Source organism: Xanthomonas dyei, from assembly GCF_002939865.1.
GTDB lineage: Bacteria > Pseudomonadota > Gammaproteobacteria > Xanthomonadales > Xanthomonadaceae > Xanthomonas > Xanthomonas dyei.
Genome location: NZ_MDEE01000010.1, coordinates 1 through 57,671 on the forward strand (window position 1 = coordinate 1; position 57,671 = coordinate 57,671).

At 64.3% G+C, this 57,671-nt stretch carries 43 protein-coding genes and 2 other RNA genes (1 of these 45 running past the window's edge); 22 read left to right on the plus strand and 23 right to left on the minus strand.

What is annotated here, in order from left to right:
- Positions 1-607: 607 nt before the first annotated feature.
- From leuB to leuC, 4 genes are all read right to left on the minus strand, one after another.
- Positions 608-1,681, minus strand: a complete 1,074-nt coding sequence (leuB, locus tag XdyCFBP7245_RS08820) for a 3-isopropylmalate dehydrogenase (RefSeq protein WP_104615326.1) — start codon at positions 1,679-1,681, stop codon at positions 608-610.
- Between the two features lie 37 nt (positions 1,682-1,718).
- Complete coding sequence (locus XdyCFBP7245_RS08825; RefSeq protein ID WP_104615418.1) at positions 1,719-2,468, minus strand: class I SAM-dependent methyltransferase; 750 nt, start codon at positions 2,466-2,468, stop codon at positions 1,719-1,721.
- A gap of 32 nt (positions 2,469-2,500) precedes the next feature.
- Entirely contained in the window at positions 2,501-3,148 is a 648-nt protein-coding gene (gene leuD, locus XdyCFBP7245_RS08830) for a 3-isopropylmalate dehydratase small subunit (protein WP_104615327.1), read from the minus strand.
- A gap of 66 nt (positions 3,149-3,214) precedes the next feature.
- Positions 3,215-4,660: a 3-isopropylmalate dehydratase large subunit gene (gene leuC / locus XdyCFBP7245_RS08835; protein ID WP_104615328.1), complete on the minus strand. Its 1,446-nt coding sequence runs from the start codon at positions 4,658-4,660 to the stop codon at positions 3,215-3,217.
- A 122-nt stretch (positions 4,661-4,782) separates the two neighbouring features.
- Here leuC and XdyCFBP7245_RS08840 point away from each other — a divergent pair, with 122 nt between their 5' ends.
- Complete coding sequence (locus XdyCFBP7245_RS08840) at positions 4,783-5,667, plus strand: LysR family transcriptional regulator (RefSeq protein ID WP_104615329.1); 885 nt, start codon at positions 4,783-4,785, stop codon at positions 5,665-5,667.
- 87 nt (positions 5,668-5,754) lie between these two features.
- Here the strand turns inward: XdyCFBP7245_RS08840 and XdyCFBP7245_RS08845 are convergent, their stop codons facing one another.
- Complete coding sequence (locus XdyCFBP7245_RS08845) at positions 5,755-8,757, minus strand: ligand-binding sensor domain-containing diguanylate cyclase (protein WP_104615419.1); 3,003 nt, start codon at positions 8,755-8,757, stop codon at positions 5,755-5,757.
- A 332-nt stretch (positions 8,758-9,089) separates the two neighbouring features.
- Between XdyCFBP7245_RS08845 and XdyCFBP7245_RS08850 the strand changes: the two genes are divergently transcribed.
- The 3 genes from XdyCFBP7245_RS08850 to XdyCFBP7245_RS08860 all read left to right on the plus strand — a co-directional run bounded on the left by XdyCFBP7245_RS08850 (position 9,090) and on the right by XdyCFBP7245_RS08860 (position 11,931).
- The gene (locus XdyCFBP7245_RS08850; RefSeq protein WP_104615330.1) at positions 9,090-9,743 is read left to right on the plus strand and encodes a TetR/AcrR family transcriptional regulator; all 654 of its coding nucleotides are present in this window, start codon (positions 9,090-9,092) and stop codon (positions 9,741-9,743) included.
- Positions 9,744-9,871: 128 nt separating this feature from the next.
- Positions 9,872-10,528 (plus strand): protein-L-isoaspartate O-methyltransferase family protein, encoded by a 657-nt coding sequence (locus XdyCFBP7245_RS08855; protein WP_104615420.1) that lies wholly within the window; start codon positions 9,872-9,874, stop codon positions 10,526-10,528.
- A 20-nt stretch (positions 10,529-10,548) separates the two neighbouring features.
- The gene (locus XdyCFBP7245_RS08860) at positions 10,549-11,931 is read left to right on the plus strand and encodes a TolC family outer membrane protein (protein WP_104615331.1); all 1,383 of its coding nucleotides are present in this window, start codon (positions 10,549-10,551) and stop codon (positions 11,929-11,931) included.
- A 366-nt stretch (positions 11,932-12,297) separates the two neighbouring features.
- Here the strand turns inward: XdyCFBP7245_RS08860 and waaA are convergent, their stop codons facing one another.
- A complete protein-coding gene (gene waaA / locus XdyCFBP7245_RS08865) occupies positions 12,298-13,614 on the minus strand; it encodes a lipid IV(A) 3-deoxy-D-manno-octulosonic acid transferase (RefSeq protein ID WP_104615421.1) in 1,317 nt (438 codons plus the stop codon).
- A gap of 76 nt (positions 13,615-13,690) precedes the next feature.
- Between waaA and XdyCFBP7245_RS08870 the strand changes: the two genes are divergently transcribed.
- Entirely contained in the window at positions 13,691-14,611 is a 921-nt protein-coding gene (locus XdyCFBP7245_RS08870; RefSeq protein WP_104615332.1) for an LpxL/LpxP family Kdo(2)-lipid IV(A) lauroyl/palmitoleoyl acyltransferase, read from the plus strand.
- Between the two features lie 190 nt (positions 14,612-14,801).
- Here the strand turns inward: XdyCFBP7245_RS08870 and XdyCFBP7245_RS08875 are convergent, their stop codons facing one another.
- Genes XdyCFBP7245_RS08875 through XdyCFBP7245_RS08885 form a run of 3 tightly spaced genes read right to left on the minus strand, consistent with a single transcriptional unit; the run spans position 14,802 to position 17,437 of the window.
- Complete coding sequence (locus XdyCFBP7245_RS08875; RefSeq protein WP_104615333.1) at positions 14,802-16,136, minus strand: O-antigen ligase family protein; 1,335 nt, start codon at positions 16,134-16,136, stop codon at positions 14,802-14,804.
- Positions 16,117-17,229 carry a glycosyltransferase gene (locus XdyCFBP7245_RS08880; RefSeq protein ID WP_104615334.1) on the minus strand — a complete coding sequence of 371 codons (1,113 nt, stop codon included), beginning with the start codon at positions 17,227-17,229 and terminating at the stop codon, positions 16,117-16,119. The genes XdyCFBP7245_RS08875 and XdyCFBP7245_RS08880 overlap by 20 nt, the downstream gene beginning before the upstream one ends.
- 10 nt (positions 17,230-17,239) lie before the next feature.
- Positions 17,240-17,437, minus strand: coding sequence for a zinc-finger domain-containing protein (locus XdyCFBP7245_RS08885; RefSeq protein WP_104615422.1), 198 nt, complete (start codon positions 17,435-17,437; stop codon positions 17,240-17,242).
- A 784-nt stretch (positions 17,438-18,221) separates the two neighbouring features.
- On the opposite strand from XdyCFBP7245_RS08885, the gene XdyCFBP7245_RS08895 reads away from it, so the two are divergent.
- Entirely contained in the window at positions 18,222-21,509 is a 3,288-nt protein-coding gene (locus tag XdyCFBP7245_RS08895) for a GH92 family glycosyl hydrolase (RefSeq protein ID WP_244907792.1), read from the plus strand.
- A 515-nt stretch (positions 21,510-22,024) separates the two neighbouring features.
- Here the strand turns inward: XdyCFBP7245_RS08895 and XdyCFBP7245_RS08900 are convergent.
- Positions 22,025-24,334 (minus strand): NADP-dependent malic enzyme, encoded by a 2,310-nt coding sequence (locus XdyCFBP7245_RS08900; RefSeq protein ID WP_104615336.1) that lies wholly within the window; start codon positions 24,332-24,334, stop codon positions 22,025-22,027.
- Between the two features lie 198 nt (positions 24,335-24,532).
- Positions 24,533-25,906, minus strand: a complete 1,374-nt coding sequence (locus XdyCFBP7245_RS08905; RefSeq protein ID WP_104615337.1) for a dicarboxylate/amino acid:cation symporter — start codon at positions 25,904-25,906, stop codon at positions 24,533-24,535.
- A 285-nt stretch (positions 25,907-26,191) separates the two neighbouring features.
- Between XdyCFBP7245_RS08905 and XdyCFBP7245_RS08910 the strand changes: the two genes are divergently transcribed.
- From XdyCFBP7245_RS08910 to XdyCFBP7245_RS08935, 6 genes are all read left to right on the plus strand, one after another.
- Positions 26,192-27,364, plus strand: coding sequence for an OprO/OprP family phosphate-selective porin (locus XdyCFBP7245_RS08910; RefSeq protein WP_104615338.1), 1,173 nt, complete (start codon positions 26,192-26,194; stop codon positions 27,362-27,364).
- Positions 27,365-27,569: 205 nt separating this feature from the next.
- Positions 27,570-30,221: a hybrid sensor histidine kinase/response regulator gene (locus XdyCFBP7245_RS08915; RefSeq protein WP_104615339.1), complete on the plus strand. Its 2,652-nt coding sequence runs from the start codon at positions 27,570-27,572 to the stop codon at positions 30,219-30,221.
- Between the two features lie 391 nt (positions 30,222-30,612).
- Positions 30,613-31,683, plus strand: a complete 1,071-nt coding sequence (locus tag XdyCFBP7245_RS08920; RefSeq protein ID WP_104615340.1) for an aldo/keto reductase — start codon at positions 30,613-30,615, stop codon at positions 31,681-31,683.
- Positions 31,684-31,699: 16 nt separating this feature from the next.
- Complete coding sequence (locus XdyCFBP7245_RS08925) at positions 31,700-32,245, plus strand: nuclear transport factor 2 family protein (protein ID WP_104615341.1); 546 nt, start codon at positions 31,700-31,702, stop codon at positions 32,243-32,245.
- Between the two features lie 11 nt (positions 32,246-32,256).
- On the plus strand, positions 32,257-32,628 hold the full coding sequence (locus tag XdyCFBP7245_RS08930; protein ID WP_170068591.1) for an Atu4866 domain-containing protein: 372 nt from the start codon (positions 32,257-32,259) through the stop codon (positions 32,626-32,628).
- A gap of 133 nt (positions 32,629-32,761) precedes the next feature.
- A non-coding RNA gene (locus tag XdyCFBP7245_RS08935) (sX9 sRNA) lies at positions 32,762-32,837 on the plus strand.
- A 38-nt stretch (positions 32,838-32,875) separates the two neighbouring features.
- Here XdyCFBP7245_RS08935 and XdyCFBP7245_RS08940 read toward each other — a convergent pair.
- The 4 genes from XdyCFBP7245_RS08940 to XdyCFBP7245_RS08955 form a co-directional block, all read right to left on the minus strand.
- Positions 32,876-33,514, minus strand: a complete 639-nt coding sequence (locus XdyCFBP7245_RS08940; protein WP_055850273.1) for a response regulator — start codon at positions 33,512-33,514, stop codon at positions 32,876-32,878.
- Positions 33,515-33,707: 193 nt separating this feature from the next.
- Entirely contained in the window at positions 33,708-34,757 is a 1,050-nt protein-coding gene (locus XdyCFBP7245_RS08945; RefSeq protein ID WP_104615424.1) for an ABC transporter substrate-binding protein, read from the minus strand.
- Complete coding sequence (locus XdyCFBP7245_RS08950) at positions 34,757-36,142, minus strand: sensor histidine kinase (protein ID WP_104615343.1); 1,386 nt, start codon at positions 36,140-36,142, stop codon at positions 34,757-34,759. The genes XdyCFBP7245_RS08945 and XdyCFBP7245_RS08950 overlap by 1 nt, the downstream gene beginning before the upstream one ends.
- Positions 36,135-36,836 (minus strand): response regulator transcription factor, encoded by a 702-nt coding sequence (locus XdyCFBP7245_RS08955; protein WP_104615344.1) that lies wholly within the window; start codon positions 36,834-36,836, stop codon positions 36,135-36,137. Before XdyCFBP7245_RS08955 ends, XdyCFBP7245_RS08950 begins: the two co-directional genes overlap by 8 nt.
- Positions 36,837-37,100: 264 nt before the next feature.
- On the opposite strand from XdyCFBP7245_RS08955, the gene XdyCFBP7245_RS08960 reads away from it, so the two are divergent.
- The 4 genes from XdyCFBP7245_RS08960 to XdyCFBP7245_RS08975 all read left to right on the plus strand — a co-directional run bounded on the left by XdyCFBP7245_RS08960 (position 37,101) and on the right by XdyCFBP7245_RS08975 (position 42,190).
- A complete protein-coding gene (locus XdyCFBP7245_RS08960) occupies positions 37,101-38,294 on the plus strand; it encodes an OprO/OprP family phosphate-selective porin (RefSeq protein ID WP_104615345.1) in 1,194 nt (397 codons plus the stop codon).
- Positions 38,295-38,514: 220 nt separating this feature from the next.
- Positions 38,515-39,843 carry a CitMHS family transporter gene (locus XdyCFBP7245_RS08965; protein WP_104615346.1) on the plus strand — a complete coding sequence of 443 codons (1,329 nt, stop codon included), beginning with the start codon at positions 38,515-38,517 and terminating at the stop codon, positions 39,841-39,843.
- Between the two features lie 169 nt (positions 39,844-40,012).
- A complete protein-coding gene (phbB, locus tag XdyCFBP7245_RS08970; protein WP_055848354.1) occupies positions 40,013-40,753 on the plus strand; it encodes an acetoacetyl-CoA reductase in 741 nt (246 codons plus the stop codon).
- A 405-nt stretch (positions 40,754-41,158) separates the two neighbouring features.
- The gene (locus tag XdyCFBP7245_RS08975) at positions 41,159-42,190 is read left to right on the plus strand and encodes a LacI family DNA-binding transcriptional regulator (protein ID WP_104615347.1); all 1,032 of its coding nucleotides are present in this window, start codon (positions 41,159-41,161) and stop codon (positions 42,188-42,190) included.
- 94 nt (positions 42,191-42,284) lie between these two features.
- On the opposite strand, the gene XdyCFBP7245_RS08980 is transcribed toward XdyCFBP7245_RS08975, so the two are convergent.
- A complete protein-coding gene (locus XdyCFBP7245_RS08980) occupies positions 42,285-43,604 on the minus strand; it encodes an MFS transporter (protein WP_104615348.1) in 1,320 nt (439 codons plus the stop codon).
- Positions 43,605-43,870: 266 nt separating this feature from the next.
- Between XdyCFBP7245_RS08980 and XdyCFBP7245_RS08985 the strand changes: the two genes are divergently transcribed.
- The 3 genes from XdyCFBP7245_RS08985 to XdyCFBP7245_RS08995 all read left to right on the plus strand — a co-directional run bounded on the left by XdyCFBP7245_RS08985 (position 43,871) and on the right by XdyCFBP7245_RS08995 (position 48,944).
- Positions 43,871-46,324 (plus strand): TonB-dependent receptor, encoded by a 2,454-nt coding sequence (locus XdyCFBP7245_RS08985; RefSeq protein WP_170068582.1) that lies wholly within the window; start codon positions 43,871-43,873, stop codon positions 46,322-46,324.
- Between the two features lie 35 nt (positions 46,325-46,359).
- Positions 46,360-48,279, plus strand: a complete 1,920-nt coding sequence (locus XdyCFBP7245_RS08990) for an alpha-amylase family protein (protein ID WP_104615350.1) — start codon at positions 46,360-46,362, stop codon at positions 48,277-48,279.
- A gap of 592 nt (positions 48,280-48,871) precedes the next feature.
- Positions 48,872-48,944, plus strand: a non-coding RNA gene (locus tag XdyCFBP7245_RS08995) — sX9 sRNA.
- Positions 48,945-48,952: 8 nt separating this feature from the next.
- Here the strand turns inward: XdyCFBP7245_RS08995 and XdyCFBP7245_RS09000 are convergent.
- The 6 genes from XdyCFBP7245_RS09000 to XdyCFBP7245_RS09020 form a co-directional block, all read right to left on the minus strand.
- Positions 48,953-49,633 (minus strand): type 1 glutamine amidotransferase domain-containing protein, encoded by a 681-nt coding sequence (locus XdyCFBP7245_RS09000; protein ID WP_104615351.1) that lies wholly within the window; start codon positions 49,631-49,633, stop codon positions 48,953-48,955.
- Positions 49,634-49,793: 160 nt separating this feature from the next.
- On the minus strand, positions 49,794-51,056 hold the full coding sequence (locus XdyCFBP7245_RS09005; RefSeq protein WP_104615352.1) for a flavohemoglobin expression-modulating QEGLA motif protein: 1,263 nt from the start codon (positions 51,054-51,056) through the stop codon (positions 49,794-49,796).
- On the minus strand, positions 51,056-52,147 hold the full coding sequence (rsgA, locus tag XdyCFBP7245_RS09010; RefSeq protein ID WP_104615353.1) for a ribosome small subunit-dependent GTPase A: 1,092 nt from the start codon (positions 52,145-52,147) through the stop codon (positions 51,056-51,058). The genes XdyCFBP7245_RS09005 and rsgA overlap by 1 nt, the downstream gene beginning before the upstream one ends.
- 212 nt (positions 52,148-52,359) lie before the next feature.
- Positions 52,360-52,872: a hypothetical protein gene (locus XdyCFBP7245_RS24460; RefSeq protein WP_244907790.1), complete on the minus strand. Its 513-nt coding sequence runs from the start codon at positions 52,870-52,872 to the stop codon at positions 52,360-52,362.
- 333 nt (positions 52,873-53,205) lie between these two features.
- On the minus strand, positions 53,206-53,679 hold the full coding sequence (locus XdyCFBP7245_RS23765) for a hypothetical protein (RefSeq protein ID WP_146091665.1): 474 nt from the start codon (positions 53,677-53,679) through the stop codon (positions 53,206-53,208).
- Positions 53,680-53,922 (minus strand): cysteine peptidase family C39 domain-containing protein, encoded by a 243-nt coding sequence (locus tag XdyCFBP7245_RS09020; protein ID WP_104615354.1) that lies wholly within the window; start codon positions 53,920-53,922, stop codon positions 53,680-53,682.
- Between the two features lie 288 nt (positions 53,923-54,210).
- Here XdyCFBP7245_RS09020 and XdyCFBP7245_RS09025 point away from each other — a divergent pair, with 288 nt between their 5' ends.
- From XdyCFBP7245_RS09025 to XdyCFBP7245_RS09035, 3 genes are all read left to right on the plus strand, one after another.
- A complete protein-coding gene (locus tag XdyCFBP7245_RS09025) occupies positions 54,211-55,482 on the plus strand; it encodes a pyridoxal phosphate-dependent aminotransferase (protein WP_104615355.1) in 1,272 nt (423 codons plus the stop codon).
- Entirely contained in the window at positions 55,482-56,132 is a 651-nt protein-coding gene (locus tag XdyCFBP7245_RS09030; protein WP_104615356.1) for an SGNH/GDSL hydrolase family protein, read from the plus strand. The genes XdyCFBP7245_RS09025 and XdyCFBP7245_RS09030 overlap by 1 nt, the downstream gene beginning before the upstream one ends.
- 135 nt (positions 56,133-56,267) lie before the next feature.
- Positions 56,268-56,939 carry a methyltransferase gene (locus XdyCFBP7245_RS09035; protein WP_104615357.1) on the plus strand — a complete coding sequence of 224 codons (672 nt, stop codon included), beginning with the start codon at positions 56,268-56,270 and terminating at the stop codon, positions 56,937-56,939.
- A 97-nt stretch (positions 56,940-57,036) separates the two neighbouring features.
- Here the strand turns inward: XdyCFBP7245_RS09035 and XdyCFBP7245_RS09040 are convergent, their stop codons facing one another.
- Positions 57,037-57,671 carry the end of a TonB-dependent siderophore receptor gene (locus tag XdyCFBP7245_RS09040; RefSeq protein WP_104615358.1) on the minus strand. The gene runs 1,549 nt beyond the window's last position, so 635 of the gene's 2,184 nt are visible here — the last part of the coding sequence; the start codon falls outside the window, past its right edge; the stop codon is at positions 57,037-57,039.

Here is a 57,671-nt window from a genome sequence, read left to right on the forward strand (position 1 = left end):
CAAACTACATGGCGATCGCTGAGATCCAGGCTCTGACGGCAGCCCACGCCGGCTCTCGACACCTAAACTGCCAGATTCCGAACAGATAAGGCGCTTACGCAGCATCCATGCTGCGTAAGGTCCCACGCCGGCACCCGCGCAAGCACCACCGGTTGCTATCGGTTGCGGAAAGAAATGTGAACAGCCAGATGAGCTGCACTTTTCCATGCGTCCATTCCTGGCGGCGTGACAGCAGATGGATGGCTTGCCGATTACATCGGCCACGGAGTCCACAGGCATCAACACGTGATTGACGCATTGCTTGCCGATCAGCAGTAGCAATGCTGGGAGCGTGGTGCCGCCTCCGGGGGCGGGACCGTGTGGCGGCATGGATGCCGCCCCCGAGCCTCCAGGGATGGATTCACGGCGTGTCCCGACGCCGGATGCGGCGCTGCGCCACCGACCGACCCCGCATAACGACCAGTACTGCGCACGACATCCGCCGATTTCATGCCAGCGCCTCGCTCGAATGATGTGATCACGAATCGGTCAACCAAACGAAAGTGGCTATCGTCAGAAGAACGATAGCCACCAGTACAGCCACGACGCCTCGGGGAAGCGAGCGCTGTTACAGCGCAGCCACCACCGCATCACCCATCGCGACCGTGCCAACCTTGGTGGTGCCTTCTGACCAGATGTCGGCGGTGCGCAGGCCCTGGTCGAGCACCTTGCCGACGGCCTTCTCGATCGCATCCGCAGCGGCAGCCTGCGCGAAGGTGTAGCGCAGCATCATTGCCACCGACAGGATGGTGGCCAGCGGATTGGCGATGCCCTGCCCTGCGATATCCGGCGCCGAGCCGTGGCAGGGCTCGTACATGCCCTTGCTGTTGGCATCCAGCGAGGCAGATGGCAGCATGCCGATGGAGCCGGTAAGCATCGACGCCTGGTCGGACAGAATGTCGCCGAACATGTTGTCGGTCACGATCACATCGAACTGCTTGGGCGCGCGCACCAATTGCATGGCCGCGTTGTCTACGTACATATGCGACAACGCAATGTCCGGATAATCCTTGGCCACTTCTTCCACCACCGCACGCCATAACTGGCTGGAGGCCAACACGTTGGCCTTGTCGACCGAGCACAGCTTCTTGCCGCGCAACCGCGCCATCTCGAAGCCGGCCTTGGCGATGCGACGAATCTCGCTTTCGCTGTAGGGCAAGGTGTCGTAGGCCTGACGTTCGCCATTGTCCAGCGTGCGAGTGCCGCGCGGCTGGCCAAAGTAGATGCCGCCGGTGAGCTCGCGCAGGATCAGCAGATCCAGTCCCGCAACGACTTCCGGCTTGAGCGTGGAGGCATCGGCCAACTGCGGATACAACAACGCCGGACGCAAGTTGGCGAACAAACCCAGCTGCGAGCGGATCTTGAGCAACCCACGTTCCGGGCGCAGCGAAGGATCGATGCTGTCCCATTGCGGCCCACCCACTGCGCCCAGCAGCACCGCGTCGGCAGCGCGCGCACGCTCCAGCGTTTCATCGGCGAGCGGGCTGCCGTACTTGTCGTAGGCCGCGCCACCCAGTTCGTCGTACACCAGGCTGAAACCCAGGCCATGTTGTGCGTCGATCCGCGTCAACACCTTGACCGCTTCGGCCATGATCTCCGGGCCGATGCCGTCGCCAGGAAGAATCAAAATCTGCTTGCTCATGCAATCCTCGTGAGTTGGCGCCGTAGCGCCCTGAAAATCAACGTGCTGCCCAGACCACCAGCACGTCGCTGCTGAAGGAGCCATCGGCTGCAATCTGAAAGTAATCGCGCACCTCGTCTACCGCCGCGTCCTGCAAGGCGCGAATGGCTACGCGCAATACCTCAGGCGTGCGCATGCGGTCGACCCAGCTCAGATAGTCCAGCTGTAGCCGTTGGCAATGATGACGCTGCACCTGCAAACCGGCATCGCCCAGCATCTGCAACCACTGCGCAACACTGTAGTCGCGCACATGACTGGTGTCGCGCAATACCTCGATGGCCTGCAGGTGCGTGTCCAGCAATGGCAACCCCGGCGCGACCACATCGATAAAGGCGGCAACGCCGCCGGGACGCAATACGCGCCGCACCTCGCGCAGCGCCTGTCCCACGTCGCTCCAGTGATGCGCCGAGTAGCGGCTGACCACTGCATCCAGGCTGCCGGTCTCGAACGGCAAGCGCTCGGCAACACCTTGCACAGTGCGCACCTGCGTCAGCCCACGCTCGGCAGCGGTGGCCGCCACGATGGTGAGCATATCGGTAGACAAATCGTAGGCCACCACCTCGGCCATCAGCGGCGCCAGCTGGAAACTCACATGCCCGGCACCGCAGCCAAGGTCGAGCAATCGCCCTTCGCGATGACCCGCCAGACCAGCGCGGAGCTCGGCGAACTCGGCGCCTTGCGCATGCACCTCGCTATGCAGATACGCGTACGCCTGCGGCCCGAACTGCGCAGCAACATGTTCGCCCAGCGCTCCCGTACCGGCGGTGTTGGCAATCGCGTTCACTGCAGCGCGCCGAACAACCACGGTTGGCGCGCGCGATGGCCTTGTTCGAAGCGGCCGATTGCGTCGGCGTCCTGCAAGGTCAGGCCGATGTCGTCCAGCCCGTTTAGCAGGCAGTGTTTGCGGAATGCATCGACCTCGAAGCTGTACTCCACGCCATCGGGGCGGCGCACGCGTTGTGCGGCCAGATCCACGGTGAGTTGATAGCCCTCGGTGGAAACGCATTGTTCGAACAAGGCGTCGACTTCTGCTTCGGTCAGCACGATCGGCAGCAGGCCGTTCTTGAAACTGTTGTTGAAGAAAATGTCGGCAAAGCTCGGTGCAATCACCGCGCGAAACCCATATTCGTCCAACGCCCAAGGCGCATGTTCGCGTGAGGAGCCGCAGCCGAAATTCTTGCGTGTCAGCAACACGCTGGCGCCTTGATAGCGCGGGAAATTGAGCACGAACTCCGGGTTGATCGGCCGCTGTCTGTTATCGCGCCCAGGCTCGCCGATATCCAGATAACGCCACTCGTCGAACAGGTTCGGACCGAAGCCGGTGCGCTTGATCGACTTGAGGAATTGCTTTGGAATGATCTGGTCGGTATCGACATTGGCGCGATCCAGCGGCGCCACCAGTCCGGTGTGTTGCGTAAAAGGAGTCATAGAAAGGCCGGGAATTGGGAGTGGGAAATAGGGAATAGGCAGAGCGAAACGGGGCGTGGCGATTCCCTATTCCCGATTCTCGATTCCCTGCAGCTCACGCACATCGACAAAATGACCGCTCACCGCTGCCGCTGCGGCCATTGCCGGGCTGACCAGGTGGGTGCGTCCGCCAGCGCCCTGGCGGCCTTCGAAATTGCGATTGGAAGTGGAAGCGCAATGCTCGCCGCTGCCGAGCTTGTCCGGATTCATCGCCAGACACATCGAGCAACCCGGCTCGCGCCATTCGAAACCGGCCTCCAGAAAGATCTTGTCCAGGCCTTCGGATTCGGCCTGCGCCTTGACCAGACCCGAGCCCGGCACCACCAGCGCCTGCTTGATCGTGGACGCCACCTTGCGGCCCTTGGCCACTGCGGCGGCGGCGCGCAGGTCTTCGATGCGCGAGTTGGTGCACGAGCCAATGAAGACCCGATCCAGGCGGATGTCGGTGATCGACTGATTGGCCTTCAGGCCCATGTATTTGAGCGCGCGCTCGATCGAGTCGCGCTTGGTCGGGTCTTGTTCGGCTGCCGGGTCAGGTATTTGCTGATCCACCGCCAGCACCATTTCCGGCGAGGTGCCCCAGCTCACTTGCGGCTTGATGTCTTCGGCACGCATCTCCACCACGGTGTCGAAGTGCGCCCCCGGGTCGGAGACCAGCGTCTTCCACAGTGCAACGGCGGCATCCCAGTTCGCACCCTTGGGCGCGAACGGGCGGCCTTCGACGTACGAAATCGTCTTGTCGTCCACCGCCACCATGCCCACGCGCGCACCGGCTTCGATGGACATGTTGCAGATGGTCATGCGCCCTTCCATCGACAACGCCTCGATCGCGCTGCCGGCAAATTCCAGCGCGTGGCCGTTGCCGCCCGCCGTGCCGATCTTGCCGATCACCGCCAGCACAATGTCTTTGGCAGTCACGCCGAACGGTAGCGTGCCGTCGACACGCACCTGCATGTTCTTCATCTTCTGGGCGATCAGGCACTGCGTGGCCAGCACATGCTCGACCTCGGAGGTACCGATGCCGTGCGCCAGCGCGCCGAACGCGCCATGCGTGGAGGTGTGCGAATCGCCGCAGACCACGGTCATGCCCGGCAAGGTGGCGCCCTGCTCGGGGCCGACCACATGCACGATGCCCTGGCGCGCATCGTTCATCTTGAACTCGAGGATGCCGAAGTCGTCGCAGTTCTCGTCCAGGGTCTGTACCTGCAGGCGCGAGACTTCATCAGTGATCGACTCCAGGCCACCCTGCCGCTCGGCGCGCGTGGTCGGCACGTTGTGGTCGGGTGTGGCGATGTTGGCGTCGATGCGCCACGGCTTGCGGCCGGCCAGTCGCAGGCCTTCGAAGGCCTGCGGCGAGGTCACTTCATGCAGGATGTGGCGGTCGATATAGATCAGCGACGAACCATCGTCGCGGCGGGTGACCTCGTGCAGGTCCCACAATTTGTCGTACAGGGTCTTGGCAGTGGCAGTCATCGCGGCGATCCGATGGAGTGGCGGTTGGTGGGTGCACCACCTGGCTGCGTTCGATGCTAGGAGCTTGAATTGGATAACGCAAATTCATATTGTTTATTCAACAAATGAATTTCAGGAATGGCATGGATCTGACAAGTCTCAGCGCGTTCGTCGCAATTGCTGACAGCGGCAGCTTTTCGGCGGCCGGCGAGGCGCTGCATCTCACCCAGCCTGCAGTGAGCAAACGCATCGCCTTGCTGGAAGGGCAATTGTCGGCACGGCTGTTCGACCGCCTGGGCCGCCAGGTGGTGCTGACCGAGGCCGGCCACGCCTTGTTGCCGCGCGCCCAACGCATCCTTGCCGAACTGGAAGACACGCGCCGTGTGCTGGAGCACCTGGGCGCGTCGGTCGGCGGGCGCCTGAGCCTGACCACCAGCCACCACGTCGGCCTGCACCGGTTGCCGGTGTTGCTGCGCCGCTTTGCCGTGCAACATCCGCAGGCGGCGCTGGATATCCAGTTTCTGGATTCGGAACTGGCCTACGCGGCGGTGCTGCGCGGCGAGGTGGAGCTGGCAGTGACCACGCTGGCGCCGGACACGCGTGCACCGCTGCGTGCGCAACCGATCTGGCACGACCGCCTGCAATGCGTCGTAGCGCCCGACCACCCGCTGGCCGCATTGCGCAAGGTGACGCTGGACGATGTGGTGGCGCATCCGGCGGTGCTGCCCGACCCTGGCACGTTTACTCATCGCATCGTCGCCGGCCTGTTTGCCGAGCGCGGCCTGGTGCCGCACCTGCGCATGACCACCAACTATCTGGAGACGATCAAGATGCTGGTCTCGGTGGGGCTGGCCTGGAGCGTCCTGCCCGAACGCATGATCGATCATCAGATCGTGGCGCTGCCGCTGGCCGATGTAGCGCTGTCGCGCGAGTTGGGATGCGTCACGCACGGCGGACGCACGTTATCGCGTGCGGCGCAGGCATTTGTTGCGTTGTTGCAGGCGGATGCGGATGCGGAGACTCCCTGAGCATCACGATTGGATACAACACCCCGCGCCTGGAACGCGCGCACCTGCGTCACTGCGCCTTCTTCAACGCACCAGCGTGCCATCGCACTACCGATCGACCAATCGATCGCGCCCCTGCCGCTTGGCCTGATACAGCCGGCGGTCTGCCAACGCGAGCAGTTCACGCCGGGTTGGCGCTTCATCGCTCATCGCCATGCCAATGCTGGCGGTATACCGCACCGTGATGCCCTGCGCATCGACTTCGATTGTTGCCAGCCGTTGCCGCATGCGCTCGAACAACGCCTGCGCATGCGCGGCATCCAGCCCGGTGGCGGCCAGCAGAAACTCTTCGCCGCCATGGCGTGCAGCGAAACACTGCGCCTGATCCTGGTCGCTCAATGCCTCGCCCAGCGCGCTCAATACCGCATCGCCAACGTCGTGGCCGTACTCGTCGTTGATGTGCTTGAAGTGGTCGATATCCATCAAGGCCAGCGCCAGCGCGGCACCACCGCGACGCGCATCGTCGAACCACTGTTGCAGCACGCGCTCGGCTTCGCGCCGGTTGGGCAATGCGGTCAGCACATCGTGGCTGGCGCGGTATTCCAGCTGGCGCATCAAGGCTTCGCGCTCCTGGCTGGCCTGTTGCAGCGCGAGATTCTTGTCGCTCAGTTCGCGGGTGCGCTTGTCGATCACGGTATTGAGTTGGCGCTGGCTGCGCCGATAGCTGGCCGTGCGCCACAGATAAAACCCGTAGACCAGGCTCGCAAGCGCAAGGATGCCCAATGCGATCACTTCGCCACGGCGCCACCAGGGCGGCGCCAACGCGATGACCAGACTGGATTCCCCCAGCAGCGCGGTCTGACGCCAATCCACCGGCAGCGACATCGCCTGCACGCGGAAGCGAAAACGGCCCGGCGGCAGGTTGGTGTACACCGCCTCGGTGGCGTTGTCGGCATCCACCCAATCCGGGTCGAAGCCGTCCAGGCGATAGCGGTAACGCACCTTGTCCGGGCCACGGAAATTCAGGCCGGCATAGGTGATTGCAATGCGGCGGGTCTCCGCGCCGAGCTGGTGCGGGCCGCTCAACGGTTGCACCATGCAGTCGACCAGCAAGCGCTCGAACACGATCGGCACGCGATGGCCTTGCAAGGTGCCGACACGCGCCGGATCGATCACGCCCAGCCCGGCCGAGGTGGGAAACAACAACTGCCCGGCCTGTGTCAGCCAACCGGCCGGTGCGCTGCTGCCGTTGCCCTGATTGCTGGGCATGCCATCGCTGCGGTCCACCACTTCCACACTCAATTGTTCGCGGGTACCGGCATCGATCTGGTCGAAGTCGCTGCGCGCGATGCGGAAGACGCCGTGGTTGCTGGACAGCCACAGGTAGCCGCGGCCGTCGTCGATCACGCGGAACACCTTGTCGCGCGGTAATCCGACGCGATGGTCGTAGACGCGGAAGTGGTCGCCCTGCAGGCGCAGCAGGCCGCGATCGCTGGCGATCCAGAGATCGCCAGCGGCATCGCGCAAAAAGTCGAAGGCGTTCTGCCCGGGGAAGTCCTGTTCGCCCAGCCACGCGCGCGTGCTGCCGCCCGGCGACAGCCCGGTCATGCCGCGATCGGTGCCGATCCAGACGATGCCCTGCGTATCGCGATACAGCGCCTGCACCGAGCCGTCGGGCACGCCATCGGCGGCGCTGTAGCGGCGCGCCTTGCCATGCCGCCAGCGCACCAACCCGCCGGTGGTGCCGATCCACAGATCGTCGCCATCGGGCAACACCGCGCGCACCGACAACGACGGCAGGCCATCGCCCGCGCCGATGCGCACCAGCACCTTGCCTTGCGCATCCAGCCGCAGCACACCCTGACTATAGGTACCGGCCCAGACCCCGCCGTCGCCGGCATCGGCCAGCGACAACACCGACTGCTCCAGTACCCGGCCACCTTCGGCCGGCGACAGTGCGATGCGATTGATCTGATCGTCGCGCCAGCGGTCCAGGCCCACCGCGCTGCCCACCCACACCGTGCCATTGCCGGTCTGCAGCACGGTGCGTACGTAATCGGAGGCAAGGCCGTCCTCATGGGTCACGCCGTGCGCGGCGCCTTCGGCAATCCGAAACAAGCCGTGCGTGCTGCCGACCCAGATCAGGCCTTCGGCATCTTCCAGCAGTGCCGGGCTGGCGACGCCGGTAATCGAAATCTGCTCGTCCGGCACACCCGCGCCGCTGTGCACCACCAAGGTGCCGCTGGGCATGCTCATCCACAGATGCCCGCGCCGATCCAGCAGCAGAGCATCCACCCGCTGCCCCTGGCGAAACCGCTGCAGCCCGCCGCCGCGACTCCACCACCACACACCGTCATCGCCGGCGACCAGCAAGCCGCCCTGACGATCGCTGGCAAGCCGGCGCACCGGCACCGCCTGCATGCCATGCGTCTTGCCCCATGCCTCGGCAGTAGAGCCATTGCGAGGCAGGCGATACAAGCCAACCTCGGTGCCCACCCACAGATCGCCATTGTCGTCGGCCGACAACGCGGTGATGCGCGCGCGCGGCAGGTCGGCCTGGCGCCCTACGTCGACCAGGCGCCCATCGGCTTCGAGCCGATACAGCGTCTGCGGCGTGCCCACCCATAAGGCACCGTCGACACGACGCAGCAAGGCGCTGACCGCCAGATGGCGCGCCGTCGCGTCGCCCAGTTGCTGCCAGTGGCCGTCCTGATAGTGGTAGACCCCGTCGAACGCGGTGCCGAACAACATGCCGCCGGTGCTGTCGCGCACCACCACGAACACACCACCCAATTCGGCGCCCGGCGTGTTCTGGCGGTCGTACACGGTGAAATCGCGGCCGTTGAAGCGCGCCACGCCCTCCCAGGTGCCCAACCAGATCAGCCCGTCTTCGCCCTGGGCCACGGCGTGCACCAGGTTATGCGGCAGGCCGTCGTCCATGTTCCAGCGCGTGACGGTGTGATATGCAGTGTGATCGAGCGCCTGCGCGCCAGCCGCGGGCGTGCCCAAGACCCAGCAGCACAGCCCAAACCACAGCCACACAAGGGCCGCCCGCAGCACACGTGCACTGCGAACGCAGCGTGCATGCGCTTGCGCCCCGACCCTGTCCACGTTCTCCGTCCCCTCGTCCGTGCCGTTGACCATGCGTGCCGGTATGTATCGGCAGGCCTGCGGCAATCTATCACCGGGGTTTTCAGGCCGCCCTAGGTGGATTCCCCACAGCTGCCGGGCCAACCATGACACCGGGAGCATTCAACTGAAACAATGAACGGCCATCATCATCGACATGGCGTTGGGGCATTGCGCCATCGGTGTCGTCGCTTCGCTGCGGCGTAGCCCGTTGCCTCGGTTGCGCCCAGGCTCGACCAGCGAAAGCACCGGCGCACTGATGCGTTCAGGCCGTCGAGTATAAATATAGAACCCGATGGTCTAGTATTGACCGTATGTCCAGCTCGCCCTCCCTCAAGTCCAAGGCCAAGAGCAACGGCCCCGGGCGTCCCAAGGATCTTGGGAAACGTGCCGCCATCCTGGGTGCTGCCCGCGCGCTCTTTATGGAGCAAGGCTATGCCGGAGTCAGCATGGATGGCATTGCCGCCAAGGCCGGCGTCTCCAAGCTCACCGTCTACAGCCACTTTGGCGACAAAGAGAGCCTGTTTTCCGAGGCGATCCGCGCGCAATGTCAGCAGATGATGCCGGACGACCTGTTCGATCACGCCCCTGAGGGCGCGCTGCGCGACCAGTTGATCGAAATCGCGCACGCGTTCTTTGCCATGGTCAGCACCGAATCGGCCATTTCCACCCACCGCATGATGATGGCGCCCGGCACCGGCGATGTGCATGTGCGCGAAATGTTCTGGGAAGCCGGCCCCAAGCGGACCCAACTGGCATTGGCGGATTTTTTGTCGGCGCGCGTGGCCGACGGCCAGCTCGACATCGCCGATCTGGCACGCGCCGCCTCGCAATTCTTCTGCCTGCTCAAGGGCGAACTGTATGCTCTGATGATGTGCGGCCTGCACGGCCAGCCCACCCGCGCGCAGGTGGATGAGCACATTCAATCCAGCGTGGACTTCTTTTTGAGGGCGTATGTGCCCCGTTGATCGCCCCCGGCCTTTGGTGGCGATGACTTCCGGCACTGCGCCAGCGGCCGGCACGCAGCGATGCTAGATGCGCCAGTTGCCCCGTGCACCGGTAACATGTTCGCCCCACCGCGTTGGATAACCGCACCATGACGATTGATTTCACCCAGGCCCGCGAAAAGATGGTCGAACAGCAGATCCGGCCGTGGGACGTGCTGGACCTGCGCGTGCTCGACGTGCTGGCGCGCCTGCCGCGCGAAGCCTTCGTGCCGGACGCCTACAAGACTCTGGCCTATGTCGACGTGGAAATTCCGCTGTCGGCCGGCGACAAGATGATGAAGCCGGTAGTCGAAGGCCGCATGTTGCAGGCGCTGGATCTGCAGCCGGGCGAAGACGTGCTGGAAATCGGCACCGGCACCGGGTTTTCCACCGCCTGCCTGGCCGCACTCGCGCGCGAAGTGGTCAGCCTGGAGATCGACCCGGTACTGGCCGCCGCCGCGCACGCCAACCTGGATGCAACCGGTCTGGGCAGCAATGTCCGTATCGAAACTGCCGACGTGTTCGGCTGGCAGAGCGAGCGTCGCTTCGATGCCATCTGCGTGACCGGCGCGGTCGATACGCTGCCGACCCAGTGGCTGCAGTGGTTGCGCCCGAACGGCCGGCTGTTTGTGGTGCGCGGTCACGCACCGGTGATGGAAGCGGTCCTGGTACGTGGCGACGTCAACGCCCCGCGCATCGAATCGTTGTTCGAAACCGACCTCGCCTATCTCCAGGGCGCCGCACCGACGCCCCGATTCCAATTCTGATTCCCAAGGAAGCTTCCCCGATGATCCGCCGATCCCTCGCCCTGGCCCTGGCCGCCGCCCTGTCACCGATGGCCGCGCACGCCACCGACCTGCTGCAGGTCTACGAAATGGCCCGCAACGGCGACCCGCAGCTGGCCGTGGCCGAGTCCACGCGGCTGGTGAATCGGGAGGGACAGGTGCAGGCGCGTGCGGCGTTGTTGCCGCAGCTGGACGGCTCGGCCGGTTTCACCCAATCGCATCGCGAATTGGAAGGCGTCCCAGGTCGCTCCACGACCAAACAACGCCAGTACGCGATCCAGGGTAGCCAGACCATTTTCAACTGGGCGCAGTTCGCCAATGTTCGTGCGCAACGCGACGTCGCCAAGGCGGCAGATTTCACCCTGGAATCGGCGAACAACGACCTGATCACGCGCACTTCAGCTGCATACTTCCAGGTCTTGGTGGGCATCGAGTCGCTGGCCGCAGCAGAAACCAATGAAGCAGCCGCCAAGAAGCAGTTCGACTACGCCGACAAGCGTCTGGAAGTGGGCCTAGCACCGATCACCGACGTACACGAGGCACGTGCCCAGTACGACCAAGCGCGTGCCGACACCATCAACGCACGTAATACCTTGAAGGATTACTATCAGGCATTGACCGAACTCACCGGTCAACCGGTGGTCGGCCTGCGCGCACTGCCGGAAGACTTCCGCCCGGAAGTCCCGGCGGCTTACAGCAATGTCGATCAGCTGGTGTCCACCGCCATCGCCGACAACCCGGCGTTGAAGGCGCAGCAGCTGCAGGTCAGTGCAGCCGAGGCACAGGTCAATGCCGCGCGTGCTGGCCATTACCCGACGCTCAATCTGTCAGGCAGCATGGGCCGCACCAATAGCTGGGGCGGAGGCAGCGAAATCGATACGACGGCAGGAAACTTCACGACCGACAATCGCAATATCGACACTGATTCGATCGGCATCACCTTGTCGATCCCGATCTTTGCTGGCGGCGCAACGCAGTCGGCCGTGCGTCAGGCGCTATCGCGTCGCGATATCCAGCAGGACACCTACGAGCAGCAGAAGCGCGCGTTGGACCGCAATACGCGCAATGCCTATCAGACCGTGGTGGCCGGTATCAGCGAAGTAGAAGCGCGTCGGCTTGCAGTGGTTTCCGCGCAGGCCGCCTACGATGCCTCGCAGGTTGGCCTGGAAGTCGGTACGCGGACCGTGCTGGACGTGGTGCAGAACCAGCGCACCTTGTTCCAGGCGCAGTTGAACTACGCGCAGTCGCGCTACACCTTCCTGCAGAATCGCCTGCTGCTCGGCCAGGCCATCGGCAAGCTCGACATCACCGACCTGCAGGATGTGAATCGCCTGCTGTCGCAGGATGCCGAAGCCAAGCTGCAGGGCAGCGGCTCGCTGCAGTAATGGGAGCGGATAGGTCACTAAAAAGGCGGGCGAAGGCCCGCCTTTTTCATGTCAGATGCAAGCGCGTACCTGGCTGCGTGCTATACCTGCGATGACTGCCGCATCAGCGGATGATCTGCCGCTTGGATGGAGGGCCCTTGCCCGCCCACCGTCGCGGGACCGTGCGCGGCATAGATGCCGCGTAAACGCCTACACGGGCGTACTTGCGGCGTGTCCGGCGATGGTGGGCGGGCCAAGGAGCAATCAAGATGGTCGGTGTGCGTAGCTCTTCTCAAAGCAACCCACACCCTGTCTGGTTGATGACGTGACTTGGAATGCCTGCAATAGGTTCTCTGCAATGATGCAGCACGCACGCGGTGAGATCTTTCAAGACGCCACACCATCCCCAACCACCGGCGGCAAATCAGGCGCGATCTGCACCAGCGTGCGGGCGACCGCGCCCTTGCCGTTGGCGACCAGCGCCAACCCTGCGGTAGCCATCGCCTCACGCTGGGCTGGTTCGCCGAGCAGACGCGCAAGATTGTGATACACGCTGTCGGCATCTTCGCAGATGGTCACCGCATCGGCCTCGCGCATGCGTCGCGAGATTTCCGAAAAATTATGCAGATGCGGGCCGGTGACCGCAGGTGTACCGACTGCCGCAGGTTCGAGCAGATTGTGCCCGCCGATCGGCTGCAGGCTACCGCCGACGAAAGCGACCTGCGCGCATGCATAAAAACTCATCAGCTCGCCCAAGGTATCGATGACGAAGACCGTATCGCGCGCCTGTGGCCACTGCTGTGCCTTGCGTGTGCCCACGCGCCAGCCACGATCGCGTGCCAACGCCTCGACCTTTGGAAAGCGCTCGGGATGGCGTGGTGCCCACAGCAGCAGCAGATCGGGAAACCGGGTCAGCAACTGCGCATGGATCTCGGCCACCGCCGCTTCTTCGCCTTCATGCGTGCTGGCGGCAATCCATACCGGCCGGGTTGCCGGCACATGGGTGCGGAACTGCGCGACCAGGGCGTGCAATTGGTCGGGCGCGGCGATATCGAATTTGAGATTGCCCAGCGCCACCACCTGGTCTGGACGCGCGCCAAGGGTGATGAAGCGCTCCGCATCGTCCTGCGACTGCGCCGCCACGCAGGTCACCGTGCGCAGTGCGCGGCTGATCAATGGCGCCAGCACGCGGTAGCCGCGTAGCGAACGCGCCGACAAGCGTGCGTTGAGGATGTACAGCGGAATCTGGCGGTCGCGGCAGCCGAACAACATGTTCGGCCATAGCTCGGTTTCCAGGATCAACGCCAGGCGCGGGCGAAAATGCTCCAGAAACCGACCCACGCTGCCGGGCACGTCGTACGGCAGATACACATGGTCGACCGCATCGCCCCACACCGCGCGTACGCGCTCGGAACCGGTGGGCGTGATGGTGGTGATGACCCAGCGGATATCCGGGCGTTGCGCACGCAAGGCGTTGACCAGCGGCGCGGCGGCATTGACCTCGCCCACCGACACCGCATGCACCCACACCCGTGGGCGGCCGCAGGCATGCGTGTACGACGCATAGCGCTCGTTCCAGCGGTTGAAGTATTCGCGCACGCGGAAACCGCGCCACACCAGGTGGTACACCGTGACCGGCAACAACAGGTAGAGCAGCGCCGAGTACAGCCCGCGCAACAGCCATTCGATCGGGTCTTTCCGCATGCGTGCAGGATACGGGAGCGCCTGCACGTGCGCATGTGCACGCTGCCCGATGCGCACGATCCCTTAGAATTGGTGCATGTCCGAGTCCGCCAACGTCGCCGTCCGCCCCTCCCTGCGCAACCCAAAGCATTGGCCCATGTACCTGGGCCTTGCGGTGATGGTACTGGCCGGGCGCCTGCCCTGGACGCTGCAACGCGCGGTGGGCCGTGGCGTGGGCTGGATCGCGATGCGCGTGGCGGGCACGCGTCGGCGCGCTGCCGAGGTCAACCTCAAGCTGTGCTTTCCCGAGCAGGACGATGCGTGGCGAGCGCGACTGCTGCGCGATAGTTTCGACGCGCTGGGCGTGGGCCTGTTCGAATTCGCGCGTGCGTGGTGGGGCAGCATCGACGCCATTCGTCCAGGCGTGCAGATCGAAGGCCTGGAACACCTGCAGCAGCTGCAGGACCAAAAGCGCGGCGTGCTGCTGGTGTCCGGCCACTTCATGACGCTGGAAATGTGCGGGCGGCTACTATGCGACCACATACCGCTGGCCGGCATGTACCGCAAGCACCGAAACCCGGTGTTCGAATGGGCGGTCAAGCGCGGCCGCTTGCGCTATGCCACGCACATGTTCGCCAACGAGGATCTGCGCGCCACCATCAAGCACCTCAAGCGCGGCGGTTTTCTGTGGTACGCGCCGGACCAGGACATGCGCGGCAAGGACACCGTGTTCGTGCCGTTCTTCGGGCACCCGGCCTCCACCATCACGGCCACCCATCAGCTGGCGCGGCTGACCGGTTGCGCGGTGGTGCCGTATTTCCATCGCCGCGAAGGTGGCCGCTATATCCTCAAGATTGCGCCGCCGCTGGCAGGCATTCCGTCGGAGGATGTGATCGCCGATACCACGCAGGTCAATGCGGCGATCGAGGACATGGTGCGCGAAGCGCCGGATCAATACCTGTGGATCCATCGCCGCTTCAAGCGTCAGCCGGGTGGACGCAGCGATTTCTATCGGTGATGTAGATGCAGCGCAGCTGCGTCACGCATGCATTCGCAGATGACTGCCTTGGTTTACAAGACCAGCCAGGAGTCCGTCACGAGTGGGCGTAGGAATGAGTGCGCATGTCGCGCACGCAACCGCAGTGGACAGGTGATCCTCGGCTGCCGTGTCGATCTACCGCTGAGCGCAATCGTCTTGAGCGCCACACCTATCGCGACGGCGGCTGATCCGCGTCGTCGTTGAGCAACGCGCCGGCATACAACCCGGCCAGCATCAGACTCAAGCCGCCCCAGAAGCTGGAATAGAACGCCAGATGGGTATTAAGCGGGAAGACGGTGGCCACCAGCGCGATCATCGCCGGCCGCGCCTGCTCGCGCGCGGCAACACTTGAATAGCGCCACGCGCGCCACGCCTGCGCCGCACCGGCCAGCCATAGCAGCAAGCCGATCACACCGGTTTCGGCCAGGATTTCCAGCACGATCTGATGCGCGTGGAAGGCCGGGCCATCGCCCCAGGCCGGCGCCTGTGCAGGGGCCGGATTGCAGGCTGGATATGCCTGTCGAAACCCGCGTGCGCCCACCCCATTGAGCGGATGCGCACGGATCATGCACAGCGCTGCGCCCCAGATCTGGCCGCGCCCGGACAAGGCCTGGTCCACGCCCTGTTCGCCATTGCCAAATGCCAGGGTGGTGCGCTGGATACGCTCACGCGCCTGCGGTGCCACCGCCACCACGCCACCAGCCAGCAGCACGCCAGCCACCGCCACCACCAGCAGGCGCCGGCCGCCCAACAGTTGCCAGCCGGACAGCAGCACGATGACGCCGTAAGTGATCCACGAGGCGCGCGACCCCGCCAACACCAGCACCACGCCGACTGCCGCCGCCGCGCCCGCCCAGGCCCAGACATTGCGCCGCCCCAGCGCCAGCAACAGAAAGGGCGACAGGCTGGCCAGGGTCTGCCCGAACTTGAGATTGCACGGCCCCAGCACGCCGCTGAGGCGGTCGGCCAGCGCCAGCTCCTGCGGCGTGCACAGCCCGTGGCCGCTGATCAGCTGCTTGACTTGATCCAGCGCGAAGAACAATGGGCTGCTACCGATGACGGCCTGCAACAGCGCGTCCAGCGTCCACACCCCGCCGATCACCGCAAGGCCGATGAAGGTACGGCGTCGCCGCTGCGCATTGGCCACCGCGATCGCGCACAGCCACATGAAAGGCAGATAGCGCAGGTCGGTGGCCGACTTGCGCAGCGCGCGACCGACATCCATCGCATCGAACGCGGACAGCATCTGCGGCAGCCAGTACGCAAAGAACAACACACTGGTCAGCGCCCAGGCCGCACCGCTGAGCAGGCGTGTGCCACCGCGAAAACGTGCCTGCAGCAAGCGATACGCCGCGAACAACGCGCCCAGCGACAGCACCGTTTCGGCCAAGCCGGGCGTGGGCCACAGCGCGACAAACAGGAGCACCCATAGCGGCGCCCAGCGCCCGGCATCGGGCGTCAATGCGGGCGCGCTTATTGGAACGTCAGCGGCGGAGTTCGTCATAGACCTTCAAGGTGGCCGATTGCATGGCCTGCAACGTATAGGGGAGAACCGCCGGCGGTGTTGGCGGCTGCTGCAGAAGCTGCAGTGCCTGAGCGCGCAGTGCATCGGCATCGAAGGCCGGCACCGCGCCGCCGGGCTGCAGCTCGGCAAGCAATTCGCCAACGCCGCCATGCTGCCAGCCCAGGACCGGCCGGCCCACCGACAAGGCCTCGACCACGGTACGGCCGAAGGCTTCCGGCTTGCGCGACAGCTGCAGCACCAGATCGCTGGCGGCATAGGCGTCGGCAATGCGCGTGGTGGGCTCGGTAAAGGCGACCGCCTCGGCCACCCCCAACCGCGCTGCTTCGGCTTCCAGCTCGCGCACATACGCCTCGCGCCCGGGTTCGCGCGCACCCGGCAGCCACAGCCAGGCCGGCACGCCGGCAGCGCGCACATCGGCCAGCAGTTGCAGACCATCGGCATGGCCCTTCAAGCGCGTGCCGCGCCCCGGCAGCAGCAGCAGCGGTGCGTCGGCAGGCAGCCCAGGCAAGAGGGTCTGGGCCCAGCTGCGTGCGCGCCGATCCGGTCGCAAGCGGCGCGGAAACTGCGCGATGTCGACGCCACGCGGAATCGTGCGCAGATGCGCCGGATCGGTCTGCGGATAGTGCGTGCAGACATAGTCGCGCACGGTCTGCGAGACGCAGATGACGCGTTCGCCATAGGTCATGACCGCGCTGTAGCGGCTTGGCGAATTGAGCCCATGCACGGTGGTGACCAAGCGCGGGCGTGTGGCTGCGGGCATACCGCGCAGCGCGTACCACCCCAGCCAGGCCGGCAGCCGCGAACGCGCGTGTACGATGTCGGCATCGAGTTCGGTAAACAGACGGCGCAGGCCGACCACGTGACGCAGGGTCAGCAGCGACTTGCGGCCGATATCCAGGGTGAGGTGTTCACCGCCGGCTTCGAGCAACTGCGGGACCAGGCGCCCGCCAGCCGATACGACCACGGCGCGATGGCCGGCGCGCACCAGCGCAGCAGTCACTTCCAGGGTGGAGCGTTCCACGCCGCCGGACTGCAGCGCCGGCAGCAATTGCACCACGGTCAGGCGGTGCATGCAGCCAGGATCAGTCGGCGAGTACGAACAGCGAGCCGCAATACGGGCACTTGGCTTCGCCGTTGGGTTCGTCTTCGATCGGCAGATACACGCGCGGATGCGAGTTCCACAGCGCCATCTGCGGCGTCGGGCAGCTCAGCGGCAGGTCTGTCCGCTGCACGGTGTAACGCTTTTCGGCATTGGCGGGCGCGGTGGCGGTCTGGCTCATGGCGTACATCGCAGGCGGGGGGAACGGGCAGCATTCTAGCAGCGCTAGACGTTGCAAGAGCGGCTGCGGCGCCGATCGATGCCGCAGCCCGCCGCTCGGCGCCTCACTCCTGCCGCTTGCCGAAGTTCGGCTTGATCGGATCGGCAGGCATGCCGGTGGACTGCGCTTGCCTGGTGGGATCACAGCGTGCGTCGCGCTGGCTGCGTGCACCCGTTGCGCCGGCCGGCGCCACTGGGCCATCGTCGTTGCCCACCAGACAATCGGCAGGCGGAGACGAGGCGCCCGCCGTCTGCCAATCGTCACTCGCGCAGCCCGACAGCAGCATGCTGGCCGCTATCACGGCGCTCCTGAAACCCATCGACCACATCATTGTGCCAGCTCCGTTTCAATCGCCTTCTTGATCGTCGACGCCTGGATCGTCATACAAAATCCGACCGTGACCACTGCAGACATATCACACCGGAGCCCTGTCCGACAGCGACGCGTGCGGAAGGAATTCCTGCAGGACGCGGCCTTGCTCAAGCGCACCCGAAGGCAGCGCACCCGATGGCAGCGAGGCGTGCAGGGATCTGGCCCCGCTCGCTTGCCTGTCCGGGCATCTTTGACCAGCATCGGGGCGCGGTGTCTTCGGTGATGGCGCGAGCGCCGCAGTTGACCATGCATCCATCCCGCTTCCGCCGCACCCGCCCGTCGCGGCACTCTCGTTCAGGACCCGCCTAACGTGATTCGATCCGTCATTGCACACGCCAGCCTGCTCGCATCGCTCTTCGTTTTGACGCCGCTGATGGCCCAGGCAGACACGCCACCCGCGTTCTTCACCTCGTTTGAGCGCGGAGAACCTGCGCCGGCCACGGATGCGACACAGCGCCTCAGCGTGACTGTCGGCACCGGCCCCAACGCCCCCTTCGCCGCCAAGCCAGATGCGGGCTACAGCGGCACCCATACCTTGCGCTACAGCCTTGCCGGCGCACACCACCGCATCCGTCTGTTCAGCACCGATATCGCGGTCGGTACGGACACCACGCTGTCGTGGATGGTGCTTCCCGAAAGCGTCGGCAACGATCATGTTGCCTCGACCTATGTGTCGCTGGATCTGGTCTTCGACGATGGCACGCGGTTGTCGGCGAGCCAGGCGCACGACCAGCATGGCGTGGCGATAGGCGCGCGTGCGCAAGGGCAGTCGAAGACCTTGTACCTGCAGCAGTGGGCACGCAAGCAAGTACGGTTAGGCGATGTGGCCGGCCTGCGCGGGCGACGCGTGCGGGCGATCGAGCTGGAGCTCGCGCCGCCTGCGGGCGCAGCCGCTGCCGGCTGGATCGACGACATCGCGCTGGGCGATGTGCCGCTGCCGACGCCGACACGCCCCTCGGATTGGGTATTGACCACGCGGGGTACGCAATCCAATGGCACGTTTTCGCGCGGCAACAATTTCCCGGCGACGGCGGTGCCGCATGGGTTCAACTTCTGGACGCCGGTGACCGATGCGGGAACGCTGACCTGGCTGTACCGCTGGAACGAGCAGAACGATGCCGATAACCGGCCACGCCTGCAGGCGCTGGCGCTGAGTCATCAACCCAGTCCGTGGATGGGCGACCGGCAGACCTTTCAAGTCATGCCCTCGCTCGGCGCGGGTGTGCCCGAAGCCGATCGCGGCAAGCGTGCGCTGGCGTTTTCGCATGCCAATGAAGTGGCGCGCCCGTACCGCTACGCAGTGCAGTTCGACAATGGCCTGCACGCCGAGATCGCACCGACCGACCACGCCGCGCTGTTCCGCTTTCGTTTCCCGGATCACGGCGATGCCAATCTGCTGTTCGACAATGTGGATGCGCGTGGCGGGCTGCGTCTGGATGCCGCGACGCAGACGCTGTCCGGTTACACCGATGTGCGCAGCGGGCTGTCGACCGGTGCGACACGCATGTATGTATATGCGAGCTTCGATCGGCCGTGGACGTCTAGCGGCCGCATCGATACCGGGCGGCCCACCGGGTGGATCAAGTTCGATGCAGGCGACGCGCGTCAGGTGCAGATGCGCATCGCCACCTCGTTGATCTCGCTGGAACAGGCCAGACACAACCTGGCATTGGAAATCGCACCGCACGCGTCGTTCGAGCAGATCGCCGCGCAGGCGCAGGAGGCGTGGGATGCGTTGCTGGGGCGGTTCGATGTGCCCGATGCGACTGCCGACCAGAAGACCACGCTGTATTCCAATCTGTATCGGCTGCATCTGTACCCGAACTCCGCGCATGAAAACGCAGGGAATGCAGACGCACCCGACTGGCGTTACGCAAGCCAGAACAGCTGGTCGGACGACAACATCGACGGTAGCGCGGTGCGCAGTTTTGCGCCGATCCGCGATGGCCGGGTCTACGTCAACAATGGACTGTGGGACACCTTTCGCACCGCGTGGCCGGCGTATGCGCTGTTTGCGCCCGACGCTGCCGGAACCTTTGTGCAGGGCTTTATCGAGCAAGCGCGTGCGGGGGGATGGATTGCGCGTTGGTCTTCGCCGGGCTACGCCGACCTGATGGTCGGTACCAGTTCGGACGTGGCGTTTGCCGATGCCTGGCTCAAGGGCGTGCAGGGCTTCGACCCGGCAGAGGCGTACGCCGCTGCGCTCAAGAACGCCACCGTGGTGGCGCCGGATCGTCACGTAGGCCGCAAAGGCACGGCGCGTTCAACCTTCCGCGGCTACGCCGATACCGACACGCACGAAGGCATGTCGTGGTCGATGGAAGGCGCGCTCAACGACTTCGGCATCGCCAACATGGCCGATGCATTAGCCAGACAGGCGACCAACGCGCACATGCGCGAGCGCTATGCGACCGAGGCGATGTATTTCCGCCAGCGTGCGGCCGGGTATTCGGCACTATTCGATCCGGCAATCGGGTTTTTTCAGGGGCGAAACGCGGAGGGGCGCTGGCGTGTGGATGCGGCGCACTACGACCCGCGCGTTTGGGGCAATGACTACACCGAATCCAGCGGCTGGACGTTCGCGTTTACCGCGCCGCACGATGGCGAAGGGTTGGCCTCGCTCTATGGCGGGCGTGCCGCATTGGCGGCAAAACTGGATACTTTCTTTGCCACCCCGGAAACCGCCGAGGCGAAATTCGCCGGCTCTTACGGCGACACCATCCACGAGATGACCGAGGCGCGCGACGTGCGCATGGGCATGTATGCGCACAGCAACCAGACCGCGCACCATATTCCGTGGATGTATCTGTTCGCTGGCCAGCCGTGGAAAACCCAGCAACTGACGCGCGAGATCCTGTCGCGCCTGTATCTGGGGAGCGAGATCGGCCAGGGCTATGCCGGCGATGAAGACAACGGCGAGATGTCGGCGTGGTATCTGTTCGCAGCGCTGGGGCTGTACCCGTTGCGCATGGGCACGCCGGAGTATGTGATCGGCTCGCCGCTGTTCAAGCATGCAAAGGTGCGCTTGCCCGATGGCGGCACGCTGGTCGTCAATGCGCCGCAGAACTCGCCGCAAAATGTTTATGTGCAATCGCTCAAGCTCAACGGCAAGCCGTGGCACAAGACCTGGTTGGCGCATGCGGACATCGCCAAGGGCGCGACGCTGGAGTTCGTGATGGGCCCCACGCCATCGCGCTGGGGGAGCGGGCCGAACGATGTGCCGCCGTCATTGACGCCAGCGGGGCAGCGCCCTGCTCCGCTGCACGATCTGCTGGGTGCCACCGCACGCATTGCGTTGGACGATGGCCGCGATATCGCGGCGCTGCATGATGACGATGCAGGCACGGTCAGTGCGCTATCGGCCGTGTCGACGTTGACGCTGAGTGGGCTGGAAGCTGGCACGGCGACGCTGTACACCTTGACCAATGGCAGTGCGGCGATTGCTGCAGCTGGCTGGACGTTGGAAGCACGCACAGCAGGTGGTGCGTGGCGCATGGTCGATCAGCGCAGCGACGAGCGCTTTCAGTGGCCGTTACAGACGCGCCCGTTTCGGATTGCGACGCCTGGCGCGTATGCGCAGTATCGGCTGCGGCTGGCGCTGCCCGCGCGTGCGCAGCTGGCGGAAATCGAGGTGTTGGGTGCTGCGCCGGATGCGCGGTGAGAGGGGATGCTTGCTGGCGTGATCGTTTTTGAGTGATGCGGGATCGCTAGCGTTGTTGCTTGCGTCGTTGATCAGCGTTTCAGTGGGTTGCAACGCTGATTCGCTGCTGAGGGTGGATCGTCCCCTCACCCCAACCCCTCTCCCGAGGGGAGAGGGGCTTTCAGGCAGTGACTGCGCACTGGGTGCTGAGCGGCTCGATGCCTTGTAGCAACAAGGTTCTCGACAGGGTTCCGTCGTTACCCTGTCGACCGAGCGCTTGCCACTTCGGATCAACTGCTCTTTGTCGGCTGACTGCTACCACTTCGGATCAACGGCTCCTTGTCGGCTGACTGCTGGCACTTCAGATCAACTGCCCCTTTTCGGCCGACTGTTGGCACGTCGCTCAGCCATTGCCTCGTCGGCTGATTGCTAGCACGTCGATAGCCGTCGCCTTGCGGCCGACTACCAACACTCGATCAACCATTGCCCTGTCGATCGAATGCTTACCAGCACAACCCACTCGTTACCGCATCAACTCAAGCGTTGCCCTTTTCAGCCGCCGCTTTTTCTGCATCGCGTTGCCTGCGGATCTGCGCATCCACCGCCGCGATCGCGGTCATGTTCATCACCCGGCGCGAGGTGGCGCTGGTGGTGAGGATGTGCACCGGCTTGGAGATACCCATCAGGATCGGGCCGATCGCTACGCCGTCGGTGAACACGCGCACCAGGTTGTAGGCGATATTGGCCGCTTCCAGATTCGGCAGCACGAACAGGTTGGCGCGGCCCTTCAAGGTGCTGTTGGGCATGATCTGCTTGCGCAGCGCTTCGTCCCAGGCGGTGTCGCCCTGCATTTCGCCGTCGATGTTGAGCTCGGGCTTGCGCTTGAGCAGCGCCTCGCGCACATGGCGCATCTTCAGCGCGTCGCGCGAGTCGTGGCTGCCGAAGTTGGAGTGCGACAGCAGCGCGATGTTGGGTTCGATACCGAACAACTTGAGGCGATAGGCGGCCTGCAGGGTGGCTTCGACCACCTGTTCGACAGTGGGGTCTTCCTGCACGTGCGTGTCCAGGAAGAAGAACACGCCCAGCTGGTTGATCACTCCGGTCATCGCCGAGGTGGAACTCACGCGCGGCTCCAGCGGGATCACGCTGCGGGCGTAGCCCAGCTTCTTGTGGAAGCGCCCCACCACGCCGGACAGCATCGCATCGGCTTCGCCGCGCGCCACCATCACCGCGGCGATCAGGGTCGGGCGTGAGCGCATCAGCTCCTTGGCAGCAGTGACGGTGACGCCGCGACGTTCGGTGAGCGCGTGGTAGTACTGCCAGTATTCGTTGAAGCGAGGGTCGTCGAGAATATTGGTGATCTCGAAGTCCACCCCGGCGGTCAGGCGCAGGCCCATGCGTTCGATACGCGCTTCGATCACGTCCGGGCGGCCGATCAGGATCGGGAAGGCCAGGCCTTCGTCGACCACGTTCTGCACCGCACGCAACACCACTTCTTCTTCGCCTTCGGCATACACCACGCGCTGCTTGTCGGCGCGCGCGCGGTCGTAGACCGGCTTCATCATCAGGCTGGTGCGGTAGACGAACTGGCCGAGCTTGTCGCGGTAGGCTTCCATGTCGGCGATCGGGCGCGTGGCCACGCCCGACTCCATCGCCGCCTGCGCAACCGCCGACGACAGCTCCACCAGTAGACGCGGGTCCAGCGGACGCGGAATCAGATACTCCGGACCGAAGCTCGGGGTCTCGCCGCCATAGGCCGCGCCCAGGTCGGAGGCCTCGCGGCGCGCCATCGCCGCAATCGCCTTGACGCAGGCGATCTTCATCTCTTCGTTGATACCGGTGGCACCCACGTCCAGTGCGCCGCGGAACAGATACGGGAAACACAGCACGTTGTTGATCTGGTTCGGATAGTCCGAGCGGCCGGTGCCGATGATGCAATCCGGACGCACTGCCTTGGCCGCTTCCGGGGTGATCTCCGGGTTGGGATTGGCCAGCGCGAAGATCACCGGCTGGCGCGCCATCGTGGCGACCATTTCCGGCTTGAGGATGCCGGCCGCCGACAGGCCCAGGAAAATATCCGCACCTTCGACGATTTCGGCCAGGGTGCGCTTGTCGGTATCGCGGGCGTAGCGCTGCTTGTCCGGATCCAGATCGGTGCGGCCGGTGTGGATCACGCCATCGCGGTCCAGCGCCAGAATGTTCTCAGGCTTCAGGCCCAGCGAGACCAGCATGTTGACGCAGGAAATACCGGCCGCGCCCATGCCGGTGGTGGCCAGCTTGACCTCTTCGATCTTCTTGCCGGTGACCACCAGCGCGTTGAGCACCGCGGCGCCAACGATGATCGCGGTGCCGTGCTGGTCGTCATGGAACACCGGGATGTTCATGCGCTCGCGCAGCTTGCGCTCGACGATGAAGCACTCCGGCGCCTTGATGTCTTCCAGGTTGATGCCGCCGAAGGTCGGCTCCAGGCTGGCGATGATGTCCACCAGCTTGTCCGGGTCGTTCTCGTTGATTTCGATGTCGAACACATCGATGCCGGCGAACTTCTGGAACAGCACGCCCTTGCCTTCCATCACCGGCTTGGACGCCAGCGGGCCGATGTTGCCCAGGCCCAGCACGGCGGTGCCGTTGGTGATGACCGCCACCAGATTGCCGCGCGCGGTGAGTTCGCTGGCCTGGGTGGGTTCTTCGACGATCGCCTCACAGGCGAAGGCCACGCCCGGCGAATACGCCAGCGACAGATCGCGCTGGGTCAGCATCGGCTTGGTCGCGGTGACCTTGATCTTGCCGGCCGGCTGCTGGCGGTGATAGTCGAGGGCGGCCTGTTTGAAGTCGTCGTTGGACATCGGCTGTGTGAGTCTCGAAGGCGCAGGAAAGCTGAATTCTACCCTCCTGCCTGAACAAGGGCCTGTCGCGCAGCTGTCAGCGCGGCAGGGAGATTGCATGCTGCGGCGCGTCTTGCGCTGCGGCCGCGCTTGCGGTCAACGCAGAACGGCCCTGCATCCCGCCAGCATGACCGACGGAATACAGGGCCGTAGGAAACATCAGCGCAGGCTGGCCGGCGCGGTGCCCGGCTGTCCGACCGGCGCCTGCAGCGGCGGCTCGCCGCCATCCAGCGCCAGCTTCAGCTGGTCGCGGTCCAGCGCATTTTCCCAGCGCGACACCACCACCGTGGCCACTGCATTGCCGATGAAGTTGGTCAGCGAGCGGCACTCGCTCATGAAGCGGTCCACGCCCAGGATCAGCGCCATGCCGGCCACCGGCACTTCCGGCACCACGGCCAAGGTGGCGGCCAGGGTGATGAAGCCGGCACCGGTGACGCCGGCCGCGCCCTTGGAGCTGAGCATCGCCACCGCCAGCAACGCGATCTGATGACCGAGGGTCAGCTCGGTGTTGGTGGCCTGGGCAATGAACAGCGCCGCCAGGGTCATGTAGATATTGGTGCCGTCCAGATTGAACGAATAGCCGGTCGGCACCACCAGGCCCACCACCGACTTTTCGCAGCCGGCCTTCTCCATCTTTTCCATCAGCGACGGCAACGCCGACTCCGACGAGGAGGTGCCCAGCACCAGCAGCAACTCGGCCTTGAGGTAGCGGATCAGCTTGAGCACCGAAAAACCGCACAGACGACACACCAGACCCAGGATCACCAGCACGAACAACAGCGAGGTCAGGTAAAACGAGCCCACCAGCCAGGCCAGGTTGACTAGCGATTCCACCCCGTACTTGCCGATGGTGAAGGCGATCGCGCCGAACGCACCGAGCGGCGCGGCGCGCATCAGGATGTGCACCAGCTTGAACACCGGCGCGATCAGCGCTTCCAGAAAGTGCAACACCGGCTTGCCGCGCTCGCCCACCAGCGCCAGTGAGACGCCGAACAGCACGGCCACGAACAGCACCTGCAGGATGTTGGGCCCGGCCAGCTTGCCGTTGACGACCTGGTCGCCGGTGAAGGCGCCGATCAGCGAGTTGGGAATGATGTCCATCAGGAACCCGACCAGGGTCAGGTCGTGCGACTTCTCGACATAACTCTTGACCGCGCTCTGGTCCAGATCGGCCGGATTGATGTTCATGCCGGCGCCGGGCTGCACCACGTGCGCCACGATCAGGCCCACCACCAGTGCCAGCGTGGAGAAGAACAGGAAGTAGACCATCGCCTTGCCGAACACTCGGCCCACCGTCTTGAGGTGGGTCATGCCGGCAATGCCGGTGACGATGGTCAGGAAGATCACCGGGGCGATGATCATCTTCACCAGCTTGATGAAGGCGTCGCCCAGCGGCTTGAGGCTTTCGGCGAAAGCCGGCTCGAAGTGGCCCAACAGGGCGCCGAGGACGATGGCCACCACCACCTGGAAATACAGCTGGCGGTAGAAGGGCACGGGCGCCGGCACCGGGCCGGCAGGCTTGCTGATGTGCATGACACCACTCCGAAGGAACTGGAGGGTGCCTGAGCAGGCACCCGGTGCAGGCATTCTGGGCGCACGTCACAGGCCGGGCCGATAACCCATTGGTACTACGCACTGTCGGTGAGCTGAACCTCGCCTTACACTTCAGCCGCGCCGCCACCGGCCGTTAATTCCATTTAACGCAGACACCGACGTTTCTGTGCCGTCGCCGCCCGGACCTGCGCGCTTGCTGAAGCTGTTCACCGCGACCGCCATGGCAGGACGCCCGACCCCTTTCATTGCCGAAGACCATTCCCTATGCGCCTCAATCTGCTTGTTCTGGCGTTGGCTATCGCCATCGTCCCCGCCGCTGCCAATGCAGCCACCTCGATCGAAAACTGGCCGACCAAGTACACCTTCGGTGACGGCACCGAGCTGGGCCTGACCGGCAACTACGCCTACGACGACAACAACTTCTCCGGCGACGACCGCCTGGAAGACCGCAATGATTTCCGCCGCAAGGAATTCGGCGCCACCATCAAGAAGAAAGGCGTCTACGACGCCATGGTGTATTTCGACTTCGAAGCCAAGCTGTGGCTGGACGTGTTCTATCGCTTCGAGACCAAGGCGCTGCTGGGCCAGGATTACGGCCGCGTGCGTATGGGCTACATGAAGGTGCCGGTGGGTCTGGAAGCGGTGCAGAGTTCGCGTGCGGGCAGCTTCATGGAGCTGGGCCTGCCGGTGCAGGCCGTGTTCCAGGGCCGCCGGACCGGCGTGGAATGGACCCTGGAGCGTCCGCAGTACCTCCTGCAGGCCGGCGCGTATGGCGGCAAGGATCTGCAGGGCGACAACCCGGGCACCACCCAGGCCGTGCATGCGGCATGGACCCCGTTCAAGGCCGAAGGCGACGTGCTGCACCTGGGCATCGCCGGCTCGGTCGAAAACCCGCGCGGTTTCAGCGACGGCCGCGGCGTGTCCTTCAGCCCGCGCGTGCGCCTGCGTGCCCGCCCGGAAGCCGGTCTGACCGACGTGCGTCTGATCGACACCGGCACCATCCTCGATGTGGACCACGTGATCCGCACCGGCGTGGAAGCGGTCTGGATCCATGGCCCGTTCTCGCTGCAGAGCGAAGCGCTGCGTGCCGAAGTGGCGCGTAATGCCGGCCAGCCGCACTTCATTGCCCAGGGCCAGTACGTGTACGGCACCTGGTCGCTGACCGGCGAGTCGCGCAGCTATGCCGGCGGCGTGCCGGGCAACATCAAGCCTGCACACGACTACGGCGCCGTCGAACTGACCGCCCGCTACAGCCGCCTGAATCTGGAAGACAACAACGTCCACGGCGGCCGTCAGCACGACACCACCATCGGCGCCAACTGGTACCTCACCAGCCACTTCAAGTTCCAGGCCAACTACAGCTGGGTGGATTCCTCGCGCAACGGCGTGCATGAAACCCCGCATGTGATGGAGCTGCGCGCGCAGGTGCAGTTCTAAGCATCGCTGACGCAATCCAGCGCGCGGGCAATGCACAGCCGCACGCTGGTGTGATTCACGGGCTGCTGTCGTCTTAGACGGCAGCCGATGTTCCGATACGGCCGCATCCTGTCACGGGTGCGGCCGTTGTCGTTTGGGCGCGCGTGTCTGTCGCGCGATCGAGCGATGGCTGCGCGTGCGGGAGCAGAACGCCATACTTGACGGCATGTATGCCTCGCAACGCCGCCGTCTGCTGCTCACCCTGGTCATCGTGCTGGGCGGGATGGTCGTGGCCATGCTGGCGGCCGGGCACTTTGTCGAACAGAACGCACTGCGCGAAGAAAGCGCCACCGTGCACCGTCAGCTGCGCCTGTATGCGCAAGCGCTGCAACAACGCATCGACCGTTATCGCACGCTGCCGCAGATTCTGGCGCTGGACCCGGAGCTGCGCGCAGCAGTCGCCGGCCCGTTGTCGCCGGCACAGGTGCAGCAACTCAATCGCAAACTCGAACGTGCCAACAATGTCACCCAGTCGTCCACGCTGACGCTGATCGACCGCAGCGGCATTGCGCTGGCGGCCAGCAACTGGCGCGCGGTGCGCAGCAATGTCGGTGTGGATTACGCCTTCCGCCCGTATTACCAGCAGGCGCTGGCCACCGGCAGCGGCAGTTTTTACGGCATCGGCATGACCACCAGCGAGCCGGGCTATTTCCTGTCGCAGGCCATCGTCGATGCTGCCGGTCAGGTGCAGGGCGTGGTGGTGATCAAGATCGCGCTGGCCGCACTGGAGCGCGAATGGCTGCAGACGCCGGATATCGTGCTGGCCTCCGATGCGCATGGCGTGGTGTTTCTGGCCAGCCGCGCCAGCTGGCGCTACCGCATGCTGGCGCCGCTCACCCCGCGCGACCGCACCGAGTTGCAGAGCACCCGCCAGTACGCCAATCAGGGGCTGCTGCCGCTGCGTCGGCGCTTGATCGAACAGACCGGCAACGGCGGTGTGCTGGCCGAGGTGCGCGACCCGCAACTGGCCGCGCCAGTGCTGTGGCAGACGCTGGAAGTTCCCGAAAGCGGCTGGCGCCTGCATCTGCTGCACGACACCCGCGCCAGCGCCGCGGCCGGGCGCGCGGCTGCCATCGCTGCGGCCGGTGCGTGGCTGGCGCTGGCGTTGCTATGGTTGTTCGTGCAGCAGCGCCGGCGGCTGTCGGCGCTGCGTCAGCGCAGCCGGCATGAGCTGGAAACCCTGCTGCAACAACATGCCGAAGAACTGCGCACCGCCCAGGACGGCGTGGTCACCGCCGCGCAGCAATCCAACGCCGGCCTGAGCCGCAGCCTGGAACATCTGCCACAAGGCGTGGTGGTGATCGACGAGGCGCTCAATCTGGTGGCATGGAATTCGCGCTATGTGGAACTGTTCCGCTTCCCGCCGGAGTTGCTCAAGATCGGCCGGCCGATCGAAGACCTATTCCGCTTCAATGCCCGCCGCGGGCTGCTGGGGCCGGGGCCGATCGAGGCGGCCATCGAGCGGCGACTCAAGCATCTGCGCAGCGGCAAGCCGCACATGCGTGAAAGCGAGAAAGAAGACGGCACGGTGCTGGAAATCCGCGGCAATCCGCTGCCCGATGGCGGGTTCGTCACCAGTTACGCCGACATCACCAGCTACAAGAATGCCGCCCGCGAACTGCGCTCGCTGGCCGATGCACTGGAACATCGCGTGGCCGAGCGCACCCGCGATCTGGCCGCCGCCAAACGCGAGGCCGAAAGCGCCAACCGCTACAAGACCCGCTTTGTCGCCTCAGCGGTGCACGACCTGCTGCAGCCGCTCAATGCCGCGCGCATGTTCGTGTCGGTGTTGCGCGGACAGGTGCGCGAGCCCGGCAGTGCGCGCGTGGTCGACAACATCGACGGCGCACTCGCCGCGCAGGACGCCATCCTCAACAGCCTGCTCGACATCTCGCGCCTGGAAGCCGGCAGCCTGAAGACGCAGGTGCGCGACTTCGCACTGGCACCCTTGCTGGAAACGCTGGCGCGCGAGTTCGGCATCCTGGCCGAAGACCGCGGCCTGGTGCTGGAGTGGGTGCCGACATCGGTGGTGGTATTGAGCGACGCAACCCTGCTGCGTCGCATCCTGCAGAATTTTTTGTCCAATGCGATCCGCTACACCCCGCGCGGGCGCGTGCTGATCGGCTGCCGTCGGCGCGGTGGCTGGCTGCGCATTGAAGTGCATGACCAGGGCCCCGGCATTCCGGATGCCTTGCAGCACGAAATCTTCGAAGAATTCCGCCGTCTGGACGATGGCGTGGCCAACGACCGCGGCGCCGGGCTGGGGCTGGCGATTGTCGAACGGATCGGCCGCCTGCTGGGCCACCGCATCGGCCTGCATTCAACGCTTGGCAGCGGCAGCGTGTTTTCGGTCACCGTGCCGATCGGCGAGCACGCCGCCATCGCCACGCAGTTGCCGCCGCCCACCGTCACCGCCACCGCCGAACACGGCAACGACCCCATCCTGCACGGCTGCCGGGTGTGGTGCGTTGACGACGACCCGCGTGTCTGCGAGGCCACCCGCGCCCTGCTGGAACGCTGGGAATGCCGCGTGGATTTTTCCGGCGGCCCGGACGAAGCGCTGGCCAGCGCCAGCGCCGACGACGCACCGGAATTGCTGCTGCTGGATGTGCGCATGGGCGCGCACTACGGCCCGATGCTGCTGCCGCAATTGGTGGGCTGCTGGCAGCGCGAGCCGCGCATCATCCTGGTCACCGCCGAGCCCGACCCGGCCCTGCGCGAACATGCACAGGAATTGGGCTGGGGCTTTCTGTCCAAGCCGGTCCGCCCGCCTGCGCTGCGCGCGCTGATGACGCAGATGCTGCTGCGGCGTGGGTGATTCGGTCGCGGGACTCTGGTTTCCGTAGCGAGATCAGCAGCCGCCGATTCGCGTCATCTCGGATCTGCTCTTGTGCATCGAGAACGCGGCGGATGCGGGCGTGATCGTTCACGCGCCGCGCCAGGACAGCGCACATTGAGGTCTCTTTGAGACGCGCGACCACAACGTGCATGCGCGTTAGTACCTTGCGATCGACACGGCAGGCGCACCACACCCATCCAACCGAACGCTGCACGGCCTGCCAGGCATTGCGCCACGCTGCGTCAAGGTGCGGCGCGCACGATCCGGACGATCAGGCAAGGATGCCGGATCACCAGGCTCACGCTGACTCACCGGCCGGCGGCACAGTACATCGCATGACGCACGACACCACTGCCGGGAGATACAAGGCATGAATCAGACACTTTCCCTGGACCACTATCGCCTGCTCGGCCGCTCCGGGCTGCGCGTCTCGCCGCTATCGCTGGGCACCATGACCTTCGGCGAGGAATGGGGCTGGGGCGCGGATGCAGGCGAAGCCAAGCGTATCTTCGATGCCTATGTAGACCGCGGCGGTAATTTCATCGACACCGCGGTCAATTACACCAAAGGCGGCTCCGAGCGCATCGTCGGCAGCCTGATCAAGCCGCGTCGCGAGCGCTTTGTGGTGGCGACCAAATTCACCATGGCGCGCGATGCAGACAACATCAATTCCGGCGGCAATCACCGTCTCAACCTGATCCGCTCGGTGGAGACCAGCCTGCGTCAACTCGACACCGATCGCATCGACCTGTTGTATCTGCACGCATGGGACTTCACTACCTCGCCGGACGAAGTGATGCGCGGGCTGGAGCATCTGGTGCAGTCGGGCAAGGTGTTGTACATCGGCATCTGCAACACGCCCGCATGGCGCGTGGCGCAATTGCAGACGCTGGCCGATTTGCGTGGCTGGTCACCCTTGGTCGCGCTGCAGATCGAATACAGCCTGGTCGAACGCACCGTCGAACATGAGTTGCTACCGATGGCGCGCGAGCTGGACCTGGGCGTATTGCCGTGGTCGCCACTGGGCGGCGGCATTCTGACCGGCAAGTACAGCCGCGCGGATCTGTCCGACGACAACGCGGCGGATGTGTCCACAAGCCGCAAGGGCGTGATCGCCTCGACCGGGCATCTCACTGCGCGCTCGCTGGAGATCGCCGATGTAGTTGGCACGGTGGCCAACGAGTTGGGCGCCTCGCGCGCGCAAGTGGCGCTTGCCTGGACCTTGCGCAATCCGGCGGTCGTTTCGCCGGTAATGGGCGCACGCACGCTGCAACAGGCCGAAGACAACTTCGGCGCGCTGGAGATCGTGTTCAGCGACGACCAGCTGGCGCAGCTGGATCAGGTCAGCGGCCTGGCGCCGATCTTCCCGGAGCGTTTCATCGGCCGGCCGATGGCGCAGCAGCTGATCTACGGCAGGCACGCGCTGCAACTGCGCAGCTGACGCAAAGGAGCACCACATGACCAGACCATCCGCTATCGCGGCAGCACTGTTCATCGCCGCCAGCGCGTTCACCGCAGCCGGGGCAATCGCTCCGGTGCCCGCAGCCGCCGCCGACAGCTGCGCCGGCACATCGCAGCAGATATGCAATACGCAACGCGTCGATGCCGCATTCGCGCGCTGGCAGGCAGGCGGCACCGGATTCTTCGAAGAACTGCTGTCGCCGGACGTGGTGTGGACCATCCACGGCTCCGGCCCCAGCGCCGGCACCTTGCATGGCCGCGACACATTGATCGACAAAGCCGTGCGCCCCTTGACCGAGCGCCTGGCATCGCCGTTGCGCCCGTTGCAGCGGCAGCTCTGGGCCGATGGCGAGCACGTCATCGTGCAATGGCAAGGCGCTGCCGACTTGCCCAGCGGCGACATCTATCGCAATCAGTACGTGTGGATCCTGCGGATGCGCGACGGCAAGGCTGTCCAAGTCGATGCGTATCTGGATCTGGCCGCCTACGACGCTGTGCTGCAGCGTGCACCCGCCCAACTGCAACGCAGGACAGACACATGACCGATGCACGTATGAGCGCCGCTATTGCCGTTGCACTCGGCGCGGGTACCGCCGTGCTCTGCAACGCCACCCCGCTTGCCGACACTGCACGCCATGCGGCGGCGACGCCTTCCCCACTCCACAGGGACACGCCCATGCAACAGCATTCCTACGTCGGCATGTGGGTCACCCGCGATGGGCAGATCCGCCAAGCCTTGTTGGCCAACGGCCGTTACGACGAAGCACGCCATGCACGGCAAAGCGCCTATCAGGGCCGGTATGAAGTCACCGGCAACACCATCCACTACTGGGACGACAGCGGGTTCACTGCCGACGGCCGCTTTGTCAGCGCCGACGAGCTGCACCACGGCGGCATGGTGTTCTATCGCCAGCTAGCGGACTGACATGCGTCATGGACGGCAGCGCGTACTTTCAGACCACGATGCGCCCGGCCGACATCGATCTTCAGCACACGGCCTGCCCCGATCAACCAAGAGCGGCGAACACAGCAACTGCGCAGCCTGTGCTCGCTGCGGCATGCACCACTCGCCCACTGCGATTCTGAGTGCGCCGTCCACACCCAACTGACGACTGTTCGCGACGTTTCGGCGCCGCTTCAAGCCCCTCAGCGATGCCGCCAGCCCTCAGCCCTCAGCCCTCGCCCTCCGGCTCCAGCGCCTTGACCAGCACCGCCGCTTGCGTGCGGCTGTAGCAGTCGAGCTTTTTCAAGATGGCGGTGACGTGCACCTTGACGGTGTTTTCGGCCAGACCGAGTTCGTGGGCGATCTGCTTGTTGAGCAGGCCATCGGCCAGGCTCAGCAGCACGCGGAACTGCTGTGGAGTGAGCTGGGCGAGCTTGGATGCCAGTTGCGCGTCCGCCTCCGAGCGCTCGGCGGTCATTGGCGGAAACCAGGTGCCGCCGTCCAGCACACTGGCCACGGCGGTGCCGATGGATTCGGCCGGCGTGGATTTGGGAATGAAGCCGGCCGCGCCAAACTGCTGCGCACGCCGGATCACCCGCGGGTGATCGTTGGAGGAGATCACCACCACCGGGATATCCGGATGCTCGCCGCGCACATGCAACAGCGCCGAGAAGCCGCGCGCGCCCGGCATGGCCAGATCCAGCAGTACCAGCTCTGCCTGCGGGTGCGAGCGCAACATCGCGCTCAGCGTGGCGGCGCTGGAGGCTTCCACGACCTGCGCCTGCGGCAGGGTCTGCTGCAATACGTGGATCACGGCGGCACGGAACAGCGGGTGGTCGTCGGCGACGAGAATGGTGAGATCGGCCATCTGCCAAGTCTGGCACATGGGCGCGTCGGTGTGCCGCACCTGCGCTTGGCTGGCTGCCCACGGCTAGTGACTGAGGCCCGCTGACACTGTGCGGAGCAGGCGACCACTGTATCGGCATTGTGCGACCGCCGATGATGCTGGCCGGCAACGGCCACACCAGCATGATGCTCTGCATCACCGCGAATGCCACGCCCTAGCGCGGCGGCTGCGTACTCGCACGCCACGCTTCCAGGAACTGGCGGCGTTTGAGCTTGTCCAGATACACCAGCAAACCGGGGCCGAGCGGAATCGGCCGGAACGGCGGTTGCGCCGAGCCGCCACGGCCACCGGCGGACGGCAGGATCGGCATCAGCCGCGCTTCGCGCGAGAGCACCTGCTGCCCGCGGGGCGACAGCAGATAGTCGAGAAACCTGCGCGCTTCCGGCGCATGCGGTGCGGTCTTGGGAATCACCGCGGTGCGCAGCGCCACCAGCGTGTAGTCCTGCGGCTGCACGATGCCCAGCGGCGCACCGGCATCGATACGCGCCTGCGCGTAGGAACCAAGCACGTTGTAGGCCAACAGCAGTTCGCCGCGACTGACACGGTCGAGCAAGGTGCCGGTGCGCTCTTCCAGCTTGACCTGATTTGCGCCCAACGCGGCCAGCAAAGCGCCGGCAATGCTGCCCACCTGCCCGTCCTGGGTGGCGAACAAGTAGCCCACGCCGCTGCGCTCCACATCGTAGGTGCCCACCTTGCCGCGCAACGGCGCATCGGGCGCGCGCAATAAGGCCAGCAGCTGGCGGCGCGTGCGCGGGACGCGTGCGGCGTCGAGTTTGCGCGTGTTGTAGACGATGGCCACCGGCTCGTAGCTGATGCCGAACACTTCATGCCGCCATTGCGCCCAGGCCGGCAGCACTTCGGTCTGCGCGGAGCGGTGAGCCAGCGCGTGCCCGTCGTTCACCAGCTTGGTCTGCAGATCCATGCTGGCGCTGATCAGCATGTCCGCCGTCGGCGCACCGGCACCCGGATGCAGATAGTGATCATAGATGTCCCAGGCAATCACATCCTCGTAGATCACCTCGGTACCGGGATGCAGGCGTTGGTAGTCCTGAATGACCGCGCCGAAGACTTCCAGATCGGTGGACCCCTGCACGCGGAGCTGCGCATGCATCGGCCCCTGCGCGGGGAAGCGCCGCACATCGCCCGGCGCTGCCCAGGCCAAACCGTGCACCAGCAGCAGCACCATTGCCCACAGCCTGCGCATCATGCGGTTCCCCCGGGGAAATGCAACGAGGCGATCAATCCGCCACCGATGCGATTGGCCAGATCGATACGCCCGCCATGCGCTTCGACCACGCGCTTGACGATGGCAAGCCCCAGGCCCGCGCCGCCCGCAGGTGCATCCGGACCGCGCACGAAACGCTCGAACACGCGCTCGGCTTCGGCGGCCGGAATGCCCGGGCCGTGGTCGGCGATGGTCAGCACGTGCTGATTACCGTCGCTGGTCAAAGCCACCTGCAGCGGCGCGGCGCCACCGTATTTGCAGGCGTTGTCGATCAGATTCTTGAGCGCTTCGCGCAGCAGCAACGCGTCGCCGCGCAGCAGCGCCGGTTGCGGGTCGATGGCCAGTTGCACACGTGGCGCGCCGTCGCTGCGCGGCAGTGCTTCATGCAATGCCTGGTGCAGCACCTCGGCCAGGTCCACCGTGGCAAAACGCTGCAGGTTGGAGCGATGGATCACGCTGGCATCGCTGAGCAATTGATTGAGCAGGCGGCTCATGTGGCTGGCGTTGCGCTCGATCGCGGCCAGGCTGCGTTGCATGTCGCGCGGGTCGTCGTCGTCCATGGCCAGCTGCGCCTGCGCACGCAACGCGGCCAGGGGTGTGCGCATCTGGTGCGCGGCCTCGGCCATGAACGCACGCAAGGTCTCGTTGCTGGACGACAGCCGCGCCATGAAGCGATTGAGCGCGGTCACCATCAACTGCATTTCCTGCGGCGCCGGCACGTTGAGCGGTTTGAGATCCGATGGCTCGCGACGCGACAGGTCGCGCTCGATGCGTTGCAATGGCCGCAATGCGCGGTACACGCCCAGCCAGACCAACCCCAACGCCAGCAGCGACAACACAGCGATCGCGACCAAGGCATTGAGCACCACATCGCGCGCCACCGCATCGCGCGCGCGCCGGGTCTGGCCCACCTGCACCCGCACCTCGCCCTGCCCGGACGCCGAGGCCACCCGATGCATCACCACCGCAAAGCGCACCGGCTCGCCGCTGTACTGTGCATCGAACAGCAACGGGCGCTCATCGCTGGGCGCGCGCGCCGGCAACGGCAACATGTCTTCGCCGGTGATGGTGCGACCCTGCGCATCGAACACGCGGTAGAACACGCGATCTTCCGGCGCCATGCCAAGCAGATCCAGCGAGGCGTAAGGCAGATCCACCTGCCAGTCGCCACCGACCAGCGCCACGCTATCGATGATGGACAGCGCCGAGGACACCAACAGGTGATCGTAGGACCGATTGGCGGCACGCTCGCCATAATCGCGTGCTGCAAAAAACAGCACCACCGCCCCCAGCAGCGACAGGCTGCCCAGATACAGCAGCAAGGTGCGCCGGATCGACGGCGCCACCGTCAGCGGCTCAGCCATCGCTGCCCGGCTCCACCGGCGCATGCGGGTCGGCTTCTTCGAGTTTGTAGCCGGCACCGCGCACGGTGACGATGCGCAACGGCGCGCTGGCCAGCTTGCGGCGCAGACGGCCGACATACAGCTCGATCGCATTGGGCCCGGCATCGTCGTCGAAGCCGAACAGCCCGTTGCCGATTTCGTCCTTGCCGACCACATGGCCCAGCCGCCCGATCAGGATTTCCAGCAGGCGGTATTCGCGGTTGGGCAATTCGATCGGCGCGCCATCGAGCATCACCGTGTGCGCAGCGTTGTCGAACACGAATCCGCCGATTTGCACCACTTCGCTGGCCTGGCCGCGATTGCGGCGCAGCAACACGCGGCAGCGCGCCTCGAATTCGCGGAAATCGAACGGCTTGCCGAGGTAATCGTCCGCGCCCACGTCCAGCGCCTGCACGCGGTCTTCGATGCCATCGCGCGCGGTAAGCATCAGCACCGGCGTGGTATCGCCACGCTCGCGCATCCCGGCCAGCACGCGCAGCCCATCGAGCTTGGGCAGGCCGATATCCAGCACCACCAGATCGAAGCTCTGATAGCGCAGCACGCTGGCCGCCGCCAACCCGTCGGCCTGCCAATCCACCGCATGCCCGCTACGGCGCATGCGCCGCACGATGGCATCGGCGAGATCGGCATTGTCTTCGACTAGCAGCAGGCGCATTGGGCGGGGAATCGACAATGGGGAATGGGGAATGGGGAATCGGAACAGCGGTTGGCCGCGGCCGGAAGGTAACAGCCCTCGCGGACAAAAGCTCTTAACGCTCTTGCGATTCCCTATTCCCGACTCCCCATTCCCGACTCCCCATTCCCGCCCCAAAACGACAGGTCCATGACAGCTTCGCGGGACTAGGCTGAAGCCAACGCGCCACGGCGATCGTCGTGGTGCATCGCTGAACGTGATTCACACATGCACCTGGGAGGGTCTGTGAGCAACGACACTTTGCGTCTGCGCGCCTTCACCGCCTGCGCGGCGATCTGCCTGGCACCGGCGGCGCGCGCGGCCGATGACGCGGGCCCGGTCACCGCCGAACTGGGCGGACGGGTGCACTGGGATTTCACCATGTTCGACAACGACGACCGCGGCACGCCCGAGCGCAACGACACCCAGTTCCGCCGTGTGTGGCTCGATGTGGCAGGCAAGTTCTATGGCTTCAATTACAAGGCCGAGGCCGAATTTGCCGGCCTGCAATACGAAGCCGGCGGCCGCGGCATCCTGGCGCGCGATGTGTACATCGCCAAGAAGTTTTCCGCCGGTACGCTGACCGTGGGCCAGTTCAAGCAATACTTTTCGCTGGACGATCGCACCGGGTCCAACTATGGCCCGTTCCTGGAACGCGGCTATGCCTCCACCACGCTGGCGCCGATCTATCGCAAGGCCATTTCCTGGCAGGCCAATCGCCCGGATGCCACCTGGTCCACGGCGCTCTACAGCCTGGAAAGCATCGACAACTCGTCCACCAAGGGCGGCGCGCTGGGCACACGTCTGACCTTTGCACCGGAGATGGGCGAAGCGCGCCTGCGTCACCTCGGCATTTCATTGGCGCATGAGCGCTATTCGCATCCGGGCAGCGACGGTGCGGCATCGCTGTTGATCCGCCCGCGCCCGGAAAACGACCTGGCCAACAATAGCCGCATCACGCTGGCGCGGTTTGCCGATGGCCGCGATACCGACTTCGACAAGTGGTCGTTGGAATATGCCGAAGTCCTTGGCCCCTGGTCGTGGCAGAGCGAATTCAGTGGCGGCCTGCTCGACGATGGCAGCCAGCACGCCAAGGTGTTGGCAAGCTATGGCCTAGTCAGCTGGTTCGTGACCGGCGAATCGCGCGGCTACGATCGCAAGACCGGCCGGTTCAGCCGTATCAAAACGCCCAATCGCCCCAGCGGCGCGTTCGAGCTTGCATTGCGCTACGACTACATGCGCGGCGACCAACATCTGGATGGCCAGCCCAACTTTATAGATGCCAGCACGCAGTCGTGGACCTTGGGTGGCAACTGGTATTTCAAGCCTAATCTGCGCGTCATGCTCAACGTGATCGACAGCCGTAACCGCGACCGCACGATGAATGCGTTGGTCGATCACACGCTGGCGGTCACCGGCCGGTTTCAGTACGACTTCTGATGCACTGCTGCGTGGCGCCACGGTTCCAAACGTATGTCGGCAGGCGTCGCCGCGATGCGGCGCAAGCGCCGTGCACGCACGAAGATTGTCGCTTTTGCCATTGCGGCAGTGACGCAATGAGCAGCATTTTTACGTTTCTTGTGTATCACCACTGCGCCGTCTCCTGCGCAACGGTGCGCTCCACCCTCTCCCTGCTGCACGCCCCAAAGGATTTGCCCGCATGCTGACCGCGCTCGGTTTCGGAATGGTGATCACCTTCATGTACCTGATCATGAGCAAGCGGCTGTCGCCGCTGGTGGCTCTGATCACGGTGCCGATCGTGTTCGCACTGCTGGGCGGCTTCGGCACCGGCATCAACGACATGATGCTCGAGGGCATCAAGAAGATCGCGCCCACCGGCGTGATGCTGATGTTCGCCATCCTCTACTTCGGGGTGATGATCGATGCCGGGCTGTTCGATCCACTGGTCGGGCGCATCCTGCGGCTGGTCAAGGGCGACCCGCTGAAGATCGTGATGGGCACCGCGGTCCTGGCAATGCTGATCTCACTCGATGGCGACGGCTCCACCACCTACATGATCACCGTGTCGGCGATGCTGCCGCTGTACCAGCGCCTGGGCATGAATGCGCTCAACCTCACTTGCGTGACCATCTTGGCCAGCGGCGTGATGAATCTCACTCCGTGGGGCGGCCCGACCGCACGCGCCGCTACTGCCCTGCACGTGGATGCGGGCGATGTGTTCGTGCCGCTGGTGCCGGCGATGTTGCTGGCGATTGCCGGCATCATCGCGCTGGCGTGGTATCTGGGCATGCGCGAGCGCCGCCGCCTGGGCGTGGTGCGCCTGCCGGCCGATGGCAATTGGCTGGACACCAGCATCCCCGAAGACAACGACGCCTTGCCGCGCGTGGAAGACACCGAGGACATGAAGCGTCCCAAGCTGCTGTGGGTCAATCTGATTCTGACCCTGGCGCTGATGGCCGCACTGGTGGTGGGCATCCTGCCGATGCCGGTGCTGTTCATGATCGGCTTCGCACTGGCATTGATGATCAACTACCCCAACCTGGCCGAACAACGCCGCCGCCTGGTCAATCACGCCGGCAACGTACTGTCGGTGGTGTCGCTGATCTTTGCCGCCGGCATCTTCACCGGCATCCTGTCCAACACCGGCATGGTGGAAGCGATGTCGCGCAGTTTTCTGGCAGTGATCCCGGACAGCTGGGGCCCGTATCTGGCGGTGATCACGGCGATCGTCAGCATGCCGTTTACGTTCTTCATGTCTAACGACGCGTTCTACTTCGGCGTGCTGCCGATCCTGTCCGAGGCGGCCGGCCACTACGGCATCACACCGGTGGAAATGGCCCGCGCCTCGCTTGCCGGCCAGCCGGTGCATCTGCTAAGCCCGTTGGTGCCCTCGACCTATCTGCTGGTCGGCCTGGCCAAGGTCGACTTTGCCGACCATCAACGCTTCACGCTGAAGTGGGCGGTGTTGATTTCGATGCTGATGCTTGGCGGCGGGTTGTTGTTTGGCTTGTTTCCGTTGGCGCGCTGATCGCGCGCCGGGAATGGGGAATCGGAAATGGGGAATCGTAAGAGCGGCGCTGTGCTGTCGTGACGGTTCCTGACCTCCACATGGAGAACGCCGGCCGCAAAGGCGGCTTCCTGCTCTACCGATTCCCCACTCCCGATTCCCCATTCCCAACTCCAAAGGAGTTACACCAATGACGCTTCGCATCGCATACGTCACCAGCGGCATGGGCAGTGTCGGCACCGCGATCTGCCAGAAGCTGGCGCGCAGCGGGCACACCGTGGTTGCCGGTTGCGGGCCCAATTCGCCGCGTAAGTCGGCCTGGTTGCGCGAGCAGCGCGAGCAGGGCTTCGACTTCGTCGCCTCCGAAGGCAATGCCGCCGATTGGGATTCCACGGTGGCGGCCTTTGCCAAGGTCAAGGCCGAAGTCGGCGAGATCGATGTGCTGGTCAACAACGCAGGCGGTAGCCGCGACACCTTGTTCCGCCAGATGACGCGCGACGACTGGAATGCAGTGATCGCCAGCAACCTGCATTCGCTGTTCAACATCTCCAAGCAGGTGGTGGATGGCATGACGTCGCGCGGTTGGGGGCGCATCGTCAACATCGGCTCGGTCAGTGCGCACAAGGGCCAGATCGGGCAAATCAACTTCGCCACCGCCAAGGCCGCGATGCATGGCTTCAGCCGTGCGCTGGCGCAGGAAGTGGCCTCGCGCGGGGTCACCGTCAACACCATTTCGCCCGGCTATATCGCCAGTGCATCGATCAGCAGTTTTCCGCCGGACGTGCTCGATCGCCTGGCCACCTCGGTGCCGATGCGTCGGCTGGGCAAGCCTGCAGAAGTCGCCGGCCTGTGCGCATGGCTGGCCTCCGACGATGCCGCCTATGTGACCGGCGCCGACTACGCGGTCAACGGCGGCCTGTATATGGGCTGACACGGACAGTGGTCTGCAAGCGGTTGTCGGAGTGCACCTCGGCACGCGAGCCGCGATCACGCAACGCGACCAACCAAACGACGACGCGACCAGCAAACAGGAGCGGCCGATGCTCGGCATCGGCAGGTACGACCCATCACACTCCGGTTCCTGTATGCCACCCACACCCGCCTGGCAACCGCCCGCTACGTTTTGTTGCCGGTTCTTCGCCCAATGTCCGGATGCACAATGATGCGCTGTCCAGCCGCAGCACTCTCCCGGCACTCGCCACGCAACCGCGATCGCAAGGCTAGGACGCGTGTGCGCGATGGCGTTGCGCCGTTGCGCACAAGCGGCCGCCACTGCGCAAACGACGCGCCTCCAGTGCGAACTGATTACACTCTGGTTTTTCCGCAGTGCGCTGCCATGGCCAAACCCTCAGAACGCACCCCGCAGAATGCCCGCCCGCAGATGGCCGACATCGCCCGCATGGCGGGCGTGTCCGAGTCCACCGTGTCGCGCGCCCTTGCCGGCAGCCCAGTGGTGGCAGAGCGCACCCGCGCCTATATCAAGCAGATTGCCGCCGACGCCGGCTACCAGGTCGACCCGGTCGCACGCAGCTTGCGTGCCAAACGCTCCAACACGGTGAGCGTTGCGGTGCCGATGATGCACGCACTGGATCAACCGCTATCCGATCCGTTTCTGATGACCATGCTGGCGTTGCTGGCCGAAGAACTCACCGGGCGCGGCTACAGCATGCTGCTGTCCAAGCTGGACCGGCACCAGGATGGCTGGGTGGAACAGCTTGCCCGCGGCAGCCGCTCCGATGGCGTGATCGTGCTGGGGCAGAGTTCCGAACATGCCGCACTGGACAAAGCCGCGCGTGATGGCCTGCCGATGGCCGTATGGGGCAGCCGCATCGACGGGCAGGCCTATATCAGCGTCGGCAGCGACAACTTCCAGGGCGGCGCGCTCGCCACCGAACACCTGATCGCCAGCGGCCGCAAGCGCATCGCGTTTCTGGGCGACGACCAGTTACCCGAAGTGGCGCCGCGGTTTGCCGGTTACCGTCATGCATTGGAGCAGCACGGGCTGGAGTTCGATACCCGCCTGCATGCGCGCAGCCATTTCGTCAGCGAAGACGCCTACCGCCTCACCCGCGCCATGCTCAAGAAGACCGACCCGCCGGATGGACTGTTTGCGGCCTCCGATGTGATTGCCGTGGGCGCCATCCGCGCCCTGGTCGAAGCCGGCCATCGCGTGCCGCAGGACATCTCGCTGGTAGGTTTCGACGATATTCCGCTGGCCGCCTACAGCCAGCCACCGCTGACCACCGTGCGGCAGGATCTGGGCCTGGCCGCGCGCTTGCTGGTGGACCGGCTGCTGGCGCTGATCGCGGGCGAGGCGGTGCAATCGGTTGAAATGCCGGTGAAACTGGTGGTGCGCGAGTCGGCGTGAGGCTGGAATCGGGAATCGTAAGAGGGTGCGCGCTGTGCGGCGGCGGCGCGTTCACACTCGCTACTGTGGCCGGCATAACAACGCAAACGAGCGGTTACGCCGCGACAGCCTTGGGCTTGCGAATGCGCACGCATAGCATTGCCACCGCTGCAGCCAGCATCAATGCACCGGCCAGGCGGATCACATTGCGCGGGTCGCCGTGCAGCAACCGCTCGTAATACAGCGGCAGGGTGACGATCTGGATCAGCATCGGCAGCACGATAAACAGGTTGAACAAGCCCATGTACACACCGGTGCGCTCGGGCGGAATGCTGTCGGCGAGCATCAGATACGGATTGCCCATCATGCTGGCCCAGGCCAGCCCGATTCCGATCATCGGCAACAACAACAACCAACGGTTCTCGATGCCCGGCAACACCCACATACCGACGCCGGCCGCCAGCAGACAGGCCGCGTGCGTGTATTTGGGGCCGAAGCGGCGCACCACCGGCACCATCGCAAATGCCGCCAGAAACGCGATGAAATTGTAGAACCCACCGATCTGCCCATTGACCAGACCGGCCTCGCGAAACCCGTGCGAGGTGGCGTCGGTGGTGCCGAACAAGGTGGTCGACAGCGACAGCACGATGTACTGCCAGTAGCAGAAAATCCCGTACCACTGGAACAACATCACCGGCGCCAGCTGACGCATGGTTGGCGGCATCGCGCGCAGGGCGCTGCCGATTTCGCGCACCGTTGCGCCCAGCCCTGCACCGGTCTGACGCATGCGCGCGATCTCTGCCGGCGCGATTGCAGGCTCGCGCACGCTGCGCGCGGTGAGCAGGATGGACGCGGCCGAAAACCCCGCACCGATCACGAACGCAGCAATGGTGACGTAGGGAATATGGTGCGCGTTGGCGGCATCCTGATTCATGCCGAACCACACCAGCAGCGGCGGAGTCAGATACGCCAACGTCTGCGCCAGGCCGGTGAACGCGCTCTGCGTGAGATACCCGAGTGGCCGCTGAGGTGGTGCGAGCACGTCGCTGACCAACGCACGGTAGGGCTCCATCGCCACGTTGTTGGCCGCATCCAGCACCCACAGCAGGCACACCGCCATCCACAGCGCGGTGCTGAACGGCATCGCCAGCAGGCACAGGCTGCACACCAGCGCGCCCACCACCATGTACGGCATGCGGCGGCCCCAGCGCGTGACCGAGCGGTCGCTCCACGCGCCAACGAATGGCTGCAGCACCAGCCCGGTGATCGGGCCGGCCAGCCACAGATACGGCAGGCTGGCGTGGTCGGCGCCCAGGTAGTTGTAGATCGGGCTCATGTTGCTTTGCTGCAACCCGAAGCTGTACTGCACACCGAAGAAACCGGCGTTGAGCGCCAGGATGCGCGCGAAAGAGAGCGAAGGAGCGGTCGACGACATGCAAGGCCTTGGGCATCGGTGCGGCTCCCAGTGGCCGCAGCGCACTGTACCCTGCCGGTGATGCAATCGATTGTAACGCTGCGACGCAACACGCGGCAGCTGCGAAAATTGAGACTTCGCTTTCCGATTCAAATGTTGCAACGCAAGATTGCAATCGATTGTATTCGCGCGTATTACTGCGCTCGCACTGCAGGCCGCTCGGCCATTCCCTGGGAGGGGACGATGCAGGCGTCGGCATACCACCACCTGTGAGAGAGAGAATCGCGATGTCCACCTTGCACACCCTGCGCCTGCATGCCCTGGCCTGCGCGGTCGTTTCCTGCCTGTGCGCGCCCGCCGCGCTGGCCCAGGACACCGCCGCCGCACCCGCCACTCCGCCGGCTGCCGACAGCGCCGCGGTCAATCTGGATTCGGTGTTCGTCACCGGCACCTCCACCGCCACCACCAAATTGAAGTCCAGCGTGTCGGTCAGCACCGTCGGTGCCGAGGCGATCGAGCAGTCGGCGCCGCGTAGCACTGCGGAAATCTTCCGCAACATTCCAGGCATCCGCTCCGAGTCCAGCGGTGGCGAAGGCAACGCCAACATCGCCGTGCGCGGTCTGCCGGTGGCCTCCGGTGGCGCCAAGTTCCTGCAGCTGCAGGAAGACGGCTTGCCGGTGATGGAGTTCGGCGATATCGCCTTCGGCAACGCCGATATCTTCCTGCGCTCGGATTTCACGATGGATCGCATCGAAGCCATCCGTGGCGGCTCGGCGTCGACGTTCACCAGCAATGCGCCCGGCGGCATCATCAACTTCATCAGCAAGACCGGCGACACCGAAGGCGGCAGCGTCGGCGTCAGTCGCGGTCTGGACTACGACAACACCCGCATCGACTTCAATTACGGCGCGCCGTTCGCCGAGCACTGGCAGTTCAACATCGGCGGTTTCTTCCGCCAGGGCGATGGCGTGCGCGATGCCGGCTACACCACCGACAAGGGCGGCCAACTCAAGGCCAACCTCACCCGTCTGTTCGAGAACGGCTACGTGCGGGTGTACGGCAAATACCTCAACGACCGCGCCGCCGGCTATCTGCCTGTGCCCACCTCGGTGCGTGGCCGCGACGGCTCGCCGGACCTGGGTGGCTTCCCCGGGTTCGATCCCGGCAACGACACCTTGTACAGCCGCAATTTCCGCACCGATGTCGGCCTGGATGGCAACAACCAGCCGCGCCGCACCGACCTGGGCGACGGCATGCACCCGATCTCGCGCACCATCGGCGCCGAAGCGTGGTTCGACCTGGGCAGTGGCTGGAACCTGAGCGAGAAATTCCGCATCGCCGACAACAGCGGCCGCTTCGTCAGTCCGTTCCCGGCCGAAGTCACCGATGCTGCCTCGCTGGCATCGTCCATCGGCGGCGCTGGCGCGCAGCTGGTGCAGGCAGGCGGCCCGAATGCCGGCCAGGCCTACACCGGCAATGCCATCCGCACGCATCTGTTCAATGTCGCCATCAACGATCTGGGCAACGTCACCAACGACCTGAGCCTCTCGCGCGAGTTCGATGGCGACGGCCGCACGCTGAATCTGCGCATGGGCTATTACAGCTCGCGCCAGACCATCGACATGGACTGGACCTGGAACTCCTACGTGCAAAGCCTGGGTCGCGACTCGCGCCTGCTCAACGTGGTCGATGCCGGCGGCGTGTCGCGCTCGCAAAATGGCTTGTACGCCTACGGCGTGCCGTTCTGGGGCGATTGCTGTAACACCCGTAGCTACGACGTGCGCTACGACGTCAACGCGCCCTATGTCGCACTGACCTTCGACAGCGGCAAGTTCAGCATCGACGGCAGCCTGCGTTACGACATGGGCGATGCGCGCGGCAACTACAGCGGCACCGCGATTGCGCAAAACCTGGACGTCAACGGCGATGGCGTGATCCAGCCGGTGGAACAGCGCGTGGCCACCGTGGACACCGCCAACGCACGCCCGGTGGACTACGACTGGAACTACCTGTCGTATTCGTTGGGCAGCAATTACCTGATTAGCGACGACCTTGGCGCATTCGCACGCATCAGCCGCGGTGCGCGCGCCAACGCGGATCGCCTGTTGTTCGGCGTGGTGCGCGACGACGGCTCGGTGTCGTCCGATGAAGGCGTCAACGTGGTGCGCCAGGCCGAAGCCGGCTTGAAGTGGCGCCGCGACGGTCTGAGCCTGTTCGCCACCGCCTTCTCCGCACGCACCCAGGAACAGAACTTCGAAGTCACCAGCCAGCGCTTCTTCAACCGCAGCTACAAAGCGCACGGCGTAGAGCTGGAAGCCAGCTACCGCTACGAGGGCTTCACCGTCAACGGCGGCCTGACCTGGACCGATGCAGAAATTTCCCGCGACCAGATCACCCCGGAAAACACCGGCAATGTGCCGCGTCGTCAAGCCGACGTGATCTGGCAGCTCACCCCGAGCTATCGCGGCGACGGCTACCAGTTCGGCGTGAATCTGATCGGCACCACCGATGCCTATACGCAGGATTCCAACCAGCTGAAGATGCCCGGCTATACGCAGGTCAACCTGTTCGGCGACTACCGCGTGACCGATTCGCTCACCGTCGCGCTCAACGTCAACAACCTGTTCAACACCTTTGGCCTGACCGAAGCCGAAGAAGCCACGATTCCGGCCAACGGCATCATCCGCGCGCGTTCGATTGCCGGCCGCACCACCAGCATCAGCCTGCGTTACGACTTCTAAGGACCCCGCGCCGGGCCCAGGCCCGGCGGCTTCCAATGAGCACCTCCGCCATCGATTCCACCGCTCTGCGCGCGGCCTTTGCCGCGCCGCTGGATGCACAGCACGCCGCGCCGTTGTTGGCGCGCTTTGACGAACATGCACCACGTCTGCTGCATGCACTGCATTCGCTGTATGGGCAACGCCCCGATTACGCAGCCTGGTTGACGCAGTGGCTGGGCGCGCTCGGCAGCAGCGCGCAACAGCGCCCGCAGGCGTTGCAACAGCTCGATGCCACCCGCAAGCCGGGCTGGTTTGGCGCACAGCACATGCTGGGCTACAGCGCCTACGTGGACCGCTTCGCCGGCACCTTGCAGGGCGTGTCCGAGCGCGTGCCGTACCTGCAGGAACTGGGTGTGCGCTATCTGCATCTGCTGCCGTTTCTGCGCGCACGCGCCGGCGACAACGACGGCGGCTTCGCGGTCAGCGACTACGGCCAGGTGGAGCCGAGCCTGGGTAGCAACGACGACCTGGTTGCGCTCACCACCCGGCTGCGCGCATCGGGCATCAGCCTGTGTGCGGACTTCGTGCTCAACCACACCGCCGACGATCACGCCTGGGCACAAGCCGCACGCGCGGGCGATGCACGCTATCTCGATTACTACCATCACTTCGCCGACCGCAGCCTGCCCGATCAGTACGAAACAACGCTGGCGCAGGTTTTTCCGCATACCGCACCGGGCAACTTCACCTGGGTGGACGACACCGCACAATGGATGTGGACCACGTTCTATCCCTACCAATGGGATTTGAACTGGAGCAACCCGGCCGTGTTCGGCGACATGGCGCTGGCGATGCTGCAGCTGGCCAACCTCGGGGTAGAGGCGTTCCGTCTGGATTCCACCGCGTATCTATGGAAGCGCACCGGCACCGACTGCATGAACCAGCCCGAGGCGCATACCTTGCTGGTGGCGCTGCGTGCGGTTGCCGACATCGTTGCGCCTTCGGTGGCGATGAAGGCCGAAGCCATCGTGCCGATGAGCCAGCTGCCGCCCTACTTCGGCAGCGGCGCCGATCAGGGCCACGAATGCCACCTGGCCTACCACAGCACGCTGATGGCAGCCGGGTGGTCGGCACTGGCGCTGCAACGCGGCGACATCCTGCATCAGGTCATTGCGCATAGCCCGCCGTTGCCCACCAACTGCGCGTGGCTAAGCTACGTGCGTTGCCACGACGACATCGGCTGGAATGTGTTGCAGCACGAAGCCGCGGGCAATGCCATGCAACCGGCGTTTTCGCTGCGCGATGTCGCGCGCTTCTACGCAAATGAGCTACCGGGCAGCTACGCGCGTGGCGAAAGCTTCCAGAGCAGCGGCGATGGTGTGCACGGCACCAACGGCATGGCGGCCGCACTCGCCGGCATCCAGGCCGCGCACGATGCGGGCGATTTGGCAGCTTTGGCCATGGCAGTGGATCGACTGGTGCTGCTCTACGCGGTTGCCCTGGCGATGCCGGGTGTGCCGCTGATCTACATGGGCGACGAACTTGCCTTGCCCAACGACATCAGCTACCGCGTGGATACGCAGCGCCAGCACGAAGGCCGCTGGTTGCATCGCCCGTCAATGGACTGGCAACGTGCCGCGCAGCGCCAAGACAGCAGCAGCGTGAGCGGGCAGGTCTATCAGCGCTTGCACGCATTGATCCAACAACGCACCGCACTATCGGCACTTGCTGCGGATCAACCGTTGGGTAGTGTGGCGTTGGAGAACGCGCACCTGTTTGCGCTGACGCGTGGCGACAGCTTTGTCGCCGTCCATAACTTCAGCGATCAATTACTCGATGTGGCGTTTTCCGGCACGTTGAGTGGCCGGTGGCAGGTATTGGCCGACAAGCACGATGCAGTTGCAGAGCCGCTAGGCGATGACCTGCGTCTTGCGCTGCCTGGGTATGCGGTGCGCTGGTTGCAACGTATCGACTGAGCGATTCGGGTGCGGGGTGCTGGTCAATGATCTGCGCCGTGCCCTGCTTGCAATATGCACCCTAGTTGAAACATGTTGCTTGAGTGAGGCAATTACGGTTCTTTGTCGATGACCTGCGCCTCGCACTGCCTGCAGTATAGGAGCTGATTGGTGCGTTTTTTTTGAACAATGCGGGTGCGGGGTCTTGGCGATGCGGCAACCGTACCCTCACCCCAACCCCTCTCCCGACGGGAGAGGGGCTAGCGTTACTGCATTGGTACCACGCGTGCTTACGCCATCGCGTGGGCGCGTCTTACAGCCACTGCGCTGGAATGTCTTGAGCCACTGCGCTGGGGTGTCTTGCGCGGGAATGGCTAGGCCTCCCAGGATTCGGCACCAACCATGCAGAAGTGCCTATTCGCTATCACGCGTGCGGTAGCGTTACTCACTCAGCCGAGCTTGAGTTTGCAGCAGCGACACGCATCCGCGAACGCTGCTGCACAAACCACGCACACCTCTAATACAGCGCCTCGACAACGCGTAGACAGCTAAGAGCAGCCGACAAAGCTAGCGCGTAGCCGCCAGGCAAACGCGGACGGTACCCGGAATCGACATGTACCACTCGTACACGTCGGTTCCTGCACGCGCCGCCCATGCGTGACGACTAGTCGCTACGCTTCTTGGCCGCTCTCACTTAACCCTTCAACAGCGTCAGCAGGGTTTCTGCAGTCTTTTCAGACGACGCCGGGTTCTGGCCGGTCACCAGGGTGCCGTCGGCAATGACATGTACTGCCCAATCGGCCTTCTTTTCGTACTTTCCACCGAGTTCGATCAGCACGTCTTCCACCAGGAACGGCACGATTTTGGTCAGACCGACTGCCTCTTCTTCGCCATTGGTGAACCCGGTGACGCGGCGGCCGTTGACCAGCGGCTTGCCATCGCTGCCCTTGACATGACGCAGTGCGCCCGGCGCATGGCAGACCAGGCCGTGCGGCTTGTCGGCTACGGCAAAGGCTTCGATCAGCGCGATCGACTGCTTGTCTTCGGCCAGATCCCACAGCGGGCCGTGGCCGCCCGGATAGAACAGCGCATCGAAATCGTCGGCTTTGACGTCAGCAAGACGATGCGTAGTGACCAGCACCTTCTGCGCATCGCTATCCTGCTTGAAGCGCTTGGTGGCCTCGGTCTGCGCATCGGGCTCGTCGCTCTTCGGGTCCAGCGGCGGCTGACCGCCCTTGGGCGAGACCACGGTGATGTCGGCGCCAGCGTCCTTGAAAACGTAGTACGGCGCGGCGAATTCTTCCAGCCAGAAGCCGGTCTTCTTGCCGGTATCGCCCAGCTGGTCGTGGGACGTGAGCACCATCAAGATTTTCATCGCATTGCCTCGTGTTATGGCCCAAAACGGGCGAGGCGTGCAGTGTGCAGTCCGGTTCGTTGCAGCATCGTGTAGAACGCGCGGGCTTGCATGCGCAGGTTCACCGACGCGATCACCATGTGATCGCGCACGCGCATTTCATCGAACGCTGTGTGCCATCTCAGACATTCATTGCCGGCGGTTGCAACTGATCCATGCGGATGCGATTGGCAAACAACGAAAACGCCAGCATGCCGGCCAGCCCGCTGACCCGGCTCACCCACGGCGGCAACCAGCGCGGAGCGACCAACACCCCGCTATCGAACAGGGGCGCAAAGCGCGCCACATCGCCCAATGCCATCTTGCCGGCGAACAGATACCGGCATAGCTGCAGCTGGTCGCGCTGCAAGGCATGCCGGAAGAAGGTGTGCACCGCGACCAGGCCGCGCAGGTACACGGTGTCCTTGGTAAACGCACCGCCGCCTGCCGTCGGCACACCGCGGAACACGCGTTGCGCGGACGAAAAACTTTCGGTTGCGCTCTGCCCGCTCTCGGTGAAATAGCGGAACACCTCGATGAAGTCGGCGCCCGAGCGCGCCATCGCAATCGCTTCGATGCGCAGGCTGATGCGTTTCATACGTTCGATATCGATGCTGCCGGTGATCTGCTCCGCAAACGTCGCTAGGCCTTCCTGCGTTGCGGTGGTGCGTGGCGATGAAATGCCCAGGCTGGGCAGATGCACCTGCGCGCGGCCATTGAGCGCAGTGAGCGAATGCACCAGCGCTTCGTGATGAAACAGCTGCGCACGGTCGTAATCGCTGAAGGTGGCGCCGGTGCGCAAACGGATCCGGTGCGCGCCGGCTGCGGCCTTGGCGAGCAGATCCGGGTCGAGCGTGACGGTGATGACGCGTCCTTCGAAGAAGGCGTCCAGGTCGTTCTGCAGCTGCATGCGCAAGGCGGTGGCAGATACCGGCACCTGCTCTTCCGGTGCAAGCAATTCGCGATCGAGTTCCTGCGCGATCTGGATGAAATGCCGCGCCGCTTCGCGCGTGGTCGGGCCGTTGCCCGGCATCGGGTCGTCGGGCACGCCGAACAACTGCGCCGAATAGTCGCTGACCGCACTGGTGCCCAGCGATTCCAGCAGACCGGCCGCCAGGCTCCAGCTATGCGTCGAATCGATCAGATACGCGCCGATCGGGTGATGCGGGTCGGCGGCTTTCGCAATCGCGGCCAGCTCGCGTCGGGTGTCGCCAAAATCCAGCGTCGGGTAGTCCACCTGCGGCAACTCCGGCTGCCCGCGCGCCACACTCTGCAGAAACGGCTCCTGCAGCGAGCGCGGCCAGCTCGCCAGGGCGAGCAGGCGCACCCCGCGCACCGCCTTGACCAGGCGCGCATCCAGCGCCGCGTGATGGACGATGTCCGGCGGCCCCTTGCGCGATGGCATCAGCGCCGTCCGGGACGATCGACGCTGGCCGGGCGCTTGCCAGAGCCCTTGCCGCGGTTGTTCTGCGCAACACGGGTGGCGAGCTTTTCGGCCGCGCTGGCCACTTCCTCGCGCAGCTTCATGTAATTGGCCACACGCTCCGGATCCAACGTATCGGCATCGATCGCCGCGCGCACTGCGCAACCGGGCTCGGCAATATGCGCGCAATCGTTGAAGCGGCACTGCGCCGCCAACGCTTCCACATCAGAGAAACCGCCTTCGGCCAGATTTTCCTCACCGGTTGGCTTGAGCTCGCGCATGCCGGGCGTATCGATCAGGCAGGCGCCGGTTGGCAACGGGATCAACGCACGGTACGTGGTGGTATGCCGGCCACGCGAATCGTTTTCGCGCACCGCATTGGTCTTCATCTTCTGCGTGCCGAGCAAAGTATTGGTCAGCGTCGACTTGCCCGCACCGGACGAGCCCACTAGCACCGCCGTGCGCCCGTCGCCCAACCACGGCCGCAGCGCTGCCACGCTCTCTGGATCCTTGGCATTGACCGCACGCAGCGGGATGTTCTGCGCCTCCAGCTCTTCCAGCACCGCCAACGCATCGGCGGCGTATTCGGTCTGATCGGCCTTGGTCAGCACCACCACAGGCTGCGCGCCACCGCCCCCTACCAGCAGCAGATAGCGTTCGATGCGGCGCGGATTGAAGTCCGCATCCAGCCCGCACACGATGAACACCGTATCGATATTGGCTGCGATCACCTGCTGGTGGTAATGCTCGCCGGCCGCCCCCCGCTTGATCGAGGTGCGCCGCGGCAGCAGCGCCACGATGCGCTTGCCCTCCATCAGCACCCAATCGCCCACCGCCGCCCGCTCATGGCTCGGGAAGCGCGGCCGCTGCCACTCCGGCAGCGACTCGGCCTTGAGGCTGGCCTCCGGCGTATCGGCCACCACATAGCCGGTACGGTGCTGCTCCACCACCCGCGCCGGCAGCGCCTGCGGATGCGCGGCAAACACCGCCTGCCAGGCAGCCTCCTCAGGAGGACCGGGCCAGGGCCAGCCGATGGATTGGAGGGTGGAGTAGTTGGGGGGTGTGTGGCTCATGGAACGATTCTAGGGTGTACAACCTGTTTTGCCACGTTTCGCTCGGAGCACGAGCCCAAGACTCGGTGTTCTGGACAGAACAGATAAGACACACCAGCCCATGCAGTTGCGCCCAAAGGCGAGCCATCAGTTTTGGAGCTGGAAATCCCTGCATCTCGAAAAACCACATCGCTACTGCGGGCAGTTACTCCGACTACTGCCAGTCGAAGCAACTACAAGTCCATTCCATCTTTATTAAATCGATTCAGTGCAGCCCATACAACGGCACATGAGCAATAGCCAAAAACAGCACATACCGCAACGAATAACCCGTACCCCAAGCTAAACAATATATGAAACCGCCCCAACTTGATGATTAGCAACATGCCCTTTCCCGAACTTTCAGCTGCTTCAACCGGAGGCCCGAATAAAAGCGCCAGAAGAAATCCGAGAAAAAGAACAAATATCAATGCAGCAGCTAAAAAAGCTTTTGGCCTGCTGTAAATCTCAGGAACATCCGAGGTCGAATAAAGCCATAGCATGATGAGGGGAGACAAAAGCAGCGACGCTGTCGTAGTTAAACCGTAGCCCTCGGAACTCCCTAAGACTGCCTCGTAAAACAACTTCCATCCAGGAAAAATACAAAAATCAGCAATGCCCAACGCTACTGCAGCCTTGCTAAATAACAATGGAAAAAGAAAGAATATCCAGGGAAATGATCCGCTCCATCGTTCCAGCCAATTCATTCTCGACTTCATTAGAGATCCCATGCATTGACGCAGACCCAGCAAGCTCACAACTAGGCCGACGTGCATTTTCCTTGCGGCGTCAACGCCGATTTATCAGCAGAACTTTGGTGTCCAGTCATTTTAACCTCGATATCCAAACTTATCGCCACCTTCATTCGCACATTGGCTCAATCAACCTGGACGGCAATCAGCTTGGCGTTTCCTTTTTCAAAATCGCGTTGCCCGCCCCATCCTCCCCTGCGGATTAAATTCACCTGACATCCCTCAATTTAAAATATGCCACTCCCCAAACCATGACGCACAAGTTGGAAACTTAACAAAAACAAAAAATCACGGTTTGGGCGATGAAACGGTTTGGGCGATGAAAAAGATTCCAGGATTTTCCGACCAGTATGCACCTCCGCCGTACACAGGAGCCCAAACTACCACCATCAAGGAAATAGCAGAATTCGCCAGAGGAGCTATCAACCCAGAAAATTTATAAGGCCCACCTTCTTTGTGAGTTGAAATCATTACCGTATCTTTGAAGATCGCCAACCTAACAAGCGATATTTGCGAAGCAGCAATGAACAAAGGAATTAGTGAGAGCGTGATAGCCACAAGCCCTGAGATAGTAACTAAAAACGCAACTTCCGGGAAGCTGGGCTTGAGGGAATTCAACCAAATATGATTATTTGAACCAACCATTTTTGATGCAACGAATTCGATACAGTACTCTGATACAGAAAAAACAGTTAACGGCAACGTACAATTAATCAAAAATCCAAAATTAATTAATGCAAGAGAACTGATTTTAGCGCCCACTTACCCACGCCCTGCAAAAACATTTCCGATCACAATGTTTCTACCAACGTTATTTTCAGGATCACGAAAAATATATTGATGATCGCCCATCGCAGGGCCAAAGCCGTGCGCCAGCTGCGCCGCATCGGCCGCAATTCCGTGAAATTGCGCCAGAAGGACGAGTCCCTGCAGCCCCAGATCCGGTCGATCATCCACCGACGAGCCGCCCTCGACTAACGAGAGCGACGCACTTCCCCCTGACATAACGCGATCCTTGCTGAGAGCCGACGGGCTCAAGTGACGGAATAGAATCTTGGGATGTTAAGAAACTGTCAATCAGCCAACCCCTCGCTGACGATCTATTTTCTCAATCGGGCGTCTCTCAGGTTGAGACGCAGCCACTGATGGCGGTCGGGTCATTCCTCAATGGCCATACCCACAAATAGTGAGCAGCAGGGGTGGCCCCACTTGACATCGTTGCCGATGCAAGCATGTCCGCCTGTCATATTTCCGCTACCATGCCAAGCCTCACGCCTACCACCGGCCCGTCGCATGTCCACTGCCCCGCAAAAGCCGCTCGCCATCCGCGAGCGTCTGTCCGAAGTCCGCTACGAGATCCGGGGCGAGCTGGCGCGACGAGCGCGGGAGTTGGAGGCGCAGGGCCGCAAGCTGATCAAGCTCAATATCGGCAACCCGGGTGCATTCGGGTTCCGCGCGCCGGAGCATCTGCAGCGCGCGATTGCCGACGACATGGGTCGCACCGATCCCTATACCCATCAGCAGGGCCTGCCGGAAGCGCGCGAGGCGATCGCCAAAGCGTATTCGCGTCGTCAGCATCCCGATGCCCACCCTGACCGTATTTTTGTAGGTAACGGGGTCAGCGAGCTGATCGACCTGTCGCTGCGCGCCCTGCTCAACCCCGGCGACGAAGTGCTGGTGCCCTCGCCCGACTACCCGCTGTGGTCGGCGGCCACCATCCTCAACGATGGCCGCCCGGTGTATTACCGCTGCGCGCCGGAAAACGGCTTCCAGCCGGACCCGGTGGAGATCGAGACGCTGGTGTCCTCGCGCACCCGCGCCATCGTGCTGATCAACCCCAACAATCCCAGCGGCGCGAGTTATTCGCGCGAGTTGCTGGAGCGTATCGTGGCGATTGCGACCAAGCACAACCTGCTGCTGATGGTCGACGAAATCTACGACCAGGTGCTGTACGACGGCGCGGCTTTCGTGCCGGTGGCGCCGCTGGCCGGTGCGCACCCGTGCATCACCTTCAGCGGGCTGAGCAAGGTGCACCGCGCCTGCGGCTGGCGAGTGGGGTGGGCGCTGCTGTCGGGCGAGCAATCGCGCATCAACGACCTGCGTAACGCAATGGACCTGCTCGGCGCCTTGCGCCTGTGCGCCAACGTGCCGGGCCAGTACGCCATCGATGCGGCGGTCAACGGGCCTGACACTATTTCCGCGTTGTGCGCGCCCGGTGGCCGTTTGTACGAAACCCGCCGTGCGGTGATCGAGGCCTGCGCGGCCAGCGAGCATCTGCAGCTGGTGGCACCGGCCGGGGCGCTGTACGCATTCCCGGCGGTGGTCGGTGCGGCCGCACGCAATTTCGACGATCACGCATTCGCGCTGGACCTGATGAACGAAGAAGGCGTGCTGGTCGTGCCCGGCTCCAGCTTCAACGTGCCATACCGCCATCACTTCCGCGTGACCTTGATGCCGGAAGCCAGCGTCATGCGCGATGTGTTCGCGCGCATCGACCGCGCACTGGCACGCCGTGCCGAGGCCGTGACCAAAGTGGTGCCACTCAAGTCGCGCAGCGTCGCTTGATGGCGGCGCCTGGTACGCCGCTGCGCTATCTGGCGCTGGGCGATTCGTACACCATCGGCGAAGGCGTCGAGCTTGCGCAGCGCTGGCCGATGCAGTTGGTCGATGGTCTGCGTGCCCACGGCTGGAACGTGGCGCCACCTCAGATCATCGCCACCACTGGCTGGACCACCGACGAATTGCAGGCCGGTATCGACGCGGCCGCACCGCAGGGCACGTTCGATCTGGTCAGTCTGCTGATTGGCGTCAACAACCAGTACCGCGGGCGCTCGCTGGACGAATACCGTAGCCAGTTCGATACGTTGTTGCAGCGTGCGATCGGGTCTGCCGGCGGTCATGCCGCGCGCGTGGTTGTGCTGTCGATTCCGGATTGGGGGCTGACCCCGTTCGCGCATGCGCAAGGCAGCGATGCGGGGCTGATCGCGGCGCAGATCGACGCTTTCAACAGCGTGGCGGCAGAGCGTTGCGCAGCGCACGCCGTGCGGTTTGTCGACATCACCGCCATCAGCCGCGACGGCGGCGATGCTATCGACATGCTGGTCGACGATGGCCTGCATCCCTCCGCTGCGATGTATGCGCGTTGGGTAGCGATGGCGCTACCTGCAGCGCGCCATGCGCTGGGCACTGTCGGATCTGTGGACACGCCTGCCTAAAGCGCCACCACGCGCAGCTGCGCATCGCGAAACCGCCAACCGGGCCTACCGCAATCGGGGCGACTGGCTCTAAGCTAGCCGCGCAGCACGCCTGATTGCCAAGGATCGACATTGCACAGCACCGCCACCCAACCGATGAGCCGCGCCCAAGCGCTGGCGATCGCACGCGCGTTTTTGCCCAAGCATCCGCTCGGCAACCGCTACGATTACTACTACACGCAAGCCAAGCTACGCACCGACCCGTTGTATCCCGGTGTGCTGGCCGAGCTGCGCAGCACCACTGCGCCGGTGCTGGATCTGGGCTGCGGGCTGGGCTTGCTGGCGCATGCATTGCGTGCCGATGGCCAGGCGCTGGCGTATTACGGTGTGGATGTGGATGCTTCCAAGATCCGCCGCGCGCAGCACATCGCGCAACGCTCGCAGTTGGGCAATACCAAGTTCGACGTAGTCGATCTGAGCATCGCGTGGCCGCAGCATCAGGGCAGTGTCACCATTCTGGACGTGCTGCAATATCTGCAGTCGGACATGCAGGCCAGCCTGCTGCGCAGCGTGGCGCAGATGCTCACGCCCGGTGCCAAGCTGGTGATTCGCAGTGCATTGGGCGATGCCAGCGGCCGTGGACGCACCAGCCGCGTGACCGACGTGCTGGCGCATCTGAGCGGCTGGATGCAGCGCATGCCGCGCAGCTACCCCACCCGCGACAACCTGCAGGCGCACCTGGATGCGGCCGGCCTGCGTGCGAGCTTTGCGCCGCTGTACGGCAACACACCGTTCAACAACTGGTTGATCGTGGCCGAGCCGCGCTGAGCACTGCCGTCTTGGCGACAACGGTGCAAGCGGATGCGCCGTCTGCATGCACCGTCTCCAGCGCTGATGCGTGCTTTGGACGCACGCAAGGTGTTCACTAGAACTTCCAGGACAACGTCAGTTCCACATCGCGTGGGTCGCCGTAAATCAACTGGCTCTGGTAGACGATGTTGGCGTAGTAACGCCGGTCGAACAGATTGCGCACATTGAGTTGCGCCGACCAGTTCTGAGTGATGTCGTAGCGCGCCATCGCAGTGGCCAGCACCACGCTGCCCTGGGTCAGCCGCTGCGTCGTGCCTTGCGGCCCCGCCATCAGCTCGTGGATGGCCGACTGCCAGCTCAACCCACCGCCGAGCCGCCACGGCCCGGTCTGCCAGCTGGTGAACAGCGTGGCCTCGCGGCGCGGGCTGGCCGGGTTGACGTCCACACCGCTGGCGTCATTGGCATCGAACTGGGCAAACCCGAACGCGATGCGCCATTGCTCCGACAGTTGCCCGTCGAGCTGGAACTCCACGCCCTGGCTGACCGTGCCCTTGGCGGCGAGATAGGCCTGGGTGGTGGTCCCGGGCACCAGTTGCCCCGGGTCGTTGATCGCCAGGTTGTCCTGCTCGATACGGAACAGCGCCAACGCGGCATTGAGCTGGCCGCCGAGGTACTCTCCCTTGGCGCCGACTTCGTAGCTATTGCCTTCCAGCGGGGCGAGAGAGCGGCCACCACGGTCGCGGTTGTTCT

Bases quoted from the DNA above. Each gene is read 5' to 3' on its own strand.
- leuB (WP_104615326.1), bottom strand. From the start codon at position 1,681: ATGAGCAAGCAGATTTTGATTCTTCCTGGCGACGGCATCGGCCCGGAG.
- leuD (WP_104615327.1), bottom strand. From the start codon at position 3,148: ATGACTCCTTTTACGCAACACACCGGACTGGTGGCGCCGCTGGATCGC.
- leuC (WP_104615328.1), bottom strand. From the start codon at position 4,660: ATGACTGCCACTGCCAAGACCCTGTACGACAAATTGTGGGACCTGCAC.
- XdyCFBP7245_RS08840 (WP_104615329.1), top strand. From the start codon at position 4,783: ATGGATCTGACAAGTCTCAGCGCGTTCGTCGCAATTGCTGACAGCGGC.
- XdyCFBP7245_RS08850 (WP_104615330.1), top strand. From the start codon at position 9,090: ATGTCCAGCTCGCCCTCCCTCAAGTCCAAGGCCAAGAGCAACGGCCCC.
- XdyCFBP7245_RS08855 (WP_104615420.1), top strand. From the start codon at position 9,872: ATGACGATTGATTTCACCCAGGCCCGCGAAAAGATGGTCGAACAGCAG.
- XdyCFBP7245_RS08860 (WP_104615331.1), top strand. From the start codon at position 10,549: ATGATCCGCCGATCCCTCGCCCTGGCCCTGGCCGCCGCCCTGTCACCG.
- waaA (WP_104615421.1), bottom strand. From the start codon at position 13,614: ATGCGGAAAGACCCGATCGAATGGCTGTTGCGCGGGCTGTACTCGGCG.
- XdyCFBP7245_RS08870 (WP_104615332.1), top strand. From the start codon at position 13,691: ATGTCCGAGTCCGCCAACGTCGCCGTCCGCCCCTCCCTGCGCAACCCA.
- XdyCFBP7245_RS08875 (WP_104615333.1), bottom strand. From the start codon at position 16,136: ATGACGAACTCCGCCGCTGACGTTCCAATAAGCGCGCCCGCATTGACG.
- XdyCFBP7245_RS08880 (WP_104615334.1), bottom strand. From the start codon at position 17,229: ATGCACCGCCTGACCGTGGTGCAATTGCTGCCGGCGCTGCAGTCCGGC.
- XdyCFBP7245_RS08885 (WP_104615422.1), bottom strand. From the start codon at position 17,437: ATGAGCCAGACCGCCACCGCGCCCGCCAATGCCGAAAAGCGTTACACC.
- XdyCFBP7245_RS08895 (WP_244907792.1), top strand. From the start codon at position 18,222: ATGGCCCAGGCAGACACGCCACCCGCGTTCTTCACCTCGTTTGAGCGC.
- XdyCFBP7245_RS08900 (WP_104615336.1), bottom strand. From the start codon at position 24,334: ATGTCCAACGACGACTTCAAACAGGCCGCCCTCGACTATCACCGCCAG.
- XdyCFBP7245_RS08905 (WP_104615337.1), bottom strand. From the start codon at position 25,906: ATGCACATCAGCAAGCCTGCCGGCCCGGTGCCGGCGCCCGTGCCCTTC.
- XdyCFBP7245_RS08910 (WP_104615338.1), top strand. From the start codon at position 26,192: ATGCGCCTCAATCTGCTTGTTCTGGCGTTGGCTATCGCCATCGTCCCC.
- XdyCFBP7245_RS08915 (WP_104615339.1), top strand. From the start codon at position 27,570: ATGTATGCCTCGCAACGCCGCCGTCTGCTGCTCACCCTGGTCATCGTG.
- XdyCFBP7245_RS08920 (WP_104615340.1), top strand. From the start codon at position 30,613: ATGAATCAGACACTTTCCCTGGACCACTATCGCCTGCTCGGCCGCTCC.
- XdyCFBP7245_RS08925 (WP_104615341.1), top strand. From the start codon at position 31,700: ATGACCAGACCATCCGCTATCGCGGCAGCACTGTTCATCGCCGCCAGC.
- XdyCFBP7245_RS08930 (WP_170068591.1), top strand. From the start codon at position 32,257: ATGAGCGCCGCTATTGCCGTTGCACTCGGCGCGGGTACCGCCGTGCTC.
- XdyCFBP7245_RS08940 (WP_055850273.1), bottom strand. From the start codon at position 33,514: ATGGCCGATCTCACCATTCTCGTCGCCGACGACCACCCGCTGTTCCGT.
- XdyCFBP7245_RS08945 (WP_104615424.1), bottom strand. From the start codon at position 34,757: ATGCGCAGGCTGTGGGCAATGGTGCTGCTGCTGGTGCACGGTTTGGCC.
- XdyCFBP7245_RS08950 (WP_104615343.1), bottom strand. From the start codon at position 36,142: ATGGCTGAGCCGCTGACGGTGGCGCCGTCGATCCGGCGCACCTTGCTG.
- XdyCFBP7245_RS08955 (WP_104615344.1), bottom strand. From the start codon at position 36,836: ATGCGCCTGCTGCTAGTCGAAGACAATGCCGATCTCGCCGATGCCATC.
- XdyCFBP7245_RS08965 (WP_104615346.1), top strand. From the start codon at position 38,515: ATGCTGACCGCGCTCGGTTTCGGAATGGTGATCACCTTCATGTACCTG.
- phbB (WP_055848354.1), top strand. From the start codon at position 40,013: ATGACGCTTCGCATCGCATACGTCACCAGCGGCATGGGCAGTGTCGGC.
- XdyCFBP7245_RS08975 (WP_104615347.1), top strand. From the start codon at position 41,159: ATGGCCAAACCCTCAGAACGCACCCCGCAGAATGCCCGCCCGCAGATG.
- XdyCFBP7245_RS08980 (WP_104615348.1), bottom strand. From the start codon at position 43,604: ATGTCGTCGACCGCTCCTTCGCTCTCTTTCGCGCGCATCCTGGCGCTC.
- XdyCFBP7245_RS08985 (WP_170068582.1), top strand. From the start codon at position 43,871: ATGTCCACCTTGCACACCCTGCGCCTGCATGCCCTGGCCTGCGCGGTC.
- XdyCFBP7245_RS08990 (WP_104615350.1), top strand. From the start codon at position 46,360: ATGAGCACCTCCGCCATCGATTCCACCGCTCTGCGCGCGGCCTTTGCC.
- XdyCFBP7245_RS09000 (WP_104615351.1), bottom strand. From the start codon at position 49,633: ATGAAAATCTTGATGGTGCTCACGTCCCACGACCAGCTGGGCGATACC.
- XdyCFBP7245_RS09005 (WP_104615352.1), bottom strand. From the start codon at position 51,056: ATGCCATCGCGCAAGGGGCCGCCGGACATCGTCCATCACGCGGCGCTG.
- rsgA (WP_104615353.1), bottom strand. From the start codon at position 52,147: ATGAGCCACACACCCCCCAACTACTCCACCCTCCAATCCATCGGCTGG.
- XdyCFBP7245_RS24460 (WP_244907790.1), bottom strand. From the start codon at position 52,872: ATGAATTGGCTGGAACGATGGAGCGGATCATTTCCCTGGATATTCTTT.
- XdyCFBP7245_RS09020 (WP_104615354.1), bottom strand. From the start codon at position 53,922: ATGTCAGGGGGAAGTGCGTCGCTCTCGTTAGTCGAGGGCGGCTCGTCG.
- XdyCFBP7245_RS09025 (WP_104615355.1), top strand. From the start codon at position 54,211: ATGTCCACTGCCCCGCAAAAGCCGCTCGCCATCCGCGAGCGTCTGTCC.
- XdyCFBP7245_RS09030 (WP_104615356.1), top strand. From the start codon at position 55,482: ATGGCGGCGCCTGGTACGCCGCTGCGCTATCTGGCGCTGGGCGATTCG.
- XdyCFBP7245_RS09035 (WP_104615357.1), top strand. From the start codon at position 56,268: ATGAGCCGCGCCCAAGCGCTGGCGATCGCACGCGCGTTTTTGCCCAAG.